This window comes from Pirellulales bacterium, assembly GCA_036499395.1.
In the GTDB taxonomy this organism is placed as follows: domain Bacteria; phylum Planctomycetota; class Planctomycetia; order Pirellulales; family JACPPG01; genus JACPPG01.
This window is the reverse complement of the sequence record DASYDW010000143.1, coordinates 1-57,671: the sequence shown is the minus strand read 5'-3', so window position 1 is coordinate 57,671 and position 57,671 is coordinate 1. Positions and strand designations below refer to the sequence as shown.

The 57,671-nt window shown below is 61.0% G+C and carries 44 protein-coding genes and 3 tRNA genes (1 of these 47 running past the window's edge); 25 read left to right on the top strand and 22 right to left on the bottom strand.

From position 1 onward, the window contains the following. From VGN12_30190 to VGN12_30165, 6 genes are all read right to left on the bottom strand, one after another. Positions 1–48, bottom strand: partial view of an LUD domain-containing protein gene (locus VGN12_30190; protein HEY4313749.1) — the beginning only. 543 nt of this gene lie to the left of the window's left edge; the window shows 48 of its 591 coding nt (coding positions 1–48); it begins with the start codon at positions 46–48; its stop codon lies beyond the left edge, outside the window. Beyond that, positions 26–1,408: a lactate utilization protein B gene (locus VGN12_30185; protein ID HEY4313748.1), complete on the bottom strand. Its 1,383-nt coding sequence runs from the start codon at positions 1,406–1,408 to the stop codon at positions 26–28. Before VGN12_30185 ends, VGN12_30190 begins: the two co-directional genes overlap by 23 nt. Beyond that, complete coding sequence (locus VGN12_30180; GenBank protein HEY4313747.1) at positions 1,405–2,151, bottom strand: (Fe-S)-binding protein; 747 nt, start codon at positions 2,149–2,151, stop codon at positions 1,405–1,407. The genes VGN12_30185 and VGN12_30180 overlap by 4 nt, the downstream gene beginning before the upstream one ends. 139 nt (positions 2,152–2,290) lie before the next feature. Beyond that, a complete protein-coding gene (locus VGN12_30175; GenBank protein ID HEY4313746.1) occupies positions 2,291–2,692 on the bottom strand; it encodes a response regulator in 402 nt (133 codons plus the stop codon). Positions 2,693–3,012: 320 nt separating this feature from the next. After that, complete coding sequence (locus VGN12_30170; GenBank protein HEY4313745.1) at positions 3,013–4,299, bottom strand: PQQ-binding-like beta-propeller repeat protein; 1,287 nt, start codon at positions 4,297–4,299, stop codon at positions 3,013–3,015. A gap of 252 nt (positions 4,300–4,551) precedes the next feature. After that, on the bottom strand, positions 4,552–6,378 hold the full coding sequence (locus tag VGN12_30165) for a hypothetical protein (protein ID HEY4313744.1): 1,827 nt from the start codon (positions 6,376–6,378) through the stop codon (positions 4,552–4,554). Between the two features lie 604 nt (positions 6,379–6,982). Here VGN12_30165 and VGN12_30160 point away from each other — a divergent pair. Further along, entirely contained in the window at positions 6,983–7,546 is a 564-nt protein-coding gene (locus VGN12_30160; GenBank protein HEY4313743.1) for a hypothetical protein, read from the top strand. Positions 7,547–7,682: 136 nt separating this feature from the next. On the opposite strand, the gene VGN12_30155 is transcribed toward VGN12_30160, so the two are convergent. The 3 genes from VGN12_30155 to VGN12_30145 all read right to left on the bottom strand — a co-directional run bounded on the left by VGN12_30155 (position 7,683) and on the right by VGN12_30145 (position 8,429). Beyond that, positions 7,683–7,889, bottom strand: coding sequence for a hypothetical protein (locus tag VGN12_30155; GenBank protein HEY4313742.1), 207 nt, complete (start codon positions 7,887–7,889; stop codon positions 7,683–7,685). A 219-nt stretch (positions 7,890–8,108) separates the two neighbouring features. Then, positions 8,109–8,181: transfer RNA gene (locus tag VGN12_30150), tRNA-Ala, on the bottom strand. Between the two features lie 174 nt (positions 8,182–8,355). Then, positions 8,356–8,429: transfer RNA gene (locus tag VGN12_30145), tRNA-Ile, on the bottom strand. Positions 8,430–8,866: 437 nt separating this feature from the next. Here VGN12_30145 and VGN12_30140 point away from each other — a divergent pair. The 10 genes from VGN12_30140 to VGN12_30095 all read left to right on the top strand — a co-directional run bounded on the left by VGN12_30140 (position 8,867) and on the right by VGN12_30095 (position 20,842). Next, positions 8,867–10,804: a thioredoxin-like domain-containing protein gene (locus VGN12_30140; GenBank protein HEY4313741.1), complete on the top strand. Its 1,938-nt coding sequence runs from the start codon at positions 8,867–8,869 to the stop codon at positions 10,802–10,804. 352 nt (positions 10,805–11,156) lie between these two features. Beyond that, complete coding sequence (locus VGN12_30135; protein HEY4313740.1) at positions 11,157–11,438, top strand: hypothetical protein; 282 nt, start codon at positions 11,157–11,159, stop codon at positions 11,436–11,438. A 534-nt stretch (positions 11,439–11,972) separates the two neighbouring features. Then, entirely contained in the window at positions 11,973–13,019 is a 1,047-nt protein-coding gene (locus VGN12_30130; protein ID HEY4313739.1) for a BON domain-containing protein, read from the top strand. A gap of 347 nt (positions 13,020–13,366) precedes the next feature. Beyond that, complete coding sequence (locus VGN12_30125; protein HEY4313738.1) at positions 13,367–13,948, top strand: hypothetical protein; 582 nt, start codon at positions 13,367–13,369, stop codon at positions 13,946–13,948. Between the two features lie 105 nt (positions 13,949–14,053). Beyond that, a complete protein-coding gene (locus VGN12_30120) occupies positions 14,054–16,555 on the top strand; it encodes a tetratricopeptide repeat protein (GenBank protein ID HEY4313737.1) in 2,502 nt (833 codons plus the stop codon). 51 nt (positions 16,556–16,606) lie between these two features. Continuing rightward, positions 16,607–17,464: a MotA/TolQ/ExbB proton channel family protein gene (locus VGN12_30115; protein HEY4313736.1), complete on the top strand. Its 858-nt coding sequence runs from the start codon at positions 16,607–16,609 to the stop codon at positions 17,462–17,464. A 54-nt stretch (positions 17,465–17,518) separates the two neighbouring features. Further along, complete coding sequence (locus VGN12_30110) at positions 17,519–17,938, top strand: biopolymer transporter ExbD (protein ID HEY4313735.1); 420 nt, start codon at positions 17,519–17,521, stop codon at positions 17,936–17,938. Between the two features lie 4 nt (positions 17,939–17,942). Then, a complete protein-coding gene (locus tag VGN12_30105; protein ID HEY4313734.1) occupies positions 17,943–19,958 on the top strand; it encodes a hypothetical protein in 2,016 nt (671 codons plus the stop codon). A gap of 334 nt (positions 19,959–20,292) precedes the next feature. After that, complete coding sequence (locus VGN12_30100; protein HEY4313733.1) at positions 20,293–20,487, top strand: twin-arginine translocase TatA/TatE family subunit; 195 nt, start codon at positions 20,293–20,295, stop codon at positions 20,485–20,487. Between the two features lie 64 nt (positions 20,488–20,551). Next, on the top strand, positions 20,552–20,842 hold the full coding sequence (locus tag VGN12_30095; protein ID HEY4313732.1) for a twin-arginine translocase TatA/TatE family subunit: 291 nt from the start codon (positions 20,552–20,554) through the stop codon (positions 20,840–20,842). Between the two features lie 154 nt (positions 20,843–20,996). On the opposite strand, the gene VGN12_30090 is transcribed toward VGN12_30095, so the two are convergent. Beyond that, entirely contained in the window at positions 20,997–21,986 is a 990-nt protein-coding gene (locus tag VGN12_30090; protein HEY4313731.1) for a hypothetical protein, read from the bottom strand. Between the two features lie 269 nt (positions 21,987–22,255). Between VGN12_30090 and VGN12_30085 the strand changes: the two genes are divergently transcribed. Then, a complete protein-coding gene (locus tag VGN12_30085; GenBank protein ID HEY4313730.1) occupies positions 22,256–23,830 on the top strand; it encodes a D-aminoacylase in 1,575 nt (524 codons plus the stop codon). 11 nt (positions 23,831–23,841) lie between these two features. On the opposite strand, the gene VGN12_30080 is transcribed toward VGN12_30085, so the two are convergent. Then, a complete protein-coding gene (locus VGN12_30080) occupies positions 23,842–24,828 on the bottom strand; it encodes a Gfo/Idh/MocA family oxidoreductase (GenBank protein ID HEY4313729.1) in 987 nt (328 codons plus the stop codon). A gap of 257 nt (positions 24,829–25,085) precedes the next feature. Between VGN12_30080 and VGN12_30075 the strand changes: the two genes are divergently transcribed. Continuing rightward, complete coding sequence (locus tag VGN12_30075; protein ID HEY4313728.1) at positions 25,086–25,220, top strand: hypothetical protein; 135 nt, start codon at positions 25,086–25,088, stop codon at positions 25,218–25,220. 28 nt (positions 25,221–25,248) lie between these two features. Here VGN12_30075 and VGN12_30070 read toward each other — a convergent pair whose 3' ends face one another. Beyond that, positions 25,249–26,475, bottom strand: coding sequence for a threonine synthase (locus tag VGN12_30070; protein ID HEY4313727.1), 1,227 nt, complete (start codon positions 26,473–26,475; stop codon positions 25,249–25,251). Between the two features lie 208 nt (positions 26,476–26,683). Here VGN12_30070 and VGN12_30065 point away from each other — a divergent pair, with 208 nt between their 5' ends. The 3 genes from VGN12_30065 (at position 26,684) to VGN12_30055 (ending at position 30,265) form a co-directional block, all read left to right on the top strand. Further along, entirely contained in the window at positions 26,684–28,111 is a 1,428-nt protein-coding gene (locus VGN12_30065; GenBank protein HEY4313726.1) for a DUF1501 domain-containing protein, read from the top strand. A gap of 14 nt (positions 28,112–28,125) precedes the next feature. Further along, complete coding sequence (locus VGN12_30060) at positions 28,126–29,055, top strand: hypothetical protein (GenBank protein HEY4313725.1); 930 nt, start codon at positions 28,126–28,128, stop codon at positions 29,053–29,055. 127 nt (positions 29,056–29,182) lie between these two features. Next, positions 29,183–30,265, top strand: coding sequence for an alpha/beta fold hydrolase (locus VGN12_30055; GenBank protein ID HEY4313724.1), 1,083 nt, complete (start codon positions 29,183–29,185; stop codon positions 30,263–30,265). Here the strand turns inward: VGN12_30055 and VGN12_30050 are convergent. Then, positions 30,262–33,765 carry a UvrD-helicase domain-containing protein gene (locus tag VGN12_30050; GenBank protein ID HEY4313723.1) on the bottom strand — a complete coding sequence of 1,168 codons (3,504 nt, stop codon included), beginning with the start codon at positions 33,763–33,765 and terminating at the stop codon, positions 30,262–30,264. The genes VGN12_30055 and VGN12_30050 overlap by 4 nt on opposite strands. Then, positions 33,738–37,079: a PD-(D/E)XK nuclease family protein gene (locus VGN12_30045; GenBank protein ID HEY4313722.1), complete on the bottom strand. Its 3,342-nt coding sequence runs from the start codon at positions 37,077–37,079 to the stop codon at positions 33,738–33,740. The genes VGN12_30050 and VGN12_30045 overlap by 28 nt, the downstream gene beginning before the upstream one ends. Before the next feature lie 352 nt (positions 37,080–37,431). On the opposite strand from VGN12_30045, the gene VGN12_30040 reads away from it, so the two are divergent. Together VGN12_30040 and VGN12_30035 are read left to right on the top strand one after the other, a co-directional pair. Continuing rightward, entirely contained in the window at positions 37,432–37,776 is a 345-nt protein-coding gene (locus tag VGN12_30040; protein HEY4313721.1) for a rhodanese-like domain-containing protein, read from the top strand. Positions 37,777–37,854: 78 nt separating this feature from the next. After that, positions 37,855–37,938: transfer RNA gene (locus tag VGN12_30035), tRNA-Leu, on the top strand. 240 nt (positions 37,939–38,178) lie between these two features. Here the strand turns inward: VGN12_30035 and VGN12_30030 are convergent. After that, positions 38,179–38,997, bottom strand: a complete 819-nt coding sequence (locus tag VGN12_30030) for a hypothetical protein (protein HEY4313720.1) — start codon at positions 38,995–38,997, stop codon at positions 38,179–38,181. 484 nt (positions 38,998–39,481) lie between these two features. On the opposite strand from VGN12_30030, the gene VGN12_30025 reads away from it, so the two are divergent. After that, on the top strand, positions 39,482–40,966 hold the full coding sequence (locus VGN12_30025; protein ID HEY4313719.1) for a hypothetical protein: 1,485 nt from the start codon (positions 39,482–39,484) through the stop codon (positions 40,964–40,966). Positions 40,967–41,143: 177 nt separating this feature from the next. Here the strand turns inward: VGN12_30025 and VGN12_30020 are convergent, their stop codons facing one another. Continuing rightward, positions 41,144–41,320, bottom strand: a complete 177-nt coding sequence (locus VGN12_30020; GenBank protein ID HEY4313718.1) for a Flp family type IVb pilin — start codon at positions 41,318–41,320, stop codon at positions 41,144–41,146. Positions 41,321–41,594: 274 nt separating this feature from the next. Next, a complete protein-coding gene (gene uvrB, locus VGN12_30015) occupies positions 41,595–43,670 on the bottom strand; it encodes an excinuclease ABC subunit UvrB (GenBank protein HEY4313717.1) in 2,076 nt (691 codons plus the stop codon). Positions 43,671–43,894: 224 nt separating this feature from the next. Between uvrB and VGN12_30010 the strand changes: the two genes are divergently transcribed. From VGN12_30010 to VGN12_30000, 3 genes are all read left to right on the top strand, one after another. After that, a complete protein-coding gene (locus VGN12_30010) occupies positions 43,895–44,746 on the top strand; it encodes a hypothetical protein (protein HEY4313716.1) in 852 nt (283 codons plus the stop codon). A gap of 247 nt (positions 44,747–44,993) precedes the next feature. Then, positions 44,994–46,637: a multicopper oxidase family protein gene (locus tag VGN12_30005; GenBank protein HEY4313715.1), complete on the top strand. Its 1,644-nt coding sequence runs from the start codon at positions 44,994–44,996 to the stop codon at positions 46,635–46,637. A gap of 139 nt (positions 46,638–46,776) precedes the next feature. After that, positions 46,777–47,700 (top strand): type I restriction enzyme HsdR N-terminal domain-containing protein, encoded by a 924-nt coding sequence (locus VGN12_30000; GenBank protein HEY4313714.1) that lies wholly within the window; start codon positions 46,777–46,779, stop codon positions 47,698–47,700. Between the two features lie 22 nt (positions 47,701–47,722). On the opposite strand, the gene VGN12_29995 is transcribed toward VGN12_30000, so the two are convergent. The 3 genes from VGN12_29995 to VGN12_29985 all read right to left on the bottom strand — a co-directional run bounded on the left by VGN12_29995 (position 47,723) and on the right by VGN12_29985 (position 51,173). After that, on the bottom strand, positions 47,723–48,478 hold the full coding sequence (locus tag VGN12_29995) for a hypothetical protein (protein HEY4313713.1): 756 nt from the start codon (positions 48,476–48,478) through the stop codon (positions 47,723–47,725). 143 nt (positions 48,479–48,621) lie between these two features. Beyond that, positions 48,622–49,689 carry a tartrate dehydrogenase gene (locus VGN12_29990; GenBank protein HEY4313712.1) on the bottom strand — a complete coding sequence of 356 codons (1,068 nt, stop codon included), beginning with the start codon at positions 49,687–49,689 and terminating at the stop codon, positions 48,622–48,624. Positions 49,690–49,760: 71 nt separating this feature from the next. Beyond that, entirely contained in the window at positions 49,761–51,173 is a 1,413-nt protein-coding gene (locus VGN12_29985) for an amidase (protein HEY4313711.1), read from the bottom strand. Between the two features lie 223 nt (positions 51,174–51,396). Between VGN12_29985 and VGN12_29980 the strand changes: the two genes are divergently transcribed. Beyond that, positions 51,397–53,655 carry a transglutaminase family protein gene (locus VGN12_29980; GenBank protein HEY4313710.1) on the top strand — a complete coding sequence of 753 codons (2,259 nt, stop codon included), beginning with the start codon at positions 51,397–51,399 and terminating at the stop codon, positions 53,653–53,655. 262 nt (positions 53,656–53,917) lie between these two features. Here VGN12_29980 and VGN12_29975 read toward each other — a convergent pair whose 3' ends face one another. Beyond that, positions 53,918–54,121 (bottom strand): hypothetical protein, encoded by a 204-nt coding sequence (locus tag VGN12_29975; GenBank protein HEY4313709.1) that lies wholly within the window; start codon positions 54,119–54,121, stop codon positions 53,918–53,920. A gap of 126 nt (positions 54,122–54,247) precedes the next feature. Continuing rightward, complete coding sequence (locus VGN12_29970; GenBank protein HEY4313708.1) at positions 54,248–54,676, bottom strand: hypothetical protein; 429 nt, start codon at positions 54,674–54,676, stop codon at positions 54,248–54,250. A gap of 960 nt (positions 54,677–55,636) precedes the next feature. Here VGN12_29970 and VGN12_29965 point away from each other — a divergent pair. Both VGN12_29965 and VGN12_29960 read left to right on the top strand, forming a co-directional pair. Next, positions 55,637–56,776: an efflux RND transporter periplasmic adaptor subunit gene (locus VGN12_29965; GenBank protein HEY4313707.1), complete on the top strand. Its 1,140-nt coding sequence runs from the start codon at positions 55,637–55,639 to the stop codon at positions 56,774–56,776. A gap of 50 nt (positions 56,777–56,826) precedes the next feature. Continuing rightward, the coding region (locus VGN12_29960) for an ABC transporter permease (protein HEY4313706.1) at positions 56,827–57,671 on the top strand (845 nt) is incomplete at its 3' end.

Here is a 57,671-nt window from a genome sequence, read left to right as displayed (position 1 = left end):
GGGCACGCGCTGCGCGCGGATTGATTTAAGAATTTCGTTGCGACTCATGGCGACGGCGCTCGGCGTATTGCTCACCAAAACTCTTGGCCGGGAAGTCCGGCAGCTCGCGTTGCTTTCCCCAGGCATTCAGACCGTTGTAAATCATGAACCGCGGCAACAGTGGTGTCAGCCAGCGCGCCACCCGTCCCGCCAGGCGATACAGGGCCGGACGGCGGAAAACAAAGCTCATCGCTTGCATGCCCAACCGTTTCGAACGGGAGAGCAATCCTTGGTGCGCCAGTTCGCGCCGCCAGGTGAGCAATTGATGATGCAAGTCGATCTTCACCGGACAGACGTCGCTGCATGAACCGCACAAGCTGCACGCTTGCGGCAGGCTGTAGAACATTTTCGGATTGCGGGACGGGGCCAGGATCGAGCCGATTGGGCCAGGCACCGAAGTTTGATAGCTATGACCGCCGCTGCGCCGATAGACCGGGCAGGTATTCATGCACGCGCCGCACCGAATGCAATTCAACGAACGGCGAAACTCGTCACTCGCCAGAATGTCGCTGCGCCCGTTGTCGACCAGCACGATGTGCAGCTCGCCGCCGGGTCGCGGGCCATGAAAGTGCGAACTGTACGTCGTAATCGGCTGTCCGGTGGCTGAACGCGCCAAGAGCCGTAGGAACACGCCCAGGTCTTGCGCGCGTGGAACCAGCTTCTCGATTCCCATCGAGGCAATGTGCAACGTCGGCAGCGACACGCCCAGGTCGGCATTCCCTTCGTTGGTGCAGACGACAAAACCGCCCGTTTCCGCGATCGCGAAATTCACGCCCGTCAGTCCTGCCTCGGCCTGCACGAATTTCTCGCGCAAATGCTGGCGGGCTGCCTCGGTCAGGTAGTTCGGATCCGTGGCGCCCGCCGTGGTGCCCAGGTGCTCGTGAAAGATCTGGCCGACGTCTTCTTTCTTCTTGTGGATCGCGGGCAGGACAATGTGACTTGGCGATTCGCCAGCCAGTTGCACGATCCGCTCGCCGAGATCGGTATCGACGACCTCGATGCCGTGCCGTTCGAGGAACGGATTCAGGTGGCATTCCTCGGTCAACATCGATTTGCTTTTAACCAATCGCTTGACACCGCGATCACTTAGCAGCTTGAGCACGATTTCGTTGTGCTCAGCCGCGTTGCGCGCCCAATGCACCACCGCGCCACGGCGTGTCGCCTCGCGCTCGAATTGCTCTAGATAATCGGCCAGCCGCGATACGGTGTGAGCCTTGATCTGGGCGGCGCATTCACGCAACTCTTCCCATTCCGGCACCGACTGCGCGGCCTTGTCGCGCTTCGCGCGGACAAACCACAGGGTTTCATCGTGCCATTTCGCGCGCGGCGCATCGGCTACGAACGCGGCGGCGAGCGGTGCATGATTCATTTCGAATGCCCCGCCAGGATTTCGGCGATATGCATCACACGCAGCGGTTTTCCCTGACGACGGATCAAGCCAGCCATGTGCATCAGGCATGACATGTCATTGGCCGTGAGGACTTCGGCCCCCGCGGTCAGATGATCGTGAATACGATCGTTCCCCATCATGCACGAGACGGCTTCTTCGGCCACGGCGAATGTACCGCCAAAGCCGCAACATTCGTCGGGGCGAGCGAGCGTCACCAGTTCCAGACCGTCGACCATTTGTAATAGCCTTTGCGCCTTGCCAAACGCAGGTGCGACCAGTTCGCTCGAACTCGCCAGGCGCAGTTCGCGCAGTCCGTGGCAACTTTGGTGCAAGCCGACGCGGTAAGGAAAGCGATGGTCGACACGCGACGTATCGGCGACATCGACCAGGAACTCGCATAGCTCGAACGTCTTCTTCTTCAGTTCCTCGAAGCCAGGCTGCCCGGCCAGGTATTCGTCGTAGTGACAGCGCACCATGGCGACGCAACTTCCCGACGGGGCAACGACGTAGTCATAGCCCGAGAATATCGCCAGAAATCGTTCGGCCAGCGGCCTTGCCTGTTCGGTGCAACCGGTATTGGCCATCGGCTGTCCGCAGCAGGTCTGATCCGCCGGATATTCGACGCCATATCCGGCCTGTTCGAGCAAATCGACCGTGGCCAGGCCGACCTGGGGAAACAGTTGGTCAACGTAGCAAGGGATGAACAGACCGACGGTTGGCATCAGGCAGCTTCGCGAGAGCGGGAAAAGGCAGGCCACCTCAGTATAAATGGCCCAACAGCCGCCGGGAATGAGCGCCCGTCACGCCGTGCCAAGGCCTGACCGATGCCCCGCGCACTAGCGAAATCGCGATCCCGCCGGATCATGCCGTGGGCTGGGGCGCCAACCGTCGGGCTTCGTCGAGAAGGACGGTCAGGCTGTCGATGCGAATCGGCTTTAATTCGTGCCGTTGAAAGCCCGCCTCGAGGCAGCGGGCAACGATTTTCGCATCACCATAGCCGCTCAGGGCGACCAGCAGCGGCGGCGCGATTTCCAGCTCGCGAAGGCGCTCAACGACCTGAAACCCGTCCATGCCGGGCATCGCAAGATCCAGCAGAACAAGATCGGGGCGCAGCTCACGCACCATATCGAGGCAAGCCTGGCCATCTTCGCAGCCTGTCGCCTCGCACTGCAGATTCTCGAGCAGCTTGACGAGCACATAACGGCCATCAGGCTCGTCGTCGACGACCAGCGCACGTACCGGCGGATATCCAGCTCGTTCCATAAAACATCCCTGTTTACGCAACGGACGATCCGTTGGACCTGCTTTCAGAAGCAAAAGCGATCCGCAGAACCCGGTCCCTCGGCGTAATGCACAAACGAGCCTACCAATTGCCAATTCCGCGTGGCAAGCGTTTTGCGCACTTCCCTGCCGAATGGCATAGGACAACGGCCGTATTGAACACGTGGTTCAATTGCGACCAACTAACGGAGGGGAAAGCAAATTCGCTTCACGACGCATCGCGAAGGGAAAAAGCACCGCGTGTAAACGCCCCGCATCGCGCGCACCAACAGCGTGAAGCTAGCAGTTGCGATCGCTCTATATTATTTCCGCAGGTCGTAACAGACGATTACGTCCCCTTCGCGGACATAGAGCTTGCCATCCAGCACGACCGGGTGCGACCAGCTCGGACGCTCGCCGCTGCCGGGCACCTCGAAATGGCCGGCCTCTTCAAAGCCCTCGGGCGAAGCTTTGACCAGGGTCATCGTGCCGTCGGCGTAATGGATGTACAGGTGGCCGTCGGCGGCCGCCATCGACGCCGAATCATGTCCACTGCCGCGTGACTTCCATTTGACCTCGCCGGTCAAGAGATCCGCGCACCAGGGGATACCCCGATCTTCCGAATCGCCAAACAAGTAGTTGCCGACCAGAACGACACCACCGTGCTTGTTGCCCAACTCTTGCTTCAGCGGATAGACGACTTCGATCGACACTTCTCCGGCCGCGCCCGGAACCTGCTTCAGTAACGCCCCGCCCCGACCGTATCCGGCCACGAAGAAAACCAGGTCGTCGCGGACAATCGGCGTGGGAATCACGGCCGTGGTCTGATCGATATCAAACGTCCACAGCAGCTTGCCATCCTCGGCACGGACACCCATCGCACCACTGCCGGTGTCCTGGACGTAGACGCGCGTACCACCGACGTTAGCGACCACGATCGAGGAATGCCCTGCCCCACGATCCTCGGCCCGCGACGTGGTCCAGCGCGTCGCGCCCGTCATTTTGTCGAGCGCCACCATCGTATTCGTCGGTCCGCCCGGGGTGCATACCAGCTTGTCGCCGTCGATCAGAACCGATTCGCTGTAGCCCCAGCCGTCGGCCTTCTTGCCTTCGAAATCCTTCCTCAGATCCTTGCGCCACAGTTCGTGCCCATCGGTCTGGCAGCAGACCAGCACCCCGTGCGGAGTGACCACATAAACGCGATCACCATCCACGGTGGGCGTACTGCGCGAGCTCTGCCAGGTCGGCTTTCCTTCGGTCCAGGGCGCGCCGGTCTTGGCTTTCCAAAGTGGCTTACCATCCGTCTGATCGAAGCAGACCAGAAATTCGTCCGGGTCTTCGGACGTCGACGGAGCGTCACCGAGTGTGTAGATGCGTCCGCCTGCAATCGCCAGGCTCGAATATCCGCGCCCCGCGCCGGCCGCCTTCCACAGGAGCTTCGGTCCCCCTTCAGGCCAGGCCGTCAGCAGTCCCGTATCAGGCGCGGCCGCCGAACGAGTCGAACCGCGAAATGTCGGCCAACTGTCGCCGGGTGAGGCCGCGTGGACCAGCGTGGCAATTTGTGAAATGAACATCCCAGCCACGGCAATCAGCAAACCACGACGAAACATTGGTTGTCTCCCAGCGAATCGATGGGCCTTCCTGCTCAAATGGCAGGGGCAAGTCTTTGACAATCTCGCGCACGATCTGCCCAATAAAAACACCGCTGGTCACGAACCCGGGGGTCGTGGCGGTTCGAAAAAGTTTACGGTTGGGAAAAAACGGAGCGGGGCGGGCGATGCAAAATGGGCGGGCTAAAAACGGTTTGCCAGAGCGCCGCGCTTTTTCGGGCTGGCGCTCGGCGGCAGGCTGTCACCGTGATCTTACAGCGACTTCACATACTCTATCAAATCCGCCAGCTCGTCGGCGGACAACTCCCCCCTGCCGGTGACATTCTGGGGGGCGTGCAAGTCTCCGAGGACATCGGCCAGGCTTTGGGCCCGACCGTGGTGCAGCAGCCGAACCTTGCGCGAGACAAACCGCAGCGAAGGTGTATTGAACGTCGGGTAGACGTCCTTCGGGGAACCCAGGCCGACGTCGTGCAGTTGGTTGTCGGTGAACTCACGCCCTTGATGGCAGGTCGAGCAACCCGCCTTCTCGCCGCGAAAGACCAGCTCGCCGCGCCGCGCAGCCTCGGAAAGAGATCCGTCGGGATTCCGGTACGAATTCGGCGGCGGGGGCAAAGCTTGCAAAAACGCCACGACGGCCTGCACGTCATCGTTCGTTGGTTCCGGCCCCAGCATCGTTTCGGTAATCGATTTATGAACCGCGGCGCCGAGATTCTCTTGCCAGCCGTGCCATGTCCAAGGGGCCGTTTGCGAGACGTTGTATAGCCCCGGCACCGTCTTGAAGGTGCCGTAGCTGCCGTCATTCTTGGTGTCCATCGTGACGGCGTTGCTTCCTCCCTCGTAATGGCACGTATGGCAGGCATACCATTGGTCGAGGCTGCGCGCCGCATCGTAGAAGATCGCGGCCCCTTGCCGCTCAACCGAGGGCTCGTCCGGGCCGCCAAGCGAAATCTCTTGCGCAATCGCGCGCCGCTGGAGCTCGACGATCTGCAGGCTGTTCAACAGATAATTCGCCACAATCGCACGCCGGCCATCTTTCGTGATGCGCAGGCCCATCGGGCGTCCGCCCAGCGTGACGCGATAAAAGCGCTGTGGATCTCGAGCTAGTTCTCGATCTATATGATCTCCCGGTCCGCCGGTGGATTGGAATGGCAACCCCTCGAGGCGATACGCCAATAGTTCGTGCGTGCCCGACCCCGTTGAATACATCCATTGCCCGTCGTTACTCAGTGCAAGTCCGTGCGGATCGCTGACGGCTTTGCCAGGCGGGTCGAGCGTGATCGCTTCGCGCAACGTTTGCTCGTCCATGCGTAACCGCGCGATTCGCGAGCCCAGCACCCAGCCGCGCTGGACGTTGCGTTCTTCGATTGGGTTGTGGCGGTAAATCATCCATGGGACGTAAACCCACTCTCCGTCGGCCGAGACCTGCATGTGCCCCGCGTTGATGCCGCCATACTCATTCAAAAACAGCATCTTGCGGGCTTGCGTGTCGACGACCGCGATGGCGCGATCACCATTGCAATTCACCGCCAGACGCGCGCCATCGGGCGACAGCGCCACGTACCGCGGCCATCGTCCGACCGGAATCCGCGCCGCAACTTGATTGGTTTCCAAGTCAACGACCGCGACTTCCGCGGCCATGCTCAAGGCGACATACGCAGTGCGGCCATTGGGCGCGATCGCCACGCCGGCCGGCTCGAATCCGAGCGAAATCTTTTCCACCGGCTCAAGCGTCGCGCCGGACCAGCGAAATCGTTCTAACGTGCCGCTGTAACTGCAACTGACGAGCAATGTCTCGCCCTGCGCGGCGATGGTCGAAGGATGGGCGCCGCAAGGCACCTCTATCGCAACCCGGCCGCTAGCAAGATCAACAACCGATAGGCTGGCCGAAGTCTCATTGGCCGTGACCGCCCATTGCTCATCGGCTGAAAGGACCACATCAACAGGCGAACGATCGGGCGGGCGAGAAGTTCCCTGCGCGACGGCCAATGACAACGACCAGGGCGCAAGCCAATACGCGCCGCAGAGACCGGCAACCACCAGCAGCAACGTCGACGTGAATAGCAGGCGAACACGTGTCATGGCGTGCGTTGGGTGTCCGCCTCGGAATGCTGTCGAAAATGTTGACCGGTCCCGTATGCCGCAACAATTGGTTTATCGTAGCTCAACCCGGCCTGCCACGACTAGGTGCAAGACACCCCGTGCGGGCCAGAGTCATACCTTTGGAACCTGGAATATGCCATTGAGAGGCAATCTATCGGCAGCCAAACCGCCGGTTACGGTAAACGAAGAAGACGGCGCAGACAGGTGGTCATTTTTTCGCCGCGCTGATTCCCTAACGATCTTCACGGCAATCTCACAATTATGGAGACGATTACGCCCCAAGACCAGGTTGCCTTCCCAGCACGACCCCAGTACCCTTAGGAGCAATGGATGCGAGGGGCTGCCAGGATCGGGGATGATCGCTGGCCTCAACAATCGTCGGCACGCCAACAAACTTTTTTTGCCCACTCCCAATTTTGCATGAACCATCGTCCGTGGCGTGCGTACTTGCTGCGGACCGTTTTGGATTTGAGCGAACTGTCCTGCCGCTAGCATTTGCTCGCATTTTGTTCCGCACCGGGCAACGCGGAATTTTGTTCAGCTCTGCGTTACTTTCTATCCTTTTGTGGAGATGTAACTCGTCATGAAGAAAGCTTTGACTATCTGCCTGACCCTGGCGTTGGCCGCTGGTGTAGCCGTGGCCGCCGAACTGAAGAGTGGCCTCGAGCCGGGCAAGCTGATCGGACCGTTTGACGTCGTCAAATGTGCCGGTCCCGATGACAACGTGAAAGTGGGCTCCGAGCTGTGCTACCGTTGCAAGTACGGTTCTCGCCCGATGGTGATGGTCTTCTCGCGCTCGACCGACGAGAAGGTCGCCTCGCTCGTGAAGAAGTTGGACGGCGCCGTCGCTGCCAACTCGAGCAAGCAACTGGCCGCGTTCGTCAACCTGTTGGGCAGCGATCGTGACACCCTGGAAGCCAAGGCGAAGGAATTCAGCAGCAGCACCAAGGCCTCGAACGTGCCGCTGGTGGTGCCCGTCGAATTCGAAAACGGTCCCGCCGACTACGGCATCAATCCCTCGGCCGACGTCACAGTGATCGTCGCCAAGGGTGGCAAGGTCACCGCGGCCCACGGCTTCGCCAAGGGTGCGCTCGATGACGCCGCCATCGCCTCGGTCCTCAAGGACGCCGAAGCGCTCGTGCAGTAGCACAAGAAACTCGGACATCAGTCCGGAAGACAATCGAAAGCCGCTGTCCGTATCGTTCGGGCAGCGGCTTTTTTTATTGCGCCGCCGCTAACGCGCGTCGCACCAACTGGCGTAGAGATATCGACGAGGCACCAGCTTACGAAGTGTACTGGTGCTCGGGATGGCACTTGCCGCACCACACCGCGTCCTCGACGCGAACGGCATTCAACCGCCAACTCCACGCGCCGAACGAGCTGGAATAGCCCGAGGAAAACATCTTTTCACGGATGTGCTCGGCACACACCGCGCGCCCGCAAAACTGGCAAACAGCCCGAGCCTCGGATTCGCAATGAATACATTTCATGTGGTTGTTTTACCATGCGTAGGAAGCGCAATGGCGACGATTCGGCGCGCTCGTATGCATTGCGAAAGCTGGGCTCAAGCCCCCTCGAGCGCGCTAGAATGCGCGAGCATAGAAACTCGCACGTTTTAAATTCGCACCGTGCAGCAGGTCAGAGAAGCCTGCCAAGAGTCAACCGACAACAGCCGGCCGACAAGAACATCCCTGCACGAAAAAAAACAGTGGAGACGAAGGGAATCGAACCCTCAACCCCTGCCTTGCAAAGGCAGTGCTCTCCCAATTGAGCTACGTCCCCATTTTGGCAAACCGAGTTTGCCGCCGAGTTCGACTTTGCGACTTCCCGCTGCCCCATGGCCGGATCGCCTGTCCCAGTTCCCGATCGGCCATGGCCGGCCTACGCCCCGTGGCAAAGGGCCAGATAAGCGCACCAGACACGCGTCCGAGCGACTGGCAAAACTAGCCTAAACAATGGGCGCACCAAGACTCGAACTTGGGACCTCAGCCTTATCAGGGCTGCGCTCTAACCAACTGAGCTATGCGCCCGCGGACCGGTTCACCCGGCGACCTTGCAGATGTTCTCGCGTGGCGGACTCACCACCCGGTCGGCCACCTGCTGCCGACTGCGAACTCGCTATTTTAAGTCTCAAGCTGGCGCTGTCAAACCGCCTAGTCTGCCTACTGCCCAGCGAATTGCCCGGTCAAGCTTAGCACCCGGAAAACGCCCCCCAGGCAGGCGCAAACCGCCTCATACCTTTCGACTCCTGCCTAGCAAAGACAGGGGGCTCCCGTTCGGCCGTGTATTGCTTCTCGCCAGCGATTTCCCTGACTGGCTGCATGCCTGCGCCGCCAGCGGCCGGCATCCAAAAAATCACTGCGATTCGATCATGTTGCCTGATCGTTCAGGTCGAATATCAACGCAACATGGTTTGCGCCGCGCCTGCGCTCCGATCGCTGTTGATATGGATAAAGGAATTCGCACGATGACCATCCCTCTTTACATTCGCCGCACCGGCGGTGTGGCGGGCTTGCTGCTAGCCTCGCTAGCCGGGCAGGTCGCACATGCTGCCCCCACGGTTTCCGACGCCCTCAAGCTGACGCCGATTCAGAAGGATGTCGAATTCGCCACGCCGGCCAAAGACGCCCTCGAACAATGCACGATCAAGCCCGAGAAATTCAACAATCAAAGTGCCTGGGTCGTGCGTGACAAGGCAGGCCAGATCCTGCGCCGCTTCGTCGACACCAACACCGACAACGTCGTCGATCAATGGTGCTACTACCAGGACGGCCTCGAGGTCTATCGCGACGTCGACGCGGACTTCAACGGCAAACCTGACCAGTGCCGCTGGTTCAATACGGCCGGCACACGCTGGGGCCTAGACACGAACGAAGATGGCAAGATCGACCGCTGGAAAGAGATCTCGGCCGAAGAGGCCAGCGACGAGCTGGTTCACGCCCTCTCGGAAAAGGATCCGGCCCGCTTCGCCCGGCTGCTGCTCACGGCTGACGAGCTAAAGGGCCTGGGCCTGGGCGATACCCGCGCTGAAGAATTGAAAACCAAGCTGGCCGCTGCCCCCGATCAATTTCATAAGTTGCTGGCCGGCCAGAAGGCGGTCGGCAACGACGCTCGCTGGCTACAGTTCGGCGGATCACGCCCCGGTATCATGCCTGCTGGCACCGACGGTTCGACCAAGGACGTCGTGATCTACGACAATGCTGTCGTTGTCGCCGAATCAAACGGCAAGCACATGCAGTTGCAACTGGGCACGCTGGTTCGCGTCGGCGACACCTGGCGTCTGATCGGCGTTCCGCAGATCGAGGGCGAAGGCGACACGCCGATCGCAGGCATGCTCGGCCCGTCGCGTCCTGGAGATCGCGAAGACGAGAAAGCACAAACCGACGCCGGTGGTCCGCCGCAAAAGCTGCTGGCCGAGCTGGAACGGCTCGACAAGGCTTACGACGACGCGGCTGATCCGAAAGAACAAGGCACAATCGCCGCCCAAAAAGCCGCGGTCATGCAAGAGATAGCCAGCATTGTCACCACGCCAGAAGATCGGGCTCAATGGATTCGCCAAACGGCCGACTTCATAAGTGCCACAGTGCAGCAAGGAATATGGCCCGACGGCGTCGATCGGCTGGCCGAATTGCATGCCAAGCTAGCAAAGGATCCGGCCGGCGAAGAGTTGGCCGCCTACGCGGAATTCCGCCATTTAACGGCCCAATACGGACGTGATCTTTCGGCAGGCAAGTCCTTCGAAACGGTCCAATCCGCCTGGCTCGCCAACCTCGAAAAGTTCGTCAAGGATCATCCCAAGAGCGCGGATACCGCCGAGGCGATGTTGCAACTGGCGATGGCCCAGGAGTTCGCCGGCCAGGACGAGGAAGCCAAGAAATGGTACGGCGAAATCCGCACCAGTTTCCCTGACTCGAACACGGCCAAGAAAGCCACCGGCGCCATCGCACGCTTGGATTGCGTCGGCAAGGTCATCAGCGTGAAGGGGAACAACGTCAATCCCGCGCTGCCGAAAGTGGCCGCGCTGAATCTCGCCCAGTTCAAGGACAAGTTGGTGCTGATTCAGTATTGGGCCACCTGGTGCGAACCGGCCGTGGTCGACTTGGCACAGCTCAAGGAAGTGCAAGCTCAATACGGCAAGGACGGCCTGATCGTCATCGGCGTCAGCCTCGACAACAAGCCTGAAGAGCTCGCTGAATACTTGAAGGAACACAAGGTTCCTTGGCCGCAGATCTTCGAGCCGGGTGGGCTCGATAGCAAGCTGGCCAACGAGCTGGGCATCCTCACGTTGCCGACGATGATCCTGGTAGGCAAGGACGGCAAAGTAGTGAATCGGAACGTGCATATTACCGAGCTCGAGCGCGAGGTCGGCAACCTGCTGCATCCGTCGACCGCTCGCAAGAAATAACCGCAAAGTTGTTGTAAGTTCTGCAACTTTCGCGATGCCGAATTGCTAGCAATCCATGACCTCGCTGTGGAGAAGGATCTCCGCAGCGAGGTTTTTTAATTGCGCCAAATATTGTGGCGTGCGAGAGTTACTATCGACGCTCGTTTCCCTCTGGCCAGTCCATCTCAAAGATTGATCTTCTCCGGCATGCAACTCGCTGTTACGCTCGCCCAAGCCGTGCAGGATGCCCGGCTCTCGGTCGCGAACACGTCCCGCAACGTGTCACGACTTTTCGACCCCATCGCCCCGGCCGCGCGCCGCTAGCAATAGTGCGCTCGCGGGGCGCTCGCCTTCCGCATGATGTGGAGAAGCGATGCATCACGAGCTACGTCCCTTTCTTCCCCTGTGGTGGTTCGCCGCCGTTCAAGCACTGGGCCTGGTCAGTGCCTGGTTCGCCCGCGTACACCAGGGCTCGCACCGCCAGGCGGCATTTCACGCTGTCTTCTTCCTGTCACTGGCGGCCGTCGGCGGAACTACGCTGGTCGCGGCGGTTACCAGCCCCGCGGGAGCGCTGATCACCGGCACGACGTTGGCCATCATGGTCCTGACGACCGTGTGGGACTTCAACAACGGCAAGAAGGCCCTGGCCCGCTAGCGGTCGAGCGCGGCATTTGACGTCCGTGGTCGCTTAGCTACCGCCGAACTTTGAGTACGGCATCGGACCGGAATGCCTCGCGCTATCGGCTCGTTAACTCTCTTTGCGCGCGGTCCGCGCGCGGGCGCCCCCTTTTTACTTTCACCTGGTCGCCCCGTTTTGCCTTGGCTACTCCGAAGAACCGCCAAAATCGGCAAAATCGAAAAAAAGGCTCCCTTCCGCAGAGCCGCAGGTCGAAATCTATATCCAGGCAATTCGATCGTGCAGGAGGTTGCGCGGGGGGTTCGTCGCATCTTCCAGGCCGTGAATCGGTTACAGGCGATTCCGCCCGTCCCGGCCGCACCTTTCGTGTACTGATCTTCATTGCTTCGTGCCTGCCGCACGCCGCTGTAGGAGAAGGAAAGCCCTCCGGGGCTGGCCGCTCGCAGCGAATGCGACATGCACCCGGCGCGAACCGCCAAGACCTGCTGCGAAGGCACAGCCAACTTCGCCAAGAATCATTACACGCTTCCGATCGAAAGGGAGGGACGGAGCATGCGACGTTTTTTCTTCGCGCTGGCGACTTGCGCCGTGGCCAGTGTCTGGCCGGCCATTGCGTCGGCCGATAACAAGGAATTCTCACAAGCAGTCGCCGCAACGCTGCGCGACAGCGGACGATTGTCCGACTATCAGATTGGCGTGACGACCAAAGACGATGTCGTTTATCTGAACGGCCGCGTCGCCAGTCAGCAGCAAGGCGCGTTGGCCGTGCAGATGGCTTCGGCGATGCCCGGCGTCAGTAAGGTCGTCAACAATCTCGACGTCAAAGCCACCAAGAAAAACGGTGGCGGTAATCGTCAACAGAACGCGTCGGGGGGCGAAGACGGGATGGCCAGCGGCCGCAAGATGATCTTTCCCGATCCGTCGGTCCCCGCCAAAACTGGCGGTAAGGGGCTGCTCGCGAAGGGGCGTTCGAAACAGCCCTCGACGGCCGGCAAGAAACTTTCGCCCGCCACGTCGCAGGCTTACGCCGTGCAACAGGTCTCGCAAAACGTGCCCGACTCATTCACGCCCACCGAGAGTGAGCAGATGATGCAGGCCCCGATGATGGTGAATGGCCCAGGCATGCAAGGCCCGATGATGCTGCCAAGCCCGCAGCAGATGCAAGGCCCGCAAATGATGCAGGCACAAATGTCGCAACAACAGATGATGCCCAATGCGGCTCGCCTGGCGATGGCTCCGATCGGTGCGGCCGGTGCCGCGGCCGGCGCCATGATGGGTCAATGCCCGCCGGGCGGTGGCCCCGGAGGAATGGGTGGCGGACCAGGCGGACCGTACGGTGGACCGCAACCAATGGGCGTGCCGGCCGTCAGCGGCGGCGTCGCTCCGGCTCGCTACGACCAGCCGAACATGCCGAACTATGCGTGGCCGAGCTACGCCGCGCACCCGAACTACGCCGCTGTCGCTTACCCGCGGCAATACTCGCCGACCGCCTGGCCGTACATTGGTCCCTTCTATCCGTATCCCCAAGTGCCGCTTGGCTGGCGCAAGGTGATGCTGGAATGGGACGACGGCTGGTGGATGCTGAACTTCAAGCAGTAACGCGCCACGACGCGTTGTTTGTGAAATCCCAAGGCCCCGTTCCGACAGGAGCGGGGCCTTTTTCGTGCGCGATTCGCGCGGTGACTGTTCACGATTCAACCTCGGCAACCGCGCGCCGCAGATTGGCCAATGAATCCGCGGCATCGACGCGACTCATGGCAATATCATTTTCCGTCGCCACCGGAAAAACCCGCAAGTTCGGCACAGTTTAACACGATAAAAATCTCAGCCATCCAGGGTTCTGCGCAGCGAGTTGCTCAGACTCTGTCAACGCCTGCTCTCTCGCGAGAGTCGCGTTCGGCAAAAGCATAGTTAGGACGGACGTTATCCGAGGGGGGATTCGCACGATGTCAGCTCGTCACCTGAAATACCTGCTGTTGCTCGCTTCGGCGCTGCCGGCCTTCGCCTCCACGGGATGCGCTTGGCCGCTGGCCACCGCCTCGGGCCCGGTGCTTCAGTTCCCCTGGCCGATGCCGGTCAGTCCGTACTTCCAAAAGAAGCATGAAGACAAGTTCTGGGTCCACGAGCGCTACGAGCGCGTACCGATCTTGGGCCCGATCACCAACGGTGCGGAACCGGTCGCCCTCGATCCTCCCAGCCCGGACGAAGTGATGCGGGCCCTGGAAAAGATCCATCCCGTGTCGGGCAACGTGCCGTTGCTGTACGAAAAGCAGCGTAACAACGTCCGCATGACGATCGAGCGGATCTCAGATTACACCGATCCGCCGCGGTTCTATCCGCTAATCGGCCCGGCTCAACATCACCACTGCCATTACAAATGCACGATCTACTACACCGACACGACACGCTGTGGCTACCCAGTGCCTACCACCACAGTCGACGAAGACTCGCGTGAAGTTGTCTACATCGATCACAACCACCTGCACATGGTGGGGAACGTCGACGATGCTGGCATCGGGATCCCCTAACCGACAACACCAAGTTTTTCCGATACGTCTCGTACCAGGCAATCTCTGAGATCACCAGCTTTGTACGACGCCAACGAGGCCCTCGGTTTATGAGAGAAGGTTGCCATGCAACCGCGATTGGTCATAGCGGCCATTGCCGCGCTGTCGCTGGTCAGCGGACTGATGGTGACGGTCCGCGCCGGCGAAGCGGATGACCAGTACCGGCTGGCGGCCGTTCACTACCAGCAAAAGCGCTGGGAGCTAGCGGCCGCCGAGTTTCGCTCGTTCCTGGCGGACTATCCGGGGGATAACCGGGTAGCTGCCGGCCAGTTCTACCTGGGCGAAGCGCTGGTTCAGTTGCGTGATTTTCCTGCCGCTGCGCAGGCCTTCACCCAGGCCCAACGCGCAAGCGACGCCGACCTGAAGCGCAAAGCCCTGTACCGCGCCGGCGAAGCCCGTTACCTGGCCGGCCGGCCGGCGGACGCTGAACACGATCTCGAAGAATTCTGCCGGCGTTACCCTGACGACAAGCTTGCCGGGTACGCCCTGGCTTTTCGCGGCGAAATCGCCCTGGCGGACAATCGCGTCGACGATGCCGAACGCCATTTTCGCGCCGCCCTGGATAGCAAACTCGAAGGCGCCCTGGCGGACGACTGCCGGTTAGGGCTTGCCCAGGTGTGGCAAAAGCAACGTCGACTGGAAGATGCCCAGCAGTTGCTGTCGGATCTGGCCGATGCCGGCGGAGCCAAGCAGGCCGAGGCCCATTTCCATTTGGCGATGCACGCCTACGCGGCCGCCGATTATCAAACGGCAGAAAGTTCCTTCGCCGCCGCCGAAGCCGCTGCCAGCGGGAACCTTGATAAAAAGGACACTACCGGCGGCACTGCAGCCACGAATCAATCGTTAGCCGACCGCGCACAACTAGGCCGAGCTCGCTGCCTGTTTCATATGCAAAAATACGGGCAGGCCGCGACCGTACTTGAGTCACTGACCGAACATGGCTTGCTGCGCGCCGAAGCCCGCTATTGGCTCGGTCTGACGCGCAAGGCACAGGGCGAGTGGGATCTTGCCGCGCCACTATTGGCCGCGGCCGCCGACGCCGCCACCACCACCGAACGGCAAACGGCCGCCCAGGCGGAACTGGCCGCGTGCTATGCCGGTGCCCAAAAATTCGCAGAAGCTAAAGCCGCTTACAAAGCGTTGCTAATCGAGCATCCCACCGAAGAACTTCGGCGATCGACGACCGAGGTCTTGGCAGCCACGGCGCTCGCCGGTGGAGAACTCTCCTGGTCCGCGGAACTATATGAATCGCTGTCGGGCGACGACCAGCCCGCGGCCTGCGCCGCACGCGGATTGCTGGGGCTCGCGCGTTCGCAGCGAGCCAACGATCAATCCGAGGCGGCCCTCGCAACGCTGACACGTCTGCTCGCACGATACCCGCAGGAATCAGCAGTCTTGGAAGGGGCCTTGCTGCACGGCCAGACTCTGGAACAACTCGACCGTGCCGATGACGCATTGAACGTGTACAAGGCGATTATCAAGCAGCACGCCGTGGCTCCCGAGGCCGACGACGCTCTGGCCCGTGCGGCACAGCTCTGCACGACGCTCAAGCGTTGGCACGACGCCGGATCCTATTATCAACAGTTAATCGCCCGTCCAAGTCACGCGATTGATCGCGATCTGATCCTATATCGTTGGGCCAGCGTCGCCGCCCGCGATGATCAAGCCTCGGACTCTTATGCGTTGTTCGAGCGCTTACGGACCGAATATCCCGCTAGCGTTTATTACGGCGAAGCCACGTGCCGGCTGGCCCACCGCGCGATTCAGGAAAAGCGTTACACCGCGGCGGACGAGCTGCTCTCGACATTGAACGACCGCGTCCTTTCGGACGACGTTGATGACCGGCAGTTGTTCCTGCGCGGACAATCCGCCGCAGGGCAGGAAAAATGGGATGCGGTAGCGACGCCACTCGAACAGCTCATCGCGAACCACTCGGATTCGCCACGGCGGCTGGCTGCGGAATACTGGATCGCCGAAGCCGAATATCATCAAGAACACTTTGACCAGGCGGCGACAAAATTCGCCGCGCTCGAAGGACGCCTACGCGACGGTGCATCTGCGGACGCTGCCGCCTGGCGAGCGATGGTCCCCCTGCGCCGCGCTCAGATCTTCGCGCAGCAGGCAGACTGGACCGAGGCGCTCGAGACGGCCACCTCGATCACCAAAGCATACCCAGACTTTTCGCAGCAGTTCGAAGCGGACTACGTCATCGGCCGCGCGTATGCCGCGCGGGCCGAATTCGATCAGGCACGTCAGGCATACCGCCGTGTTATCGCCTCGGCCGCTGGTGGAAAGACCGAAACTGCGGCCATGGCCCAGTGGATGATCGGCGAGACATACATGCATCAGGGCAACTACCAAGGAGCGCTGCGCGAGTATTTGAAAGTCGAAATCCTGCACGCGTATCCCAAGTGGCAAGCGGCCGCGCTATTGCAGGCCGGCAAGTGCCAAGAGCTGCTCAAGAAGCCCCGCGAAGCAACGGCGACCTATCAGCGTCTGCTGCACGAATACCCCGATACCAAGTTCGACCAGGAGGCCGCCCTGCGGCTTGCCCAACTGCGCAGATGAGCGAACATCCTCGTCTCGATCCAGCGACCATTCCTTACAGGACCACGAATCATGCGTACCTCGGCATCCAAACTCTACATGCGGCTGGCACTGCTCGTGGCCATTGCCGGACTGGTGCTGCCGGTGGTGCTCTCGCGCCCCAGTTCGGCACAATCGGCTGGCGGGCCGACGGCAGTGCGTGAGGAAGAGACAGACATCGAGAGCCCCACGGCACATTCGCCAATGGTCTTCTCAGAGAAAAATCTGTTCTCGATCGTCAAGGCCGGCGGCGTGATGATGATCCCCATCGCCTGCTGTTCATTCGTGTTCCTGGTCTTCACCTTCGAACGGGCCATTGCGTTACGAACCGGCCGCGTGATTCCACGCCCCTTCGTCAAGCGATTCATGCACCGCCTGCACGAGGGCGAATTGGATCGCGATCAGGCGCTGGTGCTGTGCGAGGAAAACGGCAGCCCCGTGGCGCAAGTTCTCGCCCACGGTGTACGTAAGTGGGGCCGCCCGGCAGTCGAAATCGAGCAGGCGCTGCTCGATGGCGGGGAGCGCGCCGTCAATGGCCTGCGCAAGTACCTGCGGGTCATTAACGCCGTCGCCACGATCTCGCCTCTCTTGGGGTTGCAAGGCACGGTGTTCGGCATGATCCATTCGTTTAATCAAATCTCGGCGAGTGACGCGATGGGCAAGCAAGAGCTATTGGCCGGTGGCATTAGCGAAGCTCTGTTGACCACAGCCGGTGGATTGACCGTCGCCATTCCGTCGCTGGCCGCTTACCTGTACTTCCTGGGCCGGGTCGACCGGCTGGTGATCGAGATCGACGCTCTGGGCCAGGAGCTGGTGCATGAGATTTCGGCCGAGGCGATCGCCGAGAGCGAAAAGCCACGCACCTCGCGCGCACGCCGCGAAGCCGCCTAACGCCGCAGGCGCGACTAACTGTCGCCCGCTCACGAAACACTCAAGGTTGCAGCCATGCCGCTGAAAACGCAAATCGAAGAAATGCCCAACCTGAACATGACGTCGATGATCGACATCGTGTTCTTGTTGATCATCTTCTTCATGGTCGGCACGAAGTTCGCCGAGCAGGAACGCAAGATCGGGCTCGAGGTGCCGCGAGTCAGCGATCACGGCGCGTTGACTAATGCCCCCGATCAACGCGTCGTCAACGTCTATCGCGACGGCGAAATCACGATCGATGGGCAATCCGTTTCGCTCGCTGAGCTCACGTCGAAACTGACGGGGGCCCGCCAGCAATATGCTGAGCTGGGCGTGTTGGTCCGCGGGGATGGCACCGGCGAATTTCAACGCGTGGCGGATGTCCTGAACGCTTGCAAGCAAGCCGGTATCGCGCAATTGGCTATCTCGGTCAAAGTCGAGCAGCGACGGAGATAGCCAGATGTTGACGGCCTTGCAGCCGATTATTGATTTCGTCTTCAGCCCGCGCATGGTCGTTGGCCTGGTGTGGACCGGCATGGCCGCGATCACCGTGGCGTTGTTCGTCCTCATGCGGACCCGTTGGGGGCACGAGCAACCCTTGCGCAAATGCGTGGTGCTGTCGTTGTTCGTGCATCTACTGTTCATCGCTTATGCCACGACGGTCCATATCGTGCGCAGCCATCCTGGTCGTGGGCGGGGTCATGGAACGGCGATCAAGGTCACGGATCTTATTGGCTATGACACGGTCGATGCCAAGGGGGCCGAAGACGGTCGCGACGGTGGCCGTGAAAAGGCACCCTGGGATGCCCCTACTGAGTCGCCGCGGGTTGAGCCGAAGCTCGTCGACGTTCCGCCGGATGATTCGCGCGAGCCGATCGACGAAATCGTGCCCGTCGAAGCCGCCGCGGCACCGACGCTCCCCCACATGATCGTCGGCGCACATAACGAACTTCCGCTAGCGCCCCCCGAAACAACGATCACCGTGCCGACTTCCGCGCCGGAGCCAATCGACGTCGCAACGAGCGAACCGGCGCCCGCCGCGCAAGCGCCCGTGGACGCACGCCCGAGCGAGCTCGAACAGCCGCCCGAGATATCTGCGCCGACAGCCATCGACAAACCTAATGCTGCTGCGGTCGCGGCGCTTGCCACGGCTTCCGCCGCCGCGCTAGCGACCGACATCAATAGCACCGCAACGAACGATGCGCTCTTGGCGGGGGAAACGGTTACCAGAACAGAGAGCCCGCTGCCGGCGCACGAAGCCGATATCGGCGTGCTTGTGGCCGTGCGCCCTCGGCCGGTCGTCACCGCGGTCCCACCTCCTGCGCCTCGGGATCCGAACGCTCCGCTTTCGGCGTACGAGGTACCCGAGATGTATCGCGAGCGTTCCGCGGCGAATCGCTTGCGGATCGCGGAAAGTTACGGCGGCTCAGCCCAGACCGAGGCCGCGGTGAATGCCGCGCTCGACTGGCTCGCCAAGCATCAATCTGCCGATGGACGTTGGGACGCGAGCGATCACGGTGGCGGACGCGAAACGCACACCCTCGGCCAAGATCGGAAACAAGCCGGTGCGCAGGCCGACACCGGGGTTACGGGCTTGGCGCTATTAACCTTCTTGGCCGCCGGCCACACGCATCAAAGTGGTGGACATGCCGACGTCGTCAAACGCGGCATTGACTTTCTCATCGCCTCTCAAGGTCCCGACGGCAACTTGGCGGGCAATGCCGAAACCTTCGCCCACATGTATTGTCATGGCATGGCGACGCTGTCCTTGTGCGAAGCGTCGGCCATGACCGGCGACAAGCGACTCGCAAGCCCTGTACGACGCGCGATCGCGTACACGATCGCGGCGCAAAACCTTGCGACCGGTGGATGGCGCTACAAACCGCCGTACCCGCGCGGCGAACGTGGCGATACCAGCCAACTCGGCTGGCAATTAATGGCGCTGAAGAGCGCCGAGTACTCCGGCTTGCCAATTCCGGAAAGCACGCGGCAAGGGATCGTCCGCTATCTGAACAGCGTCTCCGCGGGCACCAGTGGCGGCCTGGCCTCTTATCGCCCGGAAGAGCGTCCGACTCATTCGATGACCGCCGAGGCGCTGGTTTGCCGCGAGTTCCTGGATTTGCTGGTTGCCGGCGCTGGTGATGAAGCCCGTGATTTCCTGCTGGGACAATTACCCGGCCAAGGCACGCCGAACTTCTACTACTGGTATTACGGCACGTTGGCCATGTTCCGCATGCAAGGCCCGCGATGGGTGAAGTGGAACGAAGCCGTCAGCACTGCTTTGGTTAACAGCCAATCGACCTCGGGCGATGCGTCCGGCAGTTGGGATCCCGATCCGTTGTGGGGTGGCTACGGCGGACGTGTCTTCTCGACGTCGCTGGGGGCACTCTGTCTCGAGGTTTACTATCGCTACCTGCCGCTCTACAACACCGGGGGCGGCGAGGCGACCGCGCGACGCCAAAAGCCCGTGAATTGACGCGCGATGGCCGCGATACAATGCGCACGGCAGTCATCAGTCAGGCGAGGCGGGCGGATCGGAATCGGGCATCCCTTCGGTAGTTAGGGCCGAAAAGCCGGCCTGACCGCCACACCCAGCGGACCGGGCTTCTGCCGGGCTACTGGCTTTTAGTTTGACTGACCACCGGCCGTCAGTAAAATTAAACTGGTAGGGTGGTTACGCCTGCCCGACGCGCTGTCACCCCGGCAAGGGGACCCCGCCGGCGCAGCGTGTTCGACGATCCCGCCTCGTATTTCCTTCTGGCCCCGCGTCGATTGACCGAATTGGTCGGCGAATCTCGAAAGAGGATTGTATGTTCCCCCTAGCCATGATCGGTCCTACCGAGATTTTGATCGTCGGAGCGGTCGTCCTGCTGTTGTTCGGCAATCGCTTGCCAAGCGTTATGCGTTCGATGGGGCGCAGCGTGGTCGAGTTCAAAAAGGGGGTCCAGGGAATCGAGGACGACTCCGAAGGTGCCCCCCCGAAAGTTACCCAAGTCAAGAAATAGGCGCCGCAGCGCGTGTTGTTACCGCCGCGTGCCTGAACCAGCTTTCTGATAAGAGGACTTAGTTATGTTTGGTCTCAGCCCGATGGAAATCGCGATCGTAGGCGCCGTGGCCGTGCTGCTGTTTGGCAGCCGCTTGCCGAGCGTGGCCCGTTCCCTCGGTAAGAGCATGACCGAGTTCAAAAAGGGCCTCAGCGGCATTGAGGAAGAGGTAAGCAGCGCTTCCTCACGCCCCAGCCGAGTGACGAACTACCCGCCGGCCGACGATCGCGACGAAGCGACGGCCCCCAAGTTCGTCCCTCCCACGAGCGAGCCGACGACCGTCGAACCGCAGAACGAAAACACGGTCGGCGCCTAAGCTCAGAAAGCGGACGCAGCCAGGCGTCACGCGTAAGCGCTGTGCCAACTGTCCTGGGTGTGATGCTCACGACAGCGTGAGCGTGCTGGCGCTAAATTTCAGCGGCACCGCCAAGGTGCACTCTTCAAGCGTTCGAAACGCCGCTCGGCCGCAATTACCTCGTGGCCTTCTTCGGCTTGGCTTTCGACGGCGCCCGCACCAGTGCGTATGGCACGCGCGGCGGATAGGCCAGGAACACCGCCGGATCATCGATCACCCAGCCGGTTGTCCAGTTCTGGCCATCATTCGATCCGAAGATGTCAAAAAAGACATCGATAAAGTACAGGCATTGGAAGTTGTAGGGAAATTGCGACGCGACGCGATCCGATGCCCTTAGATCGTCGATTCCCTGGCGAACATAATAGTGGATCATGCCATCGCCGGTGAACGACATGCCAAGCGTGTACCAGCCCCCTTCTTTGATAGGCAGAGAGCGATAGTCGCCGCCCGGGTTCGACGCGCGAATCACCCAATAGGCGGGTGCCTCGTTCTTGTGGCGTTCGGCGGGGCGCTTGTAATTGACGAAAATGCCAGGCCAGTACGGTTCGGTCTCGTCCTTATCCTGTTTCTTGCCGCGCACCGTGGCTCGCAGACTGAAGGACGAACCGCTGCGTTCTTCGAATTCTTCCCACGGCGGTACGAAAACGCGCACTACGACGCTCGGCCCCTGTGCCACCGGGATGTAACGTCCGATCCGCGCGTTGACGCTCATGAAGACGTCGTCCTGCTCTCCCTTACGTGTCAGTTGACCAGGAATGCCGGTCGCCTTTGACGCCATGAGCAATGACCATTCGCTGCCCGCCAATCCGCCCTCGGGCGTGGGGACGCGTTGCATGACGTCGGGCTGCCCGCGGTCGATATTCTCGCGCCAGCGCCCATTTTTCGATTGGCCAGCCGGGAACCGCGAGTTCTTGTCCAGATCGACGCTGGCTTTCGGGCTATTGAAGTTGTAGCCCCACTGCGGATCCTCGAAATCGTCACCGACGATATCCAGGCATTGCCCGGAACCCGGCACGATGCCGGCCGCGTCGGCCGGAGCAGCGGCGACAGCAACGATCCCAAATGCGGTGAGCAACCAGCTAGCGACCCAGTGCTTGATCTTCATGGCCCTGGCCTTGCGAAGTGCTTCTGACAGAATCCGCAGCGCGCGGACTTCCGGCTTATCGGACCTGGTCGAACCGAGAATCAAGCAGTCGGATACGCGGTACGCGCAGCCCGCCGCAACAACGCCGCGCCCATAAGTTTCGCGGTTTACCAGGTCCGCACGATCTATTGCTGGCGTCGCTGGCGCTTGCCCGGCCAGCAGGTGCCCGGTTACGCTGAGGCGCGCTTGCGATTCCCGCCTTCGCCTCCTCTGACTTCGCCCCCTGATTCATGGCTGACTTCGATCTGCTCATCCGCGGCGGCACCGTTATCGATGGCTCGGGCAAGCCACGCCTGCGCGCGGACGTCGCCGTGCGTGCCGACCGCATCGCCGCGGTCGGAATCCTGCCCGGTGCCAGTGCCAAGACAACGATCGACGCCGTCGGCTTGATCATCGCGCCAGGCTTTATCGACGTACACAATCATTCAGACGGTTGGCTGCTGAAGACGCCGAACTTCGCCTCGAAGACGCTGCAAGGCTTCACGACCGAAGTGCTGATGTCTGACGGCATCTCTTACGCGCCGGTGACGCCGGAACTGGCGCCCCAATGGCTCTACTATCTGCGATCGCTTAACGGCCTGGTGCAGCACGACTATCGAGGCTGGCAGTCGATCGGAGACTACCTCGCGCTCTTGCATCGGCGAACGGTTCAAAACGTCGTCGCCCAGGTCCCCTATGCGAACGTTCGCGTATTAGCGCTCGGCTGGGGGCGCGAACAGCCTGACGACAGCCAGTTGCGCCGCATGCGTTATGAAGTGCGGCGCGGCATGGACGAAGGGGCGACGGGCGTATCGACCGGCATGGACTACGTCTCGCAGTGCTTCGCCGACACAGACGAGCTGGTCGAAGTCATTGCCGCCAGTTCCCCAAGCGGGGGCATCTTCGTCACGCATGTCCGCTATAAGCGCGGCACGCTGGCCGGCGTGCGCGAAGCCGTCGAGATTGGTCGCCGCGCCGGCGTAGCCGTTCACATTTCGCACCTGAAAGCTAGTAGTTCGCGCGAAGCGGACGAGCTGCTGACCTACATCGATCAGACGGCCCTACACGAAGTTGACTTTTCGTTCGACATTTATCCGTACACTCCCGGCAGTTCGATGCTCAATTCGCTGCTGCCGTACGAAGTGTGGGAAGATGGACCGCTCGGTGTTCTCAGTCGGCTAGCTGACCCAGTGGTGCGCCGTCGTTTTGCGGTGCAACTGGCCGATGGTGTTCTCAATTTGGACAACATACGTATTGCCTGGGTTGGCAGCGTCGACAATCAGCCGCTGCTCGGCATGTCCTTGGCGGAATACACGCGTCGCGACGAGCGCTCGCCGGCTGATGCCATTTGCGATCTGTTGATCGAAGAGAATCTGGCCGTGAACTGCGTTTTCCACCTGGCCGACGGTGCCGTCGTCGAGCCCTTTTTGACTCATTCCCGCTTCATGCTGGGCAGCGACGGCATCTTCTTTCCCGACGCCTTGATCCACCCGCGGCAATTTGGCTCGGCAGCAAGAATGCTAGGCACGTTGGTCCGCGACCGGCGTTTGTTCACGCTCGAAGCGGCGGTCCGCAAGATGACCTCGATCCCGGCGGCACGTTTCGGACTGACCGACCGCGGCCAAATCGCAGAAGGTGCGTTTGCCGACATCGTCGCCTTCGATCCCGACACGATCGCCGACCGCGCCACGTTCGCCGATCCGCAGCAATATGCCTCGGGTGTCGAGCACGTGATCGTTAATGGCACACTGATCGTGACCGCGGGCACGCCGATCGACCAATTCGACGGTCCGCTACCGGGTCGGGCGCTGCGTTACCGCGCATAAGATCGACGCCCTTACCGATCGAGTGGCATTTTCGCTGCCGTAAGCATTGCTTCGAGCACGGCCAGGTCGTGTTCGTACGAGAAATCAGGCTCCTTCTCGCCGCGAATCACACGCGCCAGGTCCGCCATATCCCCCACATAGCGAGGATAATCGCCGAAGGGTATCTCTTGATAACCTTTCTTGTATTGATCGCGCGGTTTGGAGAGAGCCAACTGCACGTTGGGCTCGTCGAGCGGTTGCACGTGGCACGTCCCCTCACTTCCGCACACGACAAAATGCCGACGTGCTCCTCCTTCCACTTCCATAGCACTGCTCTTTACCGTCGCAATTGCTCGTGGGTATTCGAGCACGGCCAGCGTGTTATCAGCCAGGGAATCGTCCATCGGCGCGACATGTTGCAGGTAAGACGTTACGCGCGTCGGCCGCCCCATGAGGCCGATCACCAGGTCGATCAAATGGCAGCCCTGCTCGAACATCATGCCGCCCGCGAACTCGGCAAACGCGCGGCGCGACGGCGGATTCACCACCTTGCTCATCACGGCGTGAATCTCGAACGGCTCGCCGAGATATCCTTTCTTCAGCACTTCTCGCAATAGCTGGATGCCGGGGTTGTAGCGATACATGTAGCCCAATTGCACGACCAGATGTTTACTTGCTGCGGTGTCCAGCAGTCGGCGGAATCGGGGCAACGAAGCTCCGCCCGGCTTCTCCAAATGCAGATGCTTGCCTGCCGCGATTACTCGCTCGCCGGCGACCAGTAGATCAGGAACATTGGTCTCAACGACCACGGCCTCGAGCCCTGGCAGATTGAGCAACTCCTCTTCGGTCAAAAAGGGCACGTCGCGATAAGCGGCCGACTGCAGGGCGGCTGCGGCCAGCTTCGCGTTCGCTTCCACCACACCGACAACTTCGTACCGGTCCGAGGCTCGCAAGACCTGCATCTTGCCCTCGGCGTGCGAATGTCCGGTACCGATCTGGCCGATTTTGATGCGTTCCATGATTGTGTGCGTTGCAAGGAGGATCGGGCGTCACCCGGAAAGCCGCGATGGCGAATCGATCGGAGTTGTTACACGCGTTGCATGACCAGACGCGTCGAGCGGCGTCGCCGGAACGACGATGAATTCCAATTTTGCTGGCCGCTTGCCGCCACGTGATATAGGCTTATGCTAGCGGAGCTACTCAGATTTTGCTTGCGGACATCTGCGGCCGGGAAATAGGGCGAATCGAAGCCCGACTCGGCCCCCAGGGACGAATCATGTCAGGAACGCTCATCGCTGGGGCGATTGTCCTGGGCGTCGTCATTATCGTGGCATTGGCCGTGGCCGTGGCGGTGCGCCCCGCCGATAATCGCCCCCACAATAGCGACGGTCCTCCGACGACGTTGCTCTGAGCCCGTCGCGTGCTTTGCTTTCCGAATATCAGCCGCGCGCTATCTGCTCCCAGTCCAGCGGCGCATCCTTGTCGAGCCGCGGCAGCGGGACCGCCATCGCTTCGGGATATTTCTGCGCCGCGCCGGTGTTGAAGACAACGACGCGCTCTTCAGGTTCGATCCATCGCTCGGCCGCCAGTTGCTCGACGGCGCCCAAACAGGCCGCCGTCTCGGGGCAGATCGATATTCCTTCACTCGCCGTACCCAACGCCATCCAATAGCACAACCGCGTTTCGTCGACCGCCACGGCGCGGCCTTCGCTGGCGCGAACGGCGTCCAGGATCATGAAATCGCCGACCGCGGCCGGCACGCGAATTCCGCTCGCCACGGTCCTGGCGTCCGGAAACGGCTGCGCAAAACGCTCGCCCGCTTCGAAAGCCCGCACGATCGGAGCACACCCCGAGGATTGCACCGCCACCATCCGCGGGCGGCGCGCATCTTCGAGCCAGCCCAACTCGGCCAACTCTTCGAAGGCTTTCCACATACCAATCAAACCAGTGCCGCCACCAGTTGGATAAACGATCACATCAGGCAACTGCCAGCCGAACTGCTCGGCCAGTTCCAGTCCCATCGTTTTCTTACCCTCAATGCGATACGGCTCCTTCAGCGTTGACATGTCAAACCAATCGAGATGCTGCTTCCCCTCGCGCACGATCCGGCCGCAATCGGTAATTAGACCGTTGACGAGAAAAGTCTTCGCGCCGGCCAAACGACATTCGAGTTGGTTGATCACTGGCGTATCCTGCGGCATGAAGACGAACGCCTCGATGCCCGAGCGGGCGGCATAGGCGGCCATTGCGCCGCCGGCGTTGCCCGCCGTGGGGATTGCCACGCGCCGGATTCCGAACTGGCCCGCCATCGTAATGGCCATCGCCAAACCGCGGCTTTTGAAGCTGCCGGTCGGTAGCCGGGACTCGTCCTTGATGTACAGATTGTCCAATCCGAAGCGATGTCCCAGTCGCCGGCAGCGCAAAATCGGCGTCATCTGTTCGCCAAGCGAAACGATGAATTTTTCGTCGGCCGGCGGTAACAGCTCGCGGTAGCGCCACATCATGGGAGGGCGCAGAACCAGGTCCTCGCGCGTGACGGCCTGCCGCACCGCGTCCAGATCGTAGCGCACCCACAAAGGACGGTCCTTGTAAAGCGTTTGCGGCTCGTCGGCCGGCAGATGCGTGCCATCAATGGCACTTTCCAAATGGGTGACAAAACAGGACATAGAGCGGTCTCAGGATAATAAAGAGTCGAATGTCGAACGGGCGACGCGAAGTCGTTTTGTATCTCGCAGGCCCCTCGATGCCAACCGGTGGCGGCAAACCAGGATGCATTCTCGTTCACTTATGGGTACAATCCCAGGCACGCCTGTATCCGCCCCCTACCCCGCCCGCGCATCGCTCGAAGTGTCCTCCCCGCCACGGAGTGCGAACATGTCGTCCGCGAAACGTCGCTCGAGCGCCGAGTCATCGCACACAAAAGAGCATCGCCAGGCAGCGGGCATCAATCCCATGTTGCCGCCCACCGGTGACACAATTCGCTGTGGATCGCGCCGCTGGTTTTTGCAAACAGGCACCGCCGGTCTGGCGGGACTGTCATTGGTTGATGTGCTTCGATCACGGACCGCAGCCGAAACCGCAGGAAAAAATACCCGCGGAGACATTCCCGGCGATAAGAAGTCGGTGATTCTCTTCTGGCTCTCCGGCGGTCCCAGCCATATCGACATGTGGGATCCCAAGCCCGAGGCTCCGGCCGAGATTCGCGGACCGTATCAATCCATCGATACAGCCGTGCCCGGCATCCAGGTCTGCGAGCACCTACCGCTAACCGCGCGACTTATGCCGAAGCTGTCGATCATTCGCTCGGTCGATTGCTCGGCCAGCAATCACACGCCGATCACGATGCAAGCCGGCAATGCGCTCGCCCGCCGCAGCGATGACGGCAACGATGGTCAGGGCTACCCATCGATGGGGTCGATCGTTGCCCGCCTGCGTGGAGCAAACGCCCCGAATCTGCCGGCCTTCGTCGGCCTGGCCGATAGCTGGAAGGCCGACGTATGGGGCGCCGGCCACCTCGGAAACAATTACGAACCGGTCAACGGCAAAGAGCTTCCGGGACGGCTGGCGATCCCGAAGGGGATCGCCGTCGAGCGGCTTCGCGACCGCGACGCACTGCGGCACGGGTTCGATCACTTTCGTCGCGATCTGGACCTCTCACGGGCGATGGACAGCTCCGACCGGTTCTCGCAAATGGCCGTCGACATGGTCACAAGCGCACACGTACAGCGGGCCTTCGACGTGTCGCAAGAAACCGACAAAACACGCGATGCGTATGGCCGCAGCAGCTTGGGGGAGAAAACGCTGCTGGCTCGCCGCCTGGTCGAGGCCGGGGTCACATTCACGCTCGTCAGCGGCGCCTGGGGCTACTTCGATCACCATGGCGATGAAGTCAAATGGGGAGGCATCGCCAAGGGTTTGACGCCGCTTCTTCCCTTGGTCGATCAAGCGCTGTTCGCCTTGATCAACGACCTCGAATCGCGTGGGCTGCTGGATTCAACGCTGGTGCTGATGATGGGGGAATTCGGTCGCACGCCCGTGATGACACCCACGGCCGGACGCGGCCACTGGACGAATTGTATGTCGATGATCGCGGCTGGCGGCGGGCTCCCCTGCGGCCAGGTGATCGGTAGCACCGACCGGCGGGGTTACGACATTGCCGAAGCGCCGGTGCGCCCCGCGGATCTCGCGGCGACGGTCTTCCGGCATCTGGACATCGATCTCGCCGCGCAATGGATCAATCGCCAAGGGCGGCCCATCCCGATCGTCACCGAAGGGGGACGACCCATCCCAGGGCTCGGCTAATCGGCGAGGTGCATATGGCTGCCGTGATGTCGTCCCAGGGGCGACCGCTCTTTCGAACGGGAATGTTCCTGCTGCTGGCCGTCGCAATCACGGCCATCGTCGGCGTTCGTTATTTCATTCTGTCCGATCGGTATCCGATCGACGCGTCAGCCGCGGCCGTTTCTAAAGTCACGGCGAAAGACTCGGTTCCCACAGATTCCGCGTGGTTACAGGCGCTACTAGATAATCAGCGTCCCAAACGTTTGCTGCGGATGATCGCGTACGATCCGGCAACGCAGCAGCAATTGTCGATCGCACAATTGAAAACTCTCGGTCGTCCAGATCAGCCATTCACCTTTGTCGGCGACTACGACGAGTTGCGCACCTACACCGTGGCCGAGGCGGTCTACAAGGTCGGTGGAAATCTCGACCGCGGGCAGCACGTTTCGGCGATCGTATTCCCGGCCGGTGATCGTCCGCTGTATGCGGCCAGCGCACGCGGTGTATTGCAAGTGATCGCGACGGTCGAAAAATCGCTCGACGAAAAGGCCGCGGATTTCGTGCCTGCCGACCTGTCGAAACGACTTCCCTCGCCGGCGCTCGCCGCGCTTGCCGACGTCAGCCAATCAGCAGGCCGCTGGGCGAACTACCGGCAATACTATCGCGACTATGCTCAGGCGGTCGCCGAAATCCGCGAGGCGCATTGCACGGTGCTGAATTATATCGGTTCAATCGATCGCGATTGGCATCCGCTAGGCTACGCACAAGCTATCGGGCGCGAACAACCGCGAACCTCAAAGCTATACGCCGATCTCGATGGGCAACAAATGCCCGTTCCCGATTTCGGTGCTCGCGTATTCCTGGTAGCCAACGCCGCGCTCGCCGATCTGTCAGGCCAATGTCTTATCGATTTCGATGAACCGGGCAAGCAGCGCATTCCCGACCTCGACTTTTCCGTGGAATAAGCGGGGCGCATTAGGCTGCTAGTCGGCCAAGGGCTTGCCCAACGGCTCGGACGGGGCTTAAGCTACTGCGTGCCGCAGCGGTTTCAATCACAAGCCAGGTGCTTGAAAATTTCGTTCGAGGTATTGCTTGAGTTTTCGAACTGTCCACGATCACGCCATACCCACCTTTCGGCCGCACCCGCTGTTGCGCAGCGGAAATCTGCAAACCCTGGCCAGCGTTTATTTCCCGGGGTCGCTCGTCGAGTACCAGGCTCGGCAGCATCACGTTCTGCTCGACGACGACGACCGACTCGTCTTGCATGACGACTGCCCCGCGGAATGGGCGGCCGGCGATCCGGCGACGCTGTTGATGCATGGCCTCGGCGGCTGTCATCAAAGCGTTTACATGCGACGCACCGCCGCCAAGCTTTGCGAGCATGGTGTTCGTGTGTTTCGCATGGACCTGCGCGGTTGCGGCGCGGGCGTCGAACTTGCCCGGCTCCCCTATCACAGTGGCCGCTCAGCGGATGCCGCCGCGGCGCTGCGGTACGTCGCTGAACAATGTCCCGGCTCCTCCGTCACGCTGGTGGGGTATTCGCTCGGCGGAAATATTGCACTGAAACTGGCTGGCGAATCCGCCGGCAGCCCGCCCGATAACCTGTGCCGGGTTATGGCCGTTTGTCCGCCGTCGGATTTATCCGCCTGCTCCGCATGGATCGGCCGTTTGCGTAATCGTGGGTACGACCGCTACTTTGCCAAACTGCTCGGCAAACAATTGCTCGACCGCAAGGCCCGTGCTCCGCAGGCAGTGTCGGTCGATTTTGCCCGACGCCCCAGGCAACTGCGCGAGATCGACGATTGGTTCACGGCGCCGGTCTGCGGCTTCGGCACCGCCGAGAATTATTACCGGCAGTCCAGTTCAGCCCCGCTGCTGCCGGACATCCGCGTGCCAACGCTGATTGTCGCAGCGGCGGACGATCCACTCGTGCCGCGACAGATGTTCGAGGCGTTACGCCTTTCGCCCACGACGACGCTTCGCGTTACCCGTCACGGCGGCCATTTGGGATTCATCGGCACGGCCGGCAGCGATCCCGACCGCCGCTGGCTCGATTGGCGCGTCGTCGATTGGGTATTGCACGGTCCATCTTTTCATTCGATGGACGCCCAGCGCCCGCATCACGTGAATCCCGCCCCCGCTGAGCATGCACCATCGGCCGGCGTCCGCACTTAATTCGCCGTCGCGGCTTGCCAGCTTCCCAGCGCCGCATTCACCCGCTCGATGACGCGCGCCCGCGATTCCATGTTCCAAGGCACCGCGTGCTCGACCTTCGGTTGCAGAAAATAGAGCGTCAGGCTCGTGGGGCTGACGCCCAATACTTCGTCTACAGCCAGCGCGTAGAGCGCCATTTGCAATTCGTAACTGGCCGCCAGCCGCGGCACACCGGCAGCCGACACCCGATTCGTCTTGTAATCCAGGATGTGCCAGCCTCCGTCGCGGTCCTGATACAAGCAATCGATGACACCTTGAATCGATTGCCCCTCCCCTGCCCCCCCGGGCGGCCACCGCAGCAAAAACTCCAGTTCCCGATGCACGGCCTGCGCCTGCCGCAGGGCCTCGGCGCGCGGCGAACGCAAAAACTGCTCGATCATCGCGGCGGCCGATTCAAGATTGACGTCGGCCGTCGCAAATCGTCGCGCTAACTCATCTCGGCACCGCTCTGCAACTTTTCGCTCATTGCTGAATGCCACCTGCGCAAGCACGGCATGGACCAGCGATCCGAGCTTCGTGGCATCACCCGCCACGTCGTCGGTCAAAAGCTCGACGGCGGCGCGTCCTTCATCGGTGACGACGTCTGGCCAGGATGTTTCGACTTTTAAATCGCTCGCCAGCCGCGAAAACGAAAAGACACGCTGGGCCGTTCGGTCGGCAGACAGCGGCGCCACTAGCGGTGGCAAAATGCCCCGACCGTTTGCAGCCCGCTCGTGCGCCTGTGTCGTGATCGATTTCCAATCAACGTGTCCCGCACCGTCTGTTGTCTTCCGTGGCGCCGGCGGTTCCTCGAGCGTCACATTGACTCGTGGTCGCCCGTACTCCGGGGGCAGTGCCACGCGCAGGTCGCCCGAGCGCAGGTCGAATCGTTCGCCAACAAACTCGAGCCATCCTGGCGGCTCGTCCAGATTCTTGACTCCCGCCGACAGCATCAAATAATCCGCGGCCCGGGTCGTCGCGACGTACAACAGACGAATCCCTTCGTCAGCTTCCTCCGGCTCTTCCATTTTTCGAAACAGATCGAGACCGCAAGCTCCCTCGCTGGCCGGGCTGGTTTTTGCCCTAACGAGCGGCCCCAATTCTTTATCGAATTCGAACGCATCTTGCGAATTGCGCTTCGCTCGGGCCAGATCCGGAACGATCACGACCGGAAATTCCAGCCCCTTCGCCTGATGAATTGTCATCAACCGAACGACGGTGCTGTTTTCGAGTTCCACGGGCGCCGGCGGCTCGTCCGGCTGCCGGGCGATGAACTCGCCGAGTTCGTGAATGAAGTCCGACAAAGTGAAAATTCCTGACTCGTCGAATCCGCGGGCCTGGTCGATCATTTTTCGCAAGTTGGCCAGCTTCCGCTCGCCCAGGAATTCCGCCAGTAGCAGGGCGTCATAGCCAGTGCGAGCTAGCGCCTCGCGAATGAGCGCCGCCACCGGCAAGCGATCTTTACGCGCTCGCAAGTACAACAAGGTTTCGGCCGCGAACTTGGCCTGGCGCCGTTGCTCTCGATCCAAGTCCTTCGGCAACTCCGTCGCGAACAGGCCGGCCGTTATCCCTTCCGGGTGTTGCCCGAGCCAGAATAGCGTCTCGTCCGCTAGCGAAAAGAACGGGCTGCGCAGCACACCGACCAGGCTGACGTCATCGCCCGGCGCGTCGATCGCCCGCAGCAAGTTCAGCAGGTCAAAAATCTCTTGCTGCGCATAAAAGGCACCACCGCCGACGAGATAATGGGGAATTCCGTAGCGACGCAGCGCCTCTTCGTAGTACCGCACGTCCGATAGCGCGCGGAACAAGATAGCCACATCACCCGGCCCGGCCGGCCGCGATTCACCGGTCGCCCGATCCGGCACGAGAATCTCGTGGGAATCGAGGAGAGCAGCCAATCGCCGCGCGAGCCAATCCGCCTCGCAGCGTCGCAATGGCTCGACCGTTACCCGTTCGACATTGTCGCCCGGCAGCGTTGCCCACAGGAATTCAATAGCCGGCGCTTGCGCAAGTGCAGGCCGACTCGCAGTAAGCGGACGGTACTGTCCCTTGTCTAAGCGCTCGCAAAACAGGGCATTTACGAAATCGAGCACCGCCGGCTGACTGCGAAAATTCTTCGTTAGTGGCAGCCGACCTTCCGACGGAATCTTCTTTTGCAACTCCCGAAACACTGCAGGATCCGCGCCGCGAAATCGGTAGATGGATTGCTTCGCGTCGCCGACGAAGAATAGTTTGCCGCGTTCGAGCTGGTCGCCGCACAGGGCCTTGACCAACTCGACCTGCAGCGGATCAGTATCCTGAAACTCGTCGACTAATAACAAATCCAACTGCGATGACAGCCGGTTGCGCAATTTCTCGCCGTGCGTACTGTTCAACAACTTGCGCGTCAGCGCCAACAGATCATCGAAATCGAGCAGACCGAGTTCGCGTTTTTGTTTCTCATACGCTTGCAGAATTGGCTCAGCCACGCGCAACAGTGCCAGGCCTGCCGAGGCACTGGCTAAGGCCACGTTGGGTTCGATACCACATTTCGGCAGTGTATCGTCGATCCATTTTCGCACGGCCTTAACAGCGTCGCGATATTCAGCGTACCGTTCGGCGCCGAGACTCCGCCAATGGCGCTCGTGGGTGACGTACTGTACCGTGGCGGACTCGCGGATGATCGCCCAGGCCGGCAGGATGTCGGCGCCGCCGTCGAGCGCCGCGAGTTGCATTTTCAGCGCCTCAAATCGCTCGATCAGTTTCTGATTCTCCGGCGTCCAATTGCCGACGATCTTGCGTACCGTCGCAACCTCGGGAAGCTCGAGGAACTTGTCTCGCAATTGCGGCAGAAGCTCGTCGCGTTCGACTTTTTGCCATTTTTTGACTAGCTCTTGCGGCGTCATCTTGGCCCAGGCGGCAAAATCGATCTCATGCCGATGCCCCAGCAGATGCTGAAACATTTCGCGCAGCCTGGGCAGATTGAACATAACGACCAGATCTAAAAGATCCTCGTTCATGTTCCCCAACTGCGCGCGCAACTGATCGTCGATTTGCTCGGAAAAAAGCGTGGCCGATTGCCCCGGCTGCAGAATCTGGAAGTGCGGATCGATATCGGCCTCGACAGCATGCGCACGCAACAGCGCTCCGCAGAAGGCGTGGATCGTACTAACCCGGGCCGTTTCCAATTCGCGCAGCAAGGCCAGCCAGGCCGGCGCTTCCTGGTCGCTCGCTTTGTGCAAGCGATCGCGGCACTTGCGGCGCAACCGATCGCGCATTTCGCGCGCCGCGCGGTCCGTGAACGTAATCGCGATCAATCGCGACAACGACGACGAACTGCCCCCCTCCGAGTTGGTTTCCGGCGAAAGCGCCGCCAGAAATCGCTCCACAAGGACATGCGTTTTCCCGCAGCCGGCGCCGGCTGACAGCGCGATCGAGACGCCACGCTTGTTGATTGCGTCGTGCTGCTCCTCGGTTACTCCGGAACTGGTGGCGGTTGCCATGGCTTCTCCGTTGCCCTCGCCTGGTTAACTCGGCACACGGTCGCAAAGTCGCAAAAACTCGTGCATTCGTCATCGCGACTAAACACCGGAAAACGGCCGGCACGAATGCTCTCCACCATCGCGATGACGCGTGAGGTATCGGCCTCCCGCACTTGCTGCCACAACTCGGTCAGCTTCGGCACATCATCGCGAAGTTCATGCATGGGGAGTGGAGGTGCCTTCGGGTAGCCCTTTCCAGCGATGAACCAATAGCCAGCAGCCCACGGCAGGCTTCCCTCGCGCGCGAGCAACTGCTCAGCGGCCAGGGCGTACAGAAAAACCTGCAGCGCGTCTCCCGATTCGATCGCCGCGAGGCCGTAGCGGGCCGAGCTGCCCGACTTATAGTCCAACACGCCGAAGACCGGCTTTCCGCCGGCGCGCCCCAGGTCGACACGATCGATGCGGCCACGCACCAATACTTGCCGCTTGCCGTCAGTCAGAAGCAGCGGTTCGGCGGTGGAAAGAGGATCGTCGCTCAGCCGCTCATCACCGAACGACACCTCAAAGTACGCCGGCGCAAGTGGCTCGTCGAGCTTGCTCCACAGCGCGTCATACCGCGCGTGCTGACCGGCATATTCCTCCAGCCAATTACGCAACTGCCGGCGTTCGATCTCGGCCAGCGCCGCTTGAAAGGGCTGCGCCCGGTCCTGGGCACGCAATTCCAGTTCAGCGAGCAGTTTTTCCGTCGCATCACGAAAGGCGGCCTTGGCCGCCGGATCCGCCGGCGATACCGGACGCCCCACCGCGCTATTCACCTCTCTGTGTAGGCGCGCCAGCGCCTCGTGCAACGTCGCCCCGCGCGATAAGGGATCAATGCTCACATTCAGTTCTTCGACCGGACGCAAGCTCAACACGTTCGATAAAAAGAATCGGTAGGGGCACTGCTGATATTGCTCCAGGCGACTCGCGCTGAAGCGAACCTGCGGACCGAAGTCGGCTTGCAGCATACGCGTGGCCGCAGAGCCAAGCATCCCTTCGAAGGGACCGAAATCGACGCGGTCCGCTCTGCTGACAATCGCGGCCAGTCCGGCCTCGATATTTTCGAACAGTGGGCGCGTCGGTTCCGTGGCCAGACCCGCCAGTAGTCCCGTTGCGTCAATGGCATGATCCTTCGCGCCACGCGTGACGTCGATTCCCGCCGCGTGCGCCACGGCGAGAATTCGTTGGTCGGTACCGCCCGCGGCCAGAGCCCGGTGCGGGATCGGTCGCAGATCATCAATGCGGAACCGCTCTACCTTTCCACCGCACGCCTCTTCCAATTCCCCCAGAAAAGGACTCGCCAAAAGCGGCTGCCCTTTCTCATCGAGGCCGGGAAAACTCAGGTGCAGGCGGCGCCGCGCGCGGGTTATCACTTCATAGAACAGCAGCATCTCTTGCTGGCTGATGTCGGCACGCAATACCAGCGGCAAGCCCGCCTCGGCGAACCGCTCGTAGTCGGACTCTGCGTACAATCGGTCAGCGCGCTCAGGGGGCGGAAACGCTCGTTCCGACAAGCCGACGAAAAACAAATACGGGATCGATAGCGCCCGGACGCTGGTGGCCGACAGCACTCGCACCCGTCCCGTTTCGTTGATCGTCGAGCGGAGCATGCCGGACTGCACAACGTCGCTCAACAGATCAAACATACCGGCCGCGTCGAATTCTTCGGCGGCCGCTCCCTGGGGCGTCATGGACTTCTCAACAGACGCGAGAACTTCACGCATCATTTGCCAGGCGGCTTCATCCTGTTGCGCAAACGGATCATCCGTCGCGGCAAAGTCGATCCCCGCTGTCAGCCCGATCTCTTTCCCCAGGCCCGTCAGCGCATCCATCCACGCGCTGATCGTTGCGCGCGCCGGCAGGTGATCGAACGCCGCGGCCAGACGCTCGAGAATGGGGAACGTCTGCCGCGCGTCGTCGCGGCGCCTGCGCGCGTCGAAATCGTTCAAATCTGCGATGCTCGTTGCACGCCGCACGGCCGTTAATAACGCCTTGCGGCCACGCGCCACTTGCAATGAGCGGATCGTCCGATCAGCCCGAATGACACTCGCGCCCGGCGACCAAATATCCCAAGCAGGCCGAAAGTAGTTGTTCCCCAAGAGATGCAACAGCCCACGAAACGGCCAATCTTCAACGTGCAAGCGAAATACCGCGATCAAGGCGGCCAGGATCGGAGATTGAGTTAGCGGAGTTCCCTGCTCCAGCGCGTACGGAACGCCCAACTCGTCGAAGACCTCGCGCAGTAGCGTCGAAAGTGCGCCGGGCGAACGCATAACGACCGCGACATCCGCCGGGCTGACCTTGCAACCTTGACGTTTATCTCCCTGGACAAGCAACTGCTTGATCTGACGTCCCACCAGATTCAACTCGTCAATCACCCGCCCCGCTTCGCTCACTTCGATGCCTGCCGCATCCTCGGCCGGGCGTACCAGCCGAGGGCTTTTGAATAACTCTTGTTCGACATGTGCCTGCGCCGGCCAGGCGGACCGCGGTAGGCGATCGAGCGTTTCGATGGCGAGGTTCGGCAGCCGCCGCTTCATTTCCTGGCACGCCGCGCGCGGCTTCGCGAACAGGTTGGGCCGGTCCGTCTCGGCTTCCATTAGCAGCGAAACCTGCAACGACGCGACGCGATCTGAAAGGATTCGGAGGATCTCGTGCTGCGGGCGCGTGAATTCCGTGAAACCGTCGACCACGACATGGCGCAAGGCTTCGAAGGGGCGCGTCTGCCCCTCGCGCAGCAACTCGCGGGCCGTCCAAAAGCGCCCTTCGCCGTCATACAACTGGCGTTCGTTGAGATGCAGTTGATAGGCTTCGTAGATCGCTACTAAATCGCCATCCTTCAGCTGAGCATCACGTCCGCAGGCTTTCCGGAACTCATCGGGCCAGATTTCCTGCCGCTTCAATTCGCTAATGAATTCGGCGACCAGGTCGACAAATCCAGTGGTTCCGGCGATCGGGGCGAAATACTTCAAACCCTTTGCATCAACCGCACGTTGAATCAGCCGCCGCAGAATCTGCCGCTTGATAAGGTCCGTGATCGGCTGCACGACCCTTTCACTGGCGGCCAGAACCTGCTCGGCAAATTGGTCGAACGTCATTACCCCGGGGGCAAAGCATGCCCGCAGTTCCCCCTCCAACAGCCGCTGGCGAACCTCGGCAGCGCTGCGATGCGTCGGAGAAATCCACAGCGAGCCGCCGATGGGCCCGGTGCGCAATGCCTCGCGATGGCCGGTCAGCAGGCGTTCCGTTTTGCCACTTCCCGACGGCCCAGCGATGACTGCCACGCGTCCCAGCATTCGGCCCTGCCCTCCGTGATGATCACGCCCCGCATCCCGATGTGCGCGGCGGTGAATTGATGAACTCGGTCCGCCGCGGTCCCACGATTTGAGCCGCGCCAGACGCAGCCGGGCACGAACTACCTCACGCCCATGACTCCGCCGGTACCGACCTTCTCAGTCCATTGTCCCGGCATGCCAGGCCCGGTTCAAGCGGTGACGGACAGCAGCAATCGCCGGTCAGTGGCCTCAGCTTCACGTTTCGGCCGCACGGACGTAGAATCTAGTGCTCTGCGATGCCCATCATCCTGGCCAAAATGGCCTGAATTGCCGTAACCGCTAGTCGTTCTCTTTCCCGCGAGTTTAATCCGTCATGAATGCCGAACACGATTGCCCCCTCGAGGTCACCTGCCGCGGCGTGAAGGATAAGCTCGATACGGGCGAGGCGTTTATGCTGCTCGATTGCCGCGAGGTGGACGAGTATTCGATCGCGCACATCGAAGGTGCAAGGTTGCTGCCGATGAGCGAGCTTTCCGCCCGCCTTGGCGAGCTCGACGCCTATCGCGATCAAGAAGTCATCGTGCATTGCCACCACGGCGGGCGTAGCGAGCGCGTGGCCAATTGGCTTCGCGGGCAAGGCTTTGCTAAAGCCCGCACGATGGTCGGCGGCATCGATCGCTGGGCCGAAGAAATCGATCGCACCGTATCGCGCTATTAAGTGCCGTGATTTGCGAAGTGGGGGCCGCCCGAAGCGGCTTGAACGGGACCCCTTCTTGACCTATAAATGAGGACCCCAGCCGAAGTGGCGGAATTGGCAGACGCGCAACGCTCAGGACGTTGTGGCCGTAAGGTCGTGGAGGTTCGAGTCCTCTCTTCGGCATTTTTGGGCAGCTAGTGAACCCCCGCACGGGGATCACAGGGGGCTGCGATCGTCGCGGCATGCGATCGATCTCTGGCGGCAATTCGCTGCCATTTGAAGGGCCTTGCCGTGTGGCCGCTAAGCCGCATCCGCTGGGCTACTTGCGGGCCCCGTCCGACCATTAGGCCCTGTCCTCGGACGGCCCACCGCAGTTCGCCAGCCCGCTGGATCGAACGGCTCCGATCGCGCGCTTTTCCGCCGTTACCTTGCAGCCGGTTCGGCCGAGACACTCGCGGCGTCACTCGTTTCGGTTTTAGCACCGGCACCGACTTCTTCGGTTCGCTGGTACAGATGGGTGTGGTGCCGATCGGTCAAGCCCATGGCGCAACCGGATCGTTTGTACTGTAGCTCGTAGAAAAGATCGCCATCGTAGCGCAGCCCAACCGGCGCATCGAGCAAGTAGTCCGCGCTATCCAAGCGATAATCGTACAGTACGTTTCGCACGACGTGGCCGGAGGCGAGCAATTTCGGCACATCGATGCAGGGAGTCTTCTTGCCGCCAATATCCAGGCAGGTCGGGCCGTCCACGTAGGCCAAGTCAATGGTCTTGGGTAATGACGCACTATAACCTTGTTCGTAAAAGACGACCTGCCCGGATTCCTGAACCTCACTGCAACTTTTGCGCTGCTCCCATTGCACCAGCTTTCGCAGTTGATCGGGAAGCTCGCTGCGGACCACCTGCTGCCATTCGGGGGTCTCGTCGACCGTTACGATCGACGCGTTGTGCCGTGCCGCGTACCGAGCAAAGATGTACGTGGTAATCCCCGAGCCGAACTCGACGATCGATTGCGGGCGAATGCGCTCCAACTGATAGATAAGTTCCAGCAGCTTCCAAGCGAGGAAGGTGTGGTCAGCGGCGCCTCGGGAAAGCCGCAGCTTCATATATTCCTGCACGTCGGGAGCATATTGAGCGAGGTGCTTCCGTGCTCGCGCACTGCGATTGTCGTAAGCCCGTAGTGCGAGATTCAGCAGCGCCTTGTCAGTGACGTACACCGCGGCGTTCCGCAAAAACGACTTCATAAAGAACGATCCCCACTCGGTCTACGCGCCGCATTTTGGAAGAAGCACGCCTAAAGAATAAGTGTGCCCTCGAACGACGCAATGGCATACTTGCAGATTCGTTATATCCTCATCCGCAGCCCAATATTCGGGCGGCAAATCCCACCGATCAAAACCTACATCTACAATGATTCATGCGGGCATTTTATGCAAAACTTGCGAAAGCTGCGTCCCTCAAATCTACATTCACCGTACAATGGCGCTTGCCACGGCGGGACCTTCGCCCCTTGACGGCGTTGCACTCCGCGGCAATCTTTTTTTCGGAACATTCGGCTCTTCTACCACGCCCTAAGCCGCAAATCGGCGCGCCGTCATGGCCCCTAGGGCGTCGATCACTACCGTGTCCGTCAGCGTGCCAGGGCGACCCATGGCCGATTATTCGCACCTACGGCATCGGCAAAGGCTCCTCCACGAACGATTTCTACATTACGGGGCTGCAGAGGTTATGACGCTTATGCGCCTGATCATCATTCGTTCCATCCGCCGCGTGCTGCTTGCCGTCGGCCCCCTGATTCGGCAAATGGTCTTCTGCCTGCGACGAGGCGAGCCGCTGATCTTGGGCCGAGGCCTGGCGATCTTGTTCGCGTTTTCCGCTGTCGCGTCTGCAGACACCTATAACCCGGCATCCCTTGGTGCCAAGTACGGCGCGACCGACGACGCGTCGGTCGCGGCCAACGATGCCGCGATCGTCAAAGCCATTCGCCGCATCACAAGTCAGGGGGGCGGCGAGATCGTGATTACAGGTTCGCTCGCGCTGTCGAAAACCATTCCCTGGCCTTCGGTCATTTACGCTAAAACACCCCAGTACCCGACTCATTTTGCCATTCGTGGCACCCCTGACGCTGAGTTGTATGACATCGATGGCGGCATCTTGATCGACGTTCCCCAGCCCAAACGCCCTTCGAACCTGCCGGGCTACGACGTGCGCCAGCGGATCGAAAACATTGGCATCCGCGGCGGATCGGTACGAATCACGGGCGGTGGAAAATACATCTCGGTGCATGGCTTAAGAATTTACGAGGTCGAGCATGGCGTCGCGCTGAGCGTTACGAACTACGATGGCGGCGTTCTGGAAGCCAACATTCACAACAACCCCGGCGCCACAGGCTTTGTGCTGAACTCGTGTCATTACGTGCAGGTCGACCTCACCAGCCGCGAGAACGCCGTAGGCGGCATCATCGAGGGGTGCGACGCCCTCAATGGACGGATCTATTGCGAAGCCAATACGGGTTTTGGCATCGCCATGCACAGGCTGAATCGCTCGAACATTTGTTGGTGGTTGGAAGCGAACAACAAGAGGCATCTACAGGGCAAACGTCGGTTCTGTTGGGGAAACGTCTTCACCGGCATGACGCAAAGCGATTCGAACGAGGCCTGGGACGACGACCCCTTTTCCCGAGTAGGAAATTCCTCTCCCTCGTCCCCCACCGTCCTGGCGGGACTCGGCGAGTTGACGGCCACGGCCGTTCCCGGACGGACGCAATTCCCCTCCGGAGTCGACCTGGCAGGCGATACCGTGACCATCCATCCGGACGCGTTTGTGAATGACAAAGCGCCCAGTGGCCAACCCAATTGGATCGAACTAAAACCGTCCGATCGCGACGATTGCGGCGGCAGTTGGCAACCGGGGGACGTCTTCATCGCCACGGTGAAAGTTGTGCCCGACGCCGCGGCCAAGAGCTGGTACTCGCGCCATCCCCAGGTGCAACTCCTGTTTGTCGCTGGTTGCATGACGGGCGCTCCGCCCGACTTTAATCAGCGTTGGTTGCCCGAAGGCTCGGGCCAGGAAATGGTGGTGTTCGGCCAATGCACCAAGGCCGGCACAGGCCTGCGGCTATTCTTTTACCCGCACCTCAGTGCCGACGGCGTCGGTCCGGACAAAACGCTGTCCTTTAAGATGAACGCCGAGGTTCGTAAGCTGCCGCGTTAAATCACGCAGGCTCGCCTCGTCCCGGATTGCACGGCAATCACACGTGCATTCGATGCGCATGGCGATCAGGCAAAGCGCAAAAAAAATGCGGTCGGAGTCGTACCTCCGGCGGGTTACACCAGAAGCACGCTTCGACCGCTAGCCGACACCCTCGCCGGCACGTATTCGGGAGCCCGATTACGAGCCCAATTGCGTTGCTACGTTGTTGAACGTGCTATTGGCATTTGTGCCGATCGATTGAATCGCCGCCAAGCAGACGATCACGATCAACGCCAACATCACCGCGTATTCAACGGCGGTTGGGCCATCCTCGGACTTGATGAACTTCCAGCATTTCGATGCGAAGGGCTTCATAGTTGTCGTCTCCACAAGCTGTGGGGCCGCGACCCGGTCGGAAGACACCCGACCCGATGGGATGTGGCAGCGGTCACCGGACAAGTCTTTTGCAGGAGAGGCCGTTTGATTGCCTCTAGAGGAACACTATGTCAAATTCGTCCGGTGTCAAAACAAACCCGCATTCTTTAGAAAAAGCCCCGGCTTTCCGCCACGACTGCTGGTATCGATTGTGCAGTTCGCTCGCAGGGTGTTGACGGGATCGACGGGATCAAGGCGACCAGCCCATTCGGCATTACGAGCGTTTAGGGCGAGGCACGCGCTTCCCCGCTCCTTTTTTTCGCCCGCGCTGTTTGCCCCGGTTGGCCCGCGTGCCATGGATCTCGACTTCGTTGCGTTTCTGGCCGACCGAGTCGCGCAATTGCGAAATTCGATCGCGCAACGCCGCGGCCCGCTCGAATTCCAGCGACTCCGCCGCGGCCAGCATCTCGCCTTCCAACTCCTGAATGTATTCCTCAGTGATGTATTCGGCCTCGTCGTTCCGGCCCACGGCCCGGTTCGCCTCGGCGTGTGCATTGGCTTCGGACTCGATGCCGGACTTGATGCTCTTCCGCACGGTCTCGGGCGTAATACCGTGCTCGCGGTTGTACGCTTCCTGCAGCGCACGTCGACGTAGCGTCTCATCGATCGCGTTTTGCATCGACTCGGTCACCTTGTCCGCATACAGCACGACTTTCGCGTTCACGTTGCGCGCGGCGCGACCGATCGTCTGCATCAGCGACGTTTCGCTGCGCAAAAAACCTTCCTTGTCCGCGTCGAGGATCGCCACCAACGAGACTTCGGGCAGATCCAACCCCTCGCGCAGCAGGTTCACCCCCACCAGCGCTTCGAAGCGCCCTTCGCGGAGTTCGCGCAATAGCTCGACGCGTTCGAAGGCATCCAGCTCGCTGTGCAGCCATTTGCACTTCACGCCTTGCTCCGTCAGATAGTACGACAGATCCTCGGCCAGCCGCTTGGTGAGCGTCGTGACTAGCACGCGTTCGCTGACGGCCGCCCGCTCGCGAATCTGCCCCAACAGGTGCGGCACTTGCCCGCGCGCGGGACTGATTTCGATCACCGGGTCCAAAAGGCCGGTGGGGCGAATCACTTGTTCGACGACTTCGCCGCCGGTTTGCTGCAACTCGTACGGTCCGGGCGTGGCCGATACGTACACCACTTCGCGAATCCGCCGCTCGAACTCTTCGAATCGTAGCGGCCGGTTATCGAGCGCGCTGGGCAGGCGAAAACCATGTTCCACCAGCGTCGACTTGCGACTGAAGTCGCCGGCGAACATGCCGCGCACCTGCGGCACCGTGGCGTGAGACTCGTCGATAAATAACAAGAAGTCGTCCGGAAAATAATCGAACAGCGTATCCGGCGTCGAACCGGGCGCTCGCCCGGACAACGGCCGGCTGTAATTCTCAATGCCTGGGCAGTAGCCGACCTCGGTCATCATCTCGATATCGAATCGCGTGCGGGCGTTCAGCCGCTGCGCTTCGAGCAATTTTCCGTGATCCTTTAACTGGGCCAGTCGCAAATCGAGTTCCTCGCGAATCGATCCCACGGCGGCCTCGATACGCTCCTCGGGCAGAACAAAGTGCTTTGCCGGATAGACGTATAGCTCTTCTTCGACCGAAATCACCTCACCGCTGGTTGGGTTGATGATCGACAGCTTCTCAATCTCGTCTCCCCAGAACTCGATGCGCAAGGCAAACTCTTCATACGACGGCCACAGTTCGACGCAATCGCCGCGCACGCGAAACTTGGTCCGAGCAAATTCGATGTCGTTGCGCTCGTACTGCACATCGATCAACTTTCGCAGCATCTCGTCGCGATCGAATTGCTGGCCGCGGCGAAGGCCCACGACCATCGCCCGATAATCCTCGGGCGAGCCCAAGCCGTAGATACACGACACGCTGGCAACGATCACAACGTCGCGTCGACTGACCAGGGCACTCGTCGAAGCGAGTCGCAGCCGGTCGATCTCCTCATTGATCGAGGCGTCTTTCTCGATATAGATGTCACGCTGCGGGATGTAGGCTTCGGGCTGGTAATAGTCGTAATAGCTAACGAAATAATGCACCGCGTTATAGGGAAAGAAGTCCTTGAACTCGCCGTAAAGTTGCGCCGCCAGGGTCTTGTTATGCGACAGGACCAGCGTCGGCTTTTGAATGTTCTTGATGACATTGGCCATCGTGAACGTCTTGCCCGAACCCGTGACCCCCATCAGTACTTGCTGCTTGCGCCCGGCGTGCAGGCCCGCGGTGAGTTCGGCGATGGCCTGCGGCTGATCGCCGGCGGGCGCGAATGGGCTAACGAGTCGAAATTCCACGCGTGAGACTCCTCCCTGTTGGACCGGGTTGGCTCGGCTGCTAGCGGCCGCGGCGGGCCAAGTCCCTCATTGTACGGAATCTGGCGAAGCGCCAAAGTTCCGCAGCCGGAAAAGCCGATACATTTCTCAAACTCTGCCAATTTCACCGTGCTTCGCAAGGGTTCTCTTGCGGGACGGCACCGCGGGCAGCAGGGTTCGCAGACCCTGCCGGGAGCGGCAAAACGATGCGAGCGGCGGCACTTTTGCTAGCTGTGTCAGTCCTCGCCGGCGGCTGCCGGACGCATCTCAGCCTGCGCGACAACACCGTGGCCACGACCGAAACGCTCACGGATCTGAACTACCAGCAGGTGCTGGACAATTTGGCCCGCTTCGTCGCCAACCCCGCCGTCATGCCCTCGTTGGCGATCGTCAACGCCGGCACGGTGAACGTGGCCGACCAGAAGGGAATGAGCGTCAACGGCACTTATGCTCCGACATTGACCCAGGCGATGCAATTCGGGGCCGGCCTGCCGATTCTGAGCATGCTGTTCAATCCTAGCGCCTCGCGCAACCTGACCGAAAACTGGTCGCTGGCGCCGGTGACGGATGTCGATAATCTGCGCCGCATTCGCTGCGCGTTTCAGATGGTCGTCAGCGGGGATGCTGAAGCAACCCACTGCATTGATTGCCGGGAACTGCTCGAACGCTTCTATCTCGGCGAGCAAGACGATTTGGAATGCGTCATACCCACCGGTTGGTTCAACGCCGGCTGCGAAGAGGACGTTGCTCCTAACGCCTGTTACACCGGTCATTGCAAGAACCTGTACGTGTGGGTGACACCAGATGGACTCGATGGCTTGACCCGCTTTACCATGACCGTGATCGACCTCGCCACTGGCAAGCCCCACGCGCCGACCAAAACCGTGGTGCGCACCTACAAGGCCGACGGTACGCTCGACAACATGCAGGTCACCACAACGGAAGTCGACCTGGAAGCGCTCGAGAAGCAACACAAGGAAGGCACGCGCGGTGAGCGCGTGCGGCAATACGTCACGCCGCCAAGCGTGAATCCCGGCATGTTCTTCGTGCCCAGGTAGGTGATACGCTCTGCCCGGCGTCGCTGGGCACGGTCGCCGTGACATGGGGCCTGCAGGCTCGCAAAAGCCTGACCACGGCGATTGTCCGTTCTGCCGCCCCGCGGCAAGCATGTTTGCCGATGGTACGGGCCGGTGTTAAGTTTCAGGGCGAGAGCTAGTCACTCTGCATCGCCCGTGATTTCAAAGGACGATCGTTTCTCGGTGTACTCTCTGCCCGTGGTGGCAAATTTCCTGGAGGACAACCGCGATGTCGTTGCGCAAATCCATACACGATACGACTGCCGACCCCCTGTCGCGGCGAGACATGCTGCGGCATTGCGCGGTGGGAGCGTGCGGCCTGGCGATTTCACCGGGCGTACTTATCTTAAATGGCTGCGCGCCGAGCGCCTCGACGACGAAAGCGCCATCGGCGGATGAATCGAACGACGTCGACTACACGCTGCGCGCCGTCAAAAAACAGGCCGCGCCCGACGGACGATCACGCGACATCCTCTGCTACAACGGCGAACTGCCCGGCCCCGTAATTCGCGCGAAGCTGGGCCAAAAACTGCGCGTCCGCGTGAAGAACGAGCTCGACGTTCCGACGAGTGTCCATTGGCACGGCCAGCATCAGCCTGGCACCTGGCAAATGGACGGCGTCGCAAATGTCTCGCGTCCGCCGATCGCGCCGGGAGAGGAATTCGTCTACGAATTCGAGGCCACTCCGGCCGGCACGCATTGGTATCACTCGCACACCGGCGTGCAATACGGCGACGGATTGTTCGGCCCGTTGATCGTCGAAGACGACAAACCTATCGCCCCGTACGATCGCGAAGAAATCTTGCTCCTCAATGATTGGTTCGCCATGCCCGCAGAAAAGATCCTCGCGGGGCTCACAGGTTCGTCCGGCGGCGGCATGGCAGGCATGAAGATGACGACCACCGCTGACGGCGCGCCCGCCAAAATGCCCGCGATGAAAATGCCAACTACGGACAGCGCCGCGAAGATGCCTGAGAAGGCTACCGACGAGAAAGCGATGCCGCCGATGAAATCCGCTGCAATGGCCGGAATGAGCATGGCCGGCGACGGCAAGCCGGACGTCGGAGACGTGCCGTTCGAGTCGGTTCTTTTCAACGGCCGCGGACGTTTCGGCGCCGACAGCATGACACCACTGCCCACGATCGACGTCAAACCGGGCGAGACGCTGCGGCTGCGACTGATCAACGGCTCGACGACGTATGCCCTGCGCTTTCAGATCGACGGCCACCGGCTGACCGTGATTGCTAGTGACGGCGCCCCCTTGGAACCGGTCGAGGTTGACAACCTGGTCATCAATGTCGGTGAGCGCTATGACGTTCTGCTGCGTGCCGATCAGCGAGGCGCGGCCTTGATTCGCGTCGCGACCTTGGCCGGCGATGAAGCCCGGGCGCTACTGCGTTATCCCAACGCAGCCGCTGGCGAGCCGGCCGTAACGCCGGTCGCCTGGGGCGAGCGCATATACCACGCCGCCGAAATGCGGGCTCGCGATCCCGTTCCCGTCAGCAAGAAGCCTCGCGAGATTCGCCTGCGATTGGGCGGCACGATGTCTCCCTACGCCTGGAACATCAACGAACAAACCTATCCGCAGGCCGATCCGATTTCGCTCAAAGCCGATGAAGTAGTCCGCTTCGTCATGGAAAATCCGACCGGCATGGATCACCCGTTTCATCTGCACGGGCATTATTTTTCGGTCCTCGGCGATCCAGACCGCCCGAACCTGACCAGCGCCCCGAAGAAAGACACTGTGAACATCCCGGCCGGCAAAACCGTGCTGCTTGAATGGCGTGCGACGAACCCCGGCCGCTGGTTCTACCATTGTCACATCGAATGGCACGCAGTCACCGGCATGGCGCGGGTGATTGAGATTTCATGAGGTGTAGGTGCCCGTGCGCGTCGACTCATTAACGAACTAAAATTATTACACGACTAGAAATCGTTAAACTCGGCAATTAGACTGGCCGCCAATGCAGTGCAGGCTGCTGCGGAGCCAACTGGCCACGGTAGACGTGAAAATGAAGGACTTGATGATGGAAACTGCGATTGCGGGGGTGACAACCTGCGACTACTGCCGCTCGAGGTTCAAGGTACAGGAACGACAACTCAGGCTCGAAGGAAAGACCATCAAGTGCCCGAAGTGCCACCGTGATTTTATCGTAAAGATCGAGCGACCGTCGCCGGTTGAGAGGGCCGCGATCCACAACTCGGAACAATCGGACGCACAGCGCAAACGCCGAACGAAGCAGGAGATTCGCAAACACTTCTTTTCGACAATCAAGCGCGGCATGCGTCCCTACCACAATCGCCTAATGGAGATTGCCTCACAGGACAATGCTTCGGAGGAGGAAGTACGTCGTTGGTGCATTGACGTACTGAGGAGCGTTCTTGGATACGAGGATATTGAAATAGATACCGAAATGCGCGCCTTAAATCAACGAATCGACATCGCGCTAAAGCGAGATGACAAGGTGTTCATGGTAATCGAGTGCAAAAATATCCGTTCGAAACTGCCGTGCAATGTTCGCGATCAGGCGGTCATGTACGCATTGAATAAGTCGGCGGACTGGGCCGCAATTACAAACGGACAAATATGGAAGCTTTACAGGGTATTCCCAGTAAAGGGAGCGGACCCAACCACGATTGAAGTGTTTGACCTTGCGCTCCTCGACGAAGATGGCGTAAGCGACGATGACATTGAGAAGTTGTATTTGCTCACTAGCCGCGCCGTTTTTAGTGGCGACTCAGAACTAATGTACCATCGGACAGCATGCCTTTCTAACCGACGCGTGCTTGCGGCAATGACGACTCCTCGTGTCGTAAAAGCAATCCGACACTCACTTATCGAGCAGTACAAGCAAGAATGCGAGCAAAGCGTTAAGCTCTCAGACGACGTCGTCGTGGATCGGGTCCGGGACCTATTCCTGCCGGCGGACTTATAGATGGACGTTCGTCATCCCTTCGCTAGCCGTAAAGCTTGTGCGCTTCGTCGTAGCTGATCTGCCGTGCCCGGACCGTGCCGTCGGAAAGTCTCTCACCTTCGGGGTCGAGATACAGCCGGCCTGTGGGCTCGGCATTGCCCGGATTCACAGACAGCACATGCAGGTTGAAGATGAAAGCCGGCTCGGTGATCGCCTTGAACCAGTGGACGTTGTCCTTGAAGTCCGAGACGGTCGAACACTCGCCCGGTGTGAATGTGCGATCGACCGTCGGCCGGATGATGTAATGCTCAGGCTCGTCCTTCAAGCGATCGTAGTGCCGGCCGCGCAGGTCCCCTTTCAAAATCAAGAACGCCGTGGCCATGTTGTTGTGCCCATGCGGCACGACCGAGCGGTCCTTCTTGAGGGCGAAAATCTGTCGCCCATAAATCAAATTCTTCGGCACCCCTTCGACCTCGGGGAACTTGAAACGCAGGCTCAGAGCGCCGTTGTCGACGAACTTCACGCCATTTGATAACTGATCGAAGTCGATCAGGGCCAGGATGTCTGCCAGCGGCACCTGCCGGAACAACTCTTCGACCTTTTGCTGCCAGACGAGTTGCTCGATCTTCTGCCCCTTCACGTCCTGCCCGAGTTGCTCGATATCACGTAGCCACTGCGCGGCCGCTGGTCGAACGTCGGCGCCCAGTAGTTCGTGTTGAAAAACCGTCTCCAAAAGAGACATCGTCAACAGCGTGGCCAACGAATCGCGAGCGAACTGACGGCGAGACATTTCGGACATGGCCGTGGCTCTCCTAAAACCGAAAGAGCGAAGGGACGCTGACAAGTATCGTAAAGGATGCGCGCCAGTCCAGCAAATATCGGCAAAATCGTCGAATCGTTTGCGCGCATTAAATGAGCCGGTGCCCGCAGGGCGCCCGACCATCAGGATGGTTTTTCGACCGCCGAGATCAATTGGTTCCCCATTTCTTCGGTCGTTAAGCGTCCGCCCAGATCGGCCGTCTTGTGCCCCGCGGCCAGCGTCCGCTCGACCGCGGCAAGAATCGCCTGCCCAGCGTTCGTCGCTCCCAGCCAGTCGAGCATCATGCCGGCGCTGAGCACCGCCGCGATTGGGTTCGCAATGCCGCGCCCGGCGATATCGGGGGCCGAGCCGTGTACCGGCTCGAACATGCTGGGAAACTTGCGTTCCGGATTGGTGTTCGTGCTCGGCGCCAGCCCCAGTCCACCGGCAATCGTGCCAGCCAGGTCCGTGAGAATATCGCCGAACAGATTCGAAGCCACGACGACGTCGAACGTCTCTGGCCGGCGCACCAGGTTCATCGCCGCCGCGTCGGCATGCTGCTTGTCGATCGTGATATCGGCATACTCACCAGCGATATCGTCAAGCACATCATCCCACAACACGTAGGCATACCGCTGCGCATTGCTCTTGGTGATCATCGTCAGATGCTTGCGGCGCGTGCGGGCCAGTTCGAATCCGAACCGCAAAATCCGCTCGACGCCGCGCCGCGTATGAATGGCGGTCTGCACCGCACACTCGTCCGGCGTGCCGCGTCGGATCCGCCCGCCATTATCGACATATTCACCTTCCGAGTTTTCGCGCACTACGACCAGATCGACATCTTTGGGCCCCTTGCCTGCTAGTAGGCTGTTGAGCCCGGCGAATAACTTCGCCGGACGCACGCAAGCGTATTGATCGAACCGCTGCCGCAGAGTTACCAGCGGCGCGAGAGTGACGTGATCAGGCAATTCGGCCGGCCAACCCACCGCCCCCAGCAGGATGGCATCGAAGGGGCGCAATACGTCCAAAAAATCCTCAGGCACGACCCGTCCCGTCTCGCGGTAGTAAGCCGCACTCCAGGGAAACTCAACCAGATCGAGCGCAAATTCCCGCTGCTGTTTTTCCACGGCCTTCAAGACACGCAGCGCCTGCGCAATGACCTCGGTGCCGATCCCATCTCCCGGATAAACCGCAATGCGGAAGCGCTTCATCACCACTCCTTGTTCACATCTTTCAAAAAATCTGCGTCCATCCTCGCAATCTGCGGATCAACTCTGAATCCTCAACGCACGATCGGCGGCCAATCCTTCGCCCAGGGATGGGCCGCTTCATACGCGCTCGCCAGCCGAATCACCGTCCATTCATCGTGTTGCCGGCCAATGATCTGCAAGCCCACGGGCAATTTTTGGTCGTCAAAGCCAACGGGCATACTCGCTGCCGGCTGCCACGTCATATTGGCCGGCACGACATGACCGAGCCACGACAGGGCACGCACGGATTGCCCCTCAATAACCTTCGGGCCCAGCGTGCCGTTCAAGGTTGCCGTGATGGGCGCCGTTGGTGTCAACACCGCGTCGAATTGGTCGAACACGGGCGAGAACTTTTCCCAATACTCTTCCCGCTGCCATTGTGATTGCACCAGGTCGTAGTAAGTCAGCTTATCGGCATTGGGCAGCATCTTTCGTGTCGGCGGAAAAATCGTCTGCTCCCATTCAGCACGACGCGCTTGCATTCCGACGGCCGCTTCGCACAGCACGATCGTTTGTTGGGCAGGCCCCAGGTCAGGCAGATCGAGTTCCAGCGGCGTCACCTGGCAGCCCAACTGCTCGAAACGTTCGGCGGCCTGCTGGCAGACGGCCATTACCGCCGGCTCGACAGGCAAGCTACCGAGTCGCGGACACCACGCCAGGCGCAGACCGCGTGCTTCACCAGTGCAAGCCGCCAAGAAGCTTCGCCCCGTCGCGGGCAAGCTCCAACGATCGAGTGAATGTGGTCCGGCCAGCACATCCAGCGCCAGTGCCGTATCGCGCACGGTACGCGTCAATACGCCCTGGTGCGACAGCGATTCCCAGCCACGAGGAAACGGCGAATGCGGCACGCGCCCCATCTGCGGCTTCAGTCCGAAGACTCCGCAGAAGCTGGCCGGTATGCGGATCGAGCCGCCACCATCGCTGGCCGTGGCCAAAGGGCCAATCCCGCACGCCACGGCCGCCGCGGCGCCGCCGCTCGAACCCCCGGTGTTGTAGCGCACATCCCAAGGATTATTCGATTCGCCAAATAGCGCATTGGCCGCCAGTGGGATCAGGCCGAATTCCGAGGTGTTCGTTTTCCCGATGATGATCGCGCCGGCACGCTTCAGTCGCTCGACAATAGGCTGGTCATGGTCGGGGATAAAATTCTCGAACAGCTTCGAGCCGAGCGTCGTGCGGATGCCGGCGGTGAGGTGCAAATCCTTGACCGTGACCGGCACACCCAACAAGGGCGGCAACTCGCCGCCGCGCATCACCAAGGTCTCGGCCTGACGAGCTTCCTCGCGCGCCCCTTCGTCGCACCGCGTCACCAGCGCGTTCAACGACGGATTCAACCGGGTCGCTTGCGCGAGCGCCGCATCCACGGCCTCGACAGGCGACACGCGACGTGCCCGGATCGCCGCTGCTAAATCCTCGGCCGTCAGATAACAAAGTTCATCGGCCATGCGGCGGGCGATCCGTCAAAATCGAGATGCGGTCAGGTGGCGAACGACCTTACGAAACCGAGATCACAACGCTTCGATCTGGGCAGGCATGGCAAGGCGATTTTTGCCAACGCCCCGTTGGCCTCCTATCATGGAGACGCGCCGCAAGAGTGTCAAACGGACGGAATTCCGCCGCGGCGCTCAATAGCAACCGCGCAGCATTGCGACAGGAATGAGGCAACCGATGGCCGCTTACGTTCGTCATTTTCATTTCGTGATTGCCGTCACAGCGTGGCTGCTGAGCGTTGCCGCGTCGCACGGCGACGACGAGACTTCGACCACCGACGAACGCGGCGACAGCCCCGCCGTCGATGCGTCCGGCGTCGAAGAGGTTTTCCAGCGAGTGAAGCCGTCGCTGGCCGTCATCTCGGTGCGCGGCCGCGACGGAAAATTGCGCGGCCTGGGCAGTGGATTCGTCGTGGCGGCCGACGGGCTGATCGCCACCAACATGCACGTCATCGGCGAGGGGCGCGCCATCGAAGTGCAACTGGCAGACGGCAAGCATTACGACGTGAAAGGCATTCACGCCTTCGACCGCCACCTCGATCTGGCAGTGTTGCGCGTCGATGCCAAAGATCTGAAGCCGCTACCGATCGGCGACTCGGAAGCCTTGCGACAAGGACAGACCGTCGTTGCGCTCGGCAATCCGCAAGGCTTGCGCCATAGCGTTGTCGCCGGTGTCGTGTCGGGCCGGCGCGAGATCGACGGTCGCTCGATGATCCAATTGGCCATTCCGGTCGAACCCGGCAACAGTGGTGGGCCCCTTGTCGACCTGCAAGGGCGCGTTGGCGGGATCATCACGATGAAGTCGGCCGTTACGGCCAACCTGGGCTTCGCCGTCGCCGTGAATGATTTGAAGCCGCTTTTGACCAAGCCCAATCCGGTGCCAATCGCCCGCTGGATCAATCAGGGTTTGGTCGACCCGCGGCAATGGCAAGTCCTGCAGGGAGCCAGTTGGCGCACGCGGGGGAGCCGGATCCTGGTCGATGGCGAAGGAGACGGTTTCGGCGGGCGCGCGCTCTGCCTGTCGACGACGACGCCGCCCGAATTACCTTTCGAAATGAGCGTCTCTGTGCGATTGGACGACGAATCCGGCGCCGCCGGCCTGGTCTTCGCGGCCGACGGCGGAGACAAGCATTACGGCTTCTATCCCAGCGGCGGCGGACTCCGTCTGACCCGCTTCGATGGTCCCGATGTGCTGAATTGGACGATCTTGTCGCAGCAGTCGTCCCCCTTCTATCGTTCGGGCGAATTCAACAAGCTGCACGTGCGGGTCGAACCGGCCCGGATCGTCTGTTCCGTAAACGGGCACGTCCTGATCACGACGCCGGTGTCGCGGCCCCTTGCCGGGAAAGTTGGCCTGGCGAAATTTCGCGATACTCATGCTGAGTTCAAGGAATTCCGCATGGCGAAAGAGCTCCCCGAGCCCACTTTCGGCACCGACGTCGCCGCACGGATCGACCAGCTCATCTCTGAGCTTCCGGCCGACCGCGCGCCTGGCGTGGCGCTCGCCGAGAAATTGGCCGTCAGCAATGATCTCACGTCAGCCGCGATCGCCGAGCGGGCGCAGCGGCTTTCTCGGCAGGCTGAACAGTTGTTGCTCCTCAGTACCAAACTTCGTGAGGCACAAGTCATCGGCGACCTGGTAAAGCGGCTGGCTGAACCCGACGAATCGACAGACCTGCTGACCGCCTGCCTCTCCGTCGCCCAGCTCGATAACGCCGATGTCGACAGCGAGGGTTATCGCCAGATCGTGGATCGAATGGCCGCGGACATCTCCGCGTCGCTCATGGAAAAGGCTGACGAAGCGGCGCGCCTGGCCGCGCTCGACAAGTTCTTCTTCGAAGAGAGCGGGTTCCACGGCAGCCGCAGTTTTCAGTATTACCGGCGCGCCAACAGTTATATCAACGATGTGCTGGACGAGCGCGAGGGACTGCCGATCACGCTGTCCGTGATCTACATGGAGCTCGCCCGACGCCTCGACTTGAAAATCGAAGGGGTGGGCCTGCCGGGGCACTTCGTGGTGCGCTATCGCCCCGCCGACGGCGAACCGCGGCTGATCGATGTGTTCGACGAGGGCAAGACTATCACCTCTGACGAGGCTGCCCGCCGCGTTCGTGAAGCGACCGGCGAATCTCCCACCGAGGAGCAAACACGCCCCATGACCAAGCGGGCCATCGTGCTGCGCATTCTGCACAACCTGATTGGCGTCGTACAGCGGCAAGGAGACGAGCGGGCAGCCCTGCGATATCTGGACGCGCTACTAGCGCTGTCGCCAGACGCGCACCAGGAACGATTCGTGCGCGCGATGCTTCGCTGGCAGACAGGCGAGCATGAGGGCGCCAAGCAAGATGCCGATTTCCTGCTCGAGCACGAGGCGCAAGGCGTGCAGCTCGATCGACTGCGAGATTTCCGCGCCATTCTGGAACGCAGCACCAAGTAGTGCGCGTCCGCCGAGTTCGCCGCCCGCGGGCAGGGTCAGGCAAAAGTGACAGACGCGCGCTTTTGCACCCGAGAGAATTGCGAGGACGTAGGCCGCGTTAGCCGGCGCGGCCTACGTCGTCGCCAGATGTCTTGTTCGCCACGCGAAATGCGGGTTCGCGCTTCGCCCAGACGCAATCGGTCAGGCACGTTGTGCTTCGTACACCGCGATCGCAAGTACGCGGAAACGACTATGCCTGCTCAATCACCGGCGAATGCCACGCTTACCAATTCCAATGCTTGTTGCGACGGCGGTGCAGCCCATTGAACGCCGAAGACTTCGACGGCGTGCTGCTGGTGCTACTGGTGCTGCTGCGCCGGACGGACGAGCGGCGGGTACGTTGCGGCGAACGTTCCGGCTGGCGACGGCCGTAGTCGAAATCGTTGTCGGCGCTGTAATCCTGGTGCGAATTGCTGTACGACGGCATGCTGCTTTCCTTTCAAAAATTGCGGACGGCTGGTGCACCGTCCATCCCATGTTTTGGCCCGGTCATGGGTCGTGACCGGTACCGCAAATCAAGTCTCGAACTATCACGAAACCCGAGGCACGTGCCTCAGGAAGATCGGTAAAACTTCATCTCTCCGTGCCCGTTGCGTTGCTGACGATTGCTGGCCGTCAACCGCTCGACGGTTTCGCGCGCTGCCACGCACAATCCGACGAGCTCGCTGCCATCGATCGCACCGGGCAGATACATCCAGACGCCCAGATGTCGCGCCCAGACTTCTTCGCGCGGATCGTCGACATTGCCGCAAACCAGCAACAACATCCGGCTGGTACAGGCCAGTTGCTCGACAAGAAAGCGAAAGCTCGGCAGATCAGCGCAGGCCGGCCCGCTGAGATCGACGATGGCCATTTGCAGCGATCGCTGCCGGGACTGTGTCACCGCCGCGGCCACGTCGCCGCAAAGCGTGACATCCCAACCCCCTTCGCGAGCCGCGAAGCCAAGGTTGTCCCGACGGGCATCGTCGGTGGCTACAATCAAACATTGCGCGGCATCCACAGCCCGTAACGCCACTCGTGGTGGCGCAGCCGCAGGCGCGACAGATAATTCCCTAGAAGGTTGCATCGTGGCGTTGTGCTTCGAGCGTGTGGATAAGGTTGAGCGACACTTGTCCCATCCGGCGCAAATCGCCTGCGCCGTCCAGCCTCCCTGCCACGTTGGTCTCAATGCGCGCCAGCCCGGACTCGGGTTTAGGAAGCCCCTTAGCGCGAATCGAGATGTCCTGCCACGCGTGCTATCGCCTCTCAGCGACCTCACCGCGGCGGATTCTTCTTTGGCAAGCACCGTGCCGTTTTCGGCACCACGGAAAAGTCGCTTTCGATCCCCTAACCTGCCAACGACTTAACCTCATTCCCCACTTCCGAAGTGCCCCTCACCCACCTTCACCACCTTGGTGAGACCACATTCAAGACAGTCACTTAACCCATTGCCAGATAGCAACTTAAGCGACCATTCACCCACCCGGTGAATCTTCACCGGAACGGGGGCGGGACGGCGGATCACAATCCTGGTGAAACAAATACGGGCGGAGTTTCCCCATCCGGAAACCGGCCGCGTAATCGATGCTCTCAGCTGCCGGAGTCACGGCCTCTACCAACCCTTGTCGGGCTAGCCGATAGCCGGACGAGTCGTAAGCGACTCCTGGCGCTGAACGATGCCGCGGCTCGTTGGCTCATACCACGCAGCCGCCGCGATTCAATCCGCACCAGCGACGTCCCCTGGCCGGCGGCGATTGCCGGTACCGTCGGTTGATCGCGCATTGACCAACCTCCGCTGTATGCTGTGCCCTGTTACCAATGACGCGAATAAGCCGCATCAATGCGCGACAATGCAGGCGAACGTGCGTTGCGGCGAAGCCTACGGGTAACTATTCTGCGAGATAGCTGTTTTCCTCTGGGGCTGCGCCTGATGCCGTTGGTAATGCGGAATTCGATTCGGACCGTGACGGCATTGATTCTCGGCGCGCTTTTGCTGGCCTCCTGTCGCGCGAGGAGCGAAGCCCCACCCCGCGACAAGGCCGATGCCAGCGGGCAACGCCGGTCTCGCCCCACGGTCGCCGCCCTGGGGCGGCTCTCACCACGGGGAGGAATCGTCGACGTCGGCGGCATGGCGGGCGAACGCTTGGACAAGCTACTCGTCGCCGAGGGCGATCCGGTTACGCCAGGCCAAGAGCTTGCTTTCCTGAGCAGCTATCCATTACGTCAGAGCGAAGTGCAATTGGCGGATATTCAATTGTCCGAGGCCAAGGCGCGCGGCCAGGCCGAGTGCGCCTACGGCGAAGCGTTGGTCGCCGAGGCCCAGACGGCTCTCGAAGAGCTCAAGCTGGCCGACCTCGACGCGCAAGCCCTGGCAGCCAAGATCGACGCCCTGGAAGTGAATCTGAAGGTTGCCAACCGCGACCATGATCGGCTGGCCGGCGCCGGCGACGTCGTCTCCGAGCAGGAGCAGGACCATCAGCAACTGGTGGTCGAACAGGCCAAGGCCGAGTTGCACAGCACACGCGCGCAAATGGCCAAGCTCGAGGCGACACGCGCCGCCCGCGAACGGGAAGGAAAAGCCCGCCTCGTCACGGCGCAAGCGAATCTCGCCCGCTTAAAATCGGCCCTGCAATTGGAATCGCTCGAAAAGGGCACCGCCACCGCTGGCCAGAAGCTGGAACTGGCAATCGTGCGCGCTCCGTGCGCGGGTCGCGTCCTCAGCCTGGTGACGCGCGTCGGGGAGACGATGGGCCCTCGCCCCGTGCTGCGCCTCGGCGACACGGAACATATGTACGTCACCGCCGAGATCTACGAGACCGATATCCACCTGGTGCATAAAGGTCAAAAGGCGCGCATCACCAGCGACGCCCTGTCCGCACCACTGACCGGTGTCGTCGAGAGCGTGGGCAAGACCGTCGCGAAAAACGATGTAATCAGCCTCGATCCCACTGCGGCGGCCGACGCACGGGTCATACTGGCGCGGATTCGCCTGGATGACAGTCTCGAGGCTGCCGGCCTGGTCGACCTGCAGGTCGATGTCTTGATCGAAATCGAGCCGTCGAAAAACGCCGGGCAAGGCGAAAGCAATTCGCCGGCCAACTAGCGACCACGGGCGAGCGAACACGTCTCGCTGATGTCAATTTCGTGGGTCACATGAAAACCCAACTGGCCTGGCTGAATCTGCTGCATCAGAAAACTCGCTCCGTCGTCGCCGTTGCCGGCGTGGCGTTTGCCGTCGTGCTGGTGCTAATGCAGTTAGGCTTTCTGGCCTCGGTTCGACAGACGGCCACGAGAATCTACGACCACCTCGATTTCGATCTACTACTGGCGTCGCCCCAGTATCTGCACCTGGCTAAAGCTGGCACGATCCAACGCGTACGGTTGGCACAGGCGGCGTCGCTGCCCGAGGTTGCCGGAACCAGTGCGATGGACGTGGGCTTCCAATTGTGGCGTAACGTCGCCACGGGCCAGCGCCGCGGCATCATGTTGATGGCGCTCGATCCGAACGATCGCGTCTTTGCCCTGGAAGAGGTGCTCGATCAGCAGCAGCGGTTGGAACAGACGGACTCTGTGCTGCTGGATCGTCTGAGCCGTTCAGAGTTCGGCCCGATTCACGAAGGAGTCTCGACCGAAGTCGGCCGGCATCGCGTCGACGTGGTTGGCGAATTCGCACTGGGGACCGGCTTCGGCGCCGACGGCGCCCTCGTCGCTAGCCAAGGGACGTTTCGCCGACTGCTCCCCTACCGCCGACCGAGCGAAGTCAGCTTGGGGCTGGTGCGTCTCCGTCCTGGCGAACAGCCCACGGCCGTTGCCGAGACGTTACGCAACATGCTCCCTCGCGACGTGCAAGTTTTTACGCGTGACGAATTGGGAGCGCATGAACGCCGCCATTGGATGACCAAGACCTCGGTCGGCATTATTTTTGGTTTTGGAGTCTTCGTCGCGCTGTTGGTCGGCACGGCCATCGTTTACCAGGTGCTGTCGAGCGATATTTCCAG

What these genes read in the sequence shown, in the direction of transcription:
- VGN12_30185 (HEY4313748.1), bottom strand. Translation starts at nt 1,408, where the DNA reads ATGAATCATGCACCGCTCGCCGCCGCGTTCGTAGCCGATGCGCCGCGC.
- VGN12_30180 (HEY4313747.1), bottom strand. Translation starts at nt 2,151, where the DNA reads ATGCCAACCGTCGGTCTGTTCATCCCTTGCTACGTTGACCAACTGTTT.
- VGN12_30175 (HEY4313746.1), bottom strand. Translation starts at nt 2,692, where the DNA reads ATGGAACGAGCTGGATATCCGCCGGTACGTGCGCTGGTCGTCGACGAC.
- VGN12_30170 (HEY4313745.1), bottom strand. Translation starts at nt 4,299, where the DNA reads ATGTTTCGTCGTGGTTTGCTGATTGCCGTGGCTGGGATGTTCATTTCA.
- VGN12_30165 (HEY4313744.1), bottom strand. Translation starts at nt 6,378, where the DNA reads ATGACACGTGTTCGCCTGCTATTCACGTCGACGTTGCTGCTGGTGGTT.
- VGN12_30160 (HEY4313743.1), top strand. Translation starts at nt 6,983, where the DNA reads ATGAAGAAAGCTTTGACTATCTGCCTGACCCTGGCGTTGGCCGCTGGT.
- VGN12_30155 (HEY4313742.1), bottom strand. Translation starts at nt 7,889, where the DNA reads ATGAAATGTATTCATTGCGAATCCGAGGCTCGGGCTGTTTGCCAGTTT.
- VGN12_30140 (HEY4313741.1), top strand. Translation starts at nt 8,867, where the DNA reads ATGACCATCCCTCTTTACATTCGCCGCACCGGCGGTGTGGCGGGCTTG.
- VGN12_30135 (HEY4313740.1), top strand. Translation starts at nt 11,157, where the DNA reads ATGCATCACGAGCTACGTCCCTTTCTTCCCCTGTGGTGGTTCGCCGCC.
- VGN12_30130 (HEY4313739.1), top strand. Translation starts at nt 11,973, where the DNA reads ATGCGACGTTTTTTCTTCGCGCTGGCGACTTGCGCCGTGGCCAGTGTC.
- VGN12_30125 (HEY4313738.1), top strand. Translation starts at nt 13,367, where the DNA reads ATGTCAGCTCGTCACCTGAAATACCTGCTGTTGCTCGCTTCGGCGCTG.
- VGN12_30120 (HEY4313737.1), top strand. Translation starts at nt 14,054, where the DNA reads ATGCAACCGCGATTGGTCATAGCGGCCATTGCCGCGCTGTCGCTGGTC.
- VGN12_30115 (HEY4313736.1), top strand. Translation starts at nt 16,607, where the DNA reads ATGCGTACCTCGGCATCCAAACTCTACATGCGGCTGGCACTGCTCGTG.
- VGN12_30110 (HEY4313735.1), top strand. Translation starts at nt 17,519, where the DNA reads ATGCCGCTGAAAACGCAAATCGAAGAAATGCCCAACCTGAACATGACG.
- VGN12_30105 (HEY4313734.1), top strand. Translation starts at nt 17,943, where the DNA reads ATGTTGACGGCCTTGCAGCCGATTATTGATTTCGTCTTCAGCCCGCGC.
- VGN12_30100 (HEY4313733.1), top strand. Translation starts at nt 20,293, where the DNA reads ATGTTCCCCCTAGCCATGATCGGTCCTACCGAGATTTTGATCGTCGGA.
- VGN12_30095 (HEY4313732.1), top strand. Translation starts at nt 20,552, where the DNA reads ATGTTTGGTCTCAGCCCGATGGAAATCGCGATCGTAGGCGCCGTGGCC.
- VGN12_30090 (HEY4313731.1), bottom strand. Translation starts at nt 21,986, where the DNA reads ATGAAGATCAAGCACTGGGTCGCTAGCTGGTTGCTCACCGCATTTGGG.
- VGN12_30085 (HEY4313730.1), top strand. Translation starts at nt 22,256, where the DNA reads ATGGCTGACTTCGATCTGCTCATCCGCGGCGGCACCGTTATCGATGGC.
- VGN12_30080 (HEY4313729.1), bottom strand. Translation starts at nt 24,828, where the DNA reads ATGGAACGCATCAAAATCGGCCAGATCGGTACCGGACATTCGCACGCC.
- VGN12_30075 (HEY4313728.1), top strand. Translation starts at nt 25,086, where the DNA reads ATGTCAGGAACGCTCATCGCTGGGGCGATTGTCCTGGGCGTCGTCATT.
- VGN12_30070 (HEY4313727.1), bottom strand. Translation starts at nt 26,475, where the DNA reads ATGTCCTGTTTTGTCACCCATTTGGAAAGTGCCATTGATGGCACGCAT.
- VGN12_30065 (HEY4313726.1), top strand. Translation starts at nt 26,684, where the DNA reads ATGTCGTCCGCGAAACGTCGCTCGAGCGCCGAGTCATCGCACACAAAA.
- VGN12_30060 (HEY4313725.1), top strand. Translation starts at nt 28,126, where the DNA reads ATGGCTGCCGTGATGTCGTCCCAGGGGCGACCGCTCTTTCGAACGGGA.
- VGN12_30050 (HEY4313723.1), bottom strand. Translation starts at nt 33,765, where the DNA reads ATGGCAACCGCCACCAGTTCCGGAGTAACCGAGGAGCAGCACGACGCA.
- VGN12_30045 (HEY4313722.1), bottom strand. Translation starts at nt 37,079, where the DNA reads ATGCTGGGACGCGTGGCAGTCATCGCTGGGCCGTCGGGAAGTGGCAAA.
- VGN12_30040 (HEY4313721.1), top strand. Translation starts at nt 37,432, where the DNA reads ATGAATGCCGAACACGATTGCCCCCTCGAGGTCACCTGCCGCGGCGTG.
- VGN12_30030 (HEY4313720.1), bottom strand. Translation starts at nt 38,997, where the DNA reads ATGAAGTCGTTTTTGCGGAACGCCGCGGTGTACGTCACTGACAAGGCG.
- VGN12_30025 (HEY4313719.1), top strand. Translation starts at nt 39,482, where the DNA reads ATGACGCTTATGCGCCTGATCATCATTCGTTCCATCCGCCGCGTGCTG.
- VGN12_30020 (HEY4313718.1), bottom strand. Translation starts at nt 41,320, where the DNA reads ATGAAGCCCTTCGCATCGAAATGCTGGAAGTTCATCAAGTCCGAGGAT.
- VGN12_30010 (HEY4313716.1), top strand. Translation starts at nt 43,895, where the DNA reads ATGCGAGCGGCGGCACTTTTGCTAGCTGTGTCAGTCCTCGCCGGCGGC.
- VGN12_30005 (HEY4313715.1), top strand. Translation starts at nt 44,994, where the DNA reads ATGTCGTTGCGCAAATCCATACACGATACGACTGCCGACCCCCTGTCG.
- VGN12_30000 (HEY4313714.1), top strand. Translation starts at nt 46,777, where the DNA reads ATGAAGGACTTGATGATGGAAACTGCGATTGCGGGGGTGACAACCTGC.
- VGN12_29995 (HEY4313713.1), bottom strand. Translation starts at nt 48,478, where the DNA reads ATGTCCGAAATGTCTCGCCGTCAGTTCGCTCGCGATTCGTTGGCCACG.
- VGN12_29990 (HEY4313712.1), bottom strand. Translation starts at nt 49,689, where the DNA reads ATGAAGCGCTTCCGCATTGCGGTTTATCCGGGAGATGGGATCGGCACC.
- VGN12_29985 (HEY4313711.1), bottom strand. Translation starts at nt 51,173, where the DNA reads ATGGCCGATGAACTTTGTTATCTGACGGCCGAGGATTTAGCAGCGGCG.
- VGN12_29980 (HEY4313710.1), top strand. Translation starts at nt 51,397, where the DNA reads ATGGCCGCTTACGTTCGTCATTTTCATTTCGTGATTGCCGTCACAGCG.
- VGN12_29975 (HEY4313709.1), bottom strand. Translation starts at nt 54,121, where the DNA reads ATGCCGTCGTACAGCAATTCGCACCAGGATTACAGCGCCGACAACGAT.